Source organism: Pseudoduganella sp. jia 12 (assembly GCF_055502675.1).
In genome coordinates this window covers 1-56,871 of record NZ_JBUXKP010000007.1, presented here as the reverse complement: position 1 = coordinate 56,871, position 56,871 = coordinate 1, and the positions used below count along the sequence as shown (strand labels likewise).

At 65.2% G+C, this 56,871-nt stretch carries 50 protein-coding genes, 1 tRNA gene and 1 rRNA gene (1 of these 52 only partly in view); 30 read left to right on the top strand and 22 right to left on the bottom strand.

Annotation, left to right across the window (positions count from 1 at the left end; all coding sequences use genetic code 11):
* The 3 genes in view from ACY65G_RS16620 to ACY65G_RS16610 are tightly spaced (at most 48 nt apart) and all read left to right on the top strand, a layout consistent with a single transcriptional unit that may run on beyond the window.
* A protein-coding gene (locus ACY65G_RS16620) for a SagB/ThcOx family dehydrogenase (protein WP_464998434.1) crosses the window boundary here: on the top strand, positions 1 to 1,654 show its 3' portion. The gene continues 158 nt to the left of window position 1, outside the view; 1,654 of the gene's 1,812 nt are visible here — the last part of the coding sequence; the start codon falls outside the window, past its left edge; the stop codon is at positions 1,652 to 1,654.
* 48 nt (positions 1,655 to 1,702) lie between these two features.
* The gene (locus tag ACY65G_RS16615) at positions 1,703 to 2,485 is read left to right on the top strand and encodes a helix-turn-helix transcriptional regulator (protein ID WP_464998433.1); all 783 of its coding nucleotides are present in this window, start codon (positions 1,703 to 1,705) and stop codon (positions 2,483 to 2,485) included.
* 40 nt (positions 2,486 to 2,525) lie between these two features.
* The gene (locus ACY65G_RS16610) at positions 2,526 to 3,482 is read left to right on the top strand and encodes a DMT family transporter (RefSeq protein ID WP_464998432.1); all 957 of its coding nucleotides are present in this window, start codon (positions 2,526 to 2,528) and stop codon (positions 3,480 to 3,482) included.
* Here ACY65G_RS16610 and ACY65G_RS16605 read toward each other — a convergent pair.
* On the bottom strand, positions 3,479 to 5,122 hold the full coding sequence (locus ACY65G_RS16605; RefSeq protein WP_464998431.1) for a M28 family metallopeptidase: 1,644 nt from the start codon (positions 5,120 to 5,122) through the stop codon (positions 3,479 to 3,481). The two genes, ACY65G_RS16610 and ACY65G_RS16605, sit on opposite strands and share 4 nt — an antisense overlap.
* A gap of 94 nt (positions 5,123 to 5,216) precedes the next feature.
* Complete coding sequence (gene kefC / locus ACY65G_RS16600; protein ID WP_464998430.1) at positions 5,217 to 7,022, bottom strand: glutathione-regulated potassium-efflux system protein KefC; 1,806 nt, start codon at positions 7,020 to 7,022, stop codon at positions 5,217 to 5,219.
* 102 nt (positions 7,023 to 7,124) lie between these two features.
* Here kefC and ACY65G_RS16595 point away from each other — a divergent pair, with 102 nt between their 5' ends.
* Positions 7,125 to 7,664 (top strand): DUF2058 domain-containing protein, encoded by a 540-nt coding sequence (locus tag ACY65G_RS16595; RefSeq protein ID WP_464998429.1) that lies wholly within the window; start codon positions 7,125 to 7,127, stop codon positions 7,662 to 7,664.
* Between the two features lie 158 nt (positions 7,665 to 7,822).
* Positions 7,823 to 10,153 carry a sensor domain-containing diguanylate cyclase gene (locus ACY65G_RS16590; RefSeq protein ID WP_464998428.1) on the top strand — a complete coding sequence of 777 codons (2,331 nt, stop codon included), beginning with the start codon at positions 7,823 to 7,825 and terminating at the stop codon, positions 10,151 to 10,153.
* Positions 10,154 to 10,274: 121 nt separating this feature from the next.
* Here the strand turns inward: ACY65G_RS16590 and ACY65G_RS16585 are convergent, their stop codons facing one another.
* Positions 10,275 to 10,730 carry a fasciclin domain-containing protein gene (locus tag ACY65G_RS16585; RefSeq protein WP_464998427.1) on the bottom strand — a complete coding sequence of 152 codons (456 nt, stop codon included), beginning with the start codon at positions 10,728 to 10,730 and terminating at the stop codon, positions 10,275 to 10,277.
* A gap of 138 nt (positions 10,731 to 10,868) precedes the next feature.
* On the opposite strand from ACY65G_RS16585, the gene ACY65G_RS16580 reads away from it, so the two are divergent.
* From ACY65G_RS16580 to urtE, 7 genes are all read left to right on the top strand, one after another.
* Positions 10,869 to 11,819 carry a MerR family transcriptional regulator gene (locus ACY65G_RS16580; RefSeq protein WP_464998426.1) on the top strand — a complete coding sequence of 317 codons (951 nt, stop codon included), beginning with the start codon at positions 10,869 to 10,871 and terminating at the stop codon, positions 11,817 to 11,819.
* Positions 11,820 to 11,950: 131 nt separating this feature from the next.
* On the top strand, positions 11,951 to 13,057 hold the full coding sequence (locus ACY65G_RS16575; RefSeq protein ID WP_464998425.1) for a porin: 1,107 nt from the start codon (positions 11,951 to 11,953) through the stop codon (positions 13,055 to 13,057).
* Between the two features lie 67 nt (positions 13,058 to 13,124).
* Positions 13,125 to 14,372: an urea ABC transporter substrate-binding protein gene (urtA, locus tag ACY65G_RS16570; RefSeq protein WP_464998424.1), complete on the top strand. Its 1,248-nt coding sequence runs from the start codon at positions 13,125 to 13,127 to the stop codon at positions 14,370 to 14,372.
* Between the two features lie 131 nt (positions 14,373 to 14,503).
* Positions 14,504 to 16,114 carry an urea ABC transporter permease subunit UrtB gene (gene urtB, locus ACY65G_RS16565; protein ID WP_464998423.1) on the top strand — a complete coding sequence of 537 codons (1,611 nt, stop codon included), beginning with the start codon at positions 14,504 to 14,506 and terminating at the stop codon, positions 16,112 to 16,114.
* On the top strand, positions 16,111 to 17,241 hold the full coding sequence (gene urtC, locus ACY65G_RS16560) for an urea ABC transporter permease subunit UrtC (RefSeq protein ID WP_464998422.1): 1,131 nt from the start codon (positions 16,111 to 16,113) through the stop codon (positions 17,239 to 17,241). The genes urtB and urtC overlap by 4 nt, the downstream gene beginning before the upstream one ends.
* Entirely contained in the window at positions 17,238 to 18,029 is a 792-nt protein-coding gene (gene urtD, locus ACY65G_RS16555; RefSeq protein WP_464998421.1) for an urea ABC transporter ATP-binding protein UrtD, read from the top strand. The genes urtC and urtD overlap by 4 nt, the downstream gene beginning before the upstream one ends.
* Before the next feature lie 16 nt (positions 18,030 to 18,045).
* Positions 18,046 to 18,744: an urea ABC transporter ATP-binding subunit UrtE gene (gene urtE / locus ACY65G_RS16550; protein WP_464998420.1), complete on the top strand. Its 699-nt coding sequence runs from the start codon at positions 18,046 to 18,048 to the stop codon at positions 18,742 to 18,744.
* A 435-nt stretch (positions 18,745 to 19,179) separates the two neighbouring features.
* Here urtE and ACY65G_RS16545 read toward each other — a convergent pair whose 3' ends face one another.
* From ACY65G_RS16545 to ACY65G_RS16520, 6 genes are all read right to left on the bottom strand, one after another.
* Positions 19,180 to 19,542, bottom strand: a complete 363-nt coding sequence (locus ACY65G_RS16545) for a DUF2806 domain-containing protein (RefSeq protein ID WP_464998419.1) — start codon at positions 19,540 to 19,542, stop codon at positions 19,180 to 19,182.
* Positions 19,514 to 19,807, bottom strand: coding sequence for a hypothetical protein (locus ACY65G_RS16540; RefSeq protein WP_464998717.1), 294 nt, complete (start codon positions 19,805 to 19,807; stop codon positions 19,514 to 19,516). The genes ACY65G_RS16545 and ACY65G_RS16540 overlap by 29 nt, the downstream gene beginning before the upstream one ends.
* Before the next feature lie 41 nt (positions 19,808 to 19,848).
* The gene (locus ACY65G_RS16535; protein ID WP_464998418.1) at positions 19,849 to 20,250 is read right to left on the bottom strand and encodes a type II TA system antitoxin MqsA family protein; all 402 of its coding nucleotides are present in this window, start codon (positions 20,248 to 20,250) and stop codon (positions 19,849 to 19,851) included.
* A 2-nt stretch (positions 20,251 to 20,252) separates the two neighbouring features.
* A complete protein-coding gene (locus tag ACY65G_RS16530; protein ID WP_464998417.1) occupies positions 20,253 to 20,555 on the bottom strand; it encodes a type II toxin-antitoxin system MqsR family toxin in 303 nt (100 codons plus the stop codon).
* Positions 20,556 to 21,130: 575 nt separating this feature from the next.
* Positions 21,131 to 22,060: a response regulator gene (locus ACY65G_RS16525; RefSeq protein ID WP_464998416.1), complete on the bottom strand. Its 930-nt coding sequence runs from the start codon at positions 22,058 to 22,060 to the stop codon at positions 21,131 to 21,133.
* A complete protein-coding gene (locus ACY65G_RS16520; protein WP_464998415.1) occupies positions 22,050 to 25,472 on the bottom strand; it encodes a hybrid sensor histidine kinase/response regulator in 3,423 nt (1,140 codons plus the stop codon). Before ACY65G_RS16520 ends, ACY65G_RS16525 begins: the two co-directional genes overlap by 11 nt.
* Positions 25,473 to 25,677: 205 nt before the next feature.
* Here ACY65G_RS16520 and ACY65G_RS16515 point away from each other — a divergent pair, with 205 nt between their 5' ends.
* Entirely contained in the window at positions 25,678 to 27,675 is a 1,998-nt protein-coding gene (locus ACY65G_RS16515; RefSeq protein ID WP_464998414.1) for an LTA synthase family protein, read from the top strand.
* 56 nt (positions 27,676 to 27,731) lie between these two features.
* Positions 27,732 to 28,370: a hypothetical protein gene (locus ACY65G_RS16510; protein ID WP_464998413.1), complete on the top strand. Its 639-nt coding sequence runs from the start codon at positions 27,732 to 27,734 to the stop codon at positions 28,368 to 28,370.
* An 86-nt stretch (positions 28,371 to 28,456) separates the two neighbouring features.
* Here the strand turns inward: ACY65G_RS16510 and ACY65G_RS16505 are convergent, their stop codons facing one another.
* On the bottom strand, positions 28,457 to 28,966 hold the full coding sequence (locus tag ACY65G_RS16505; RefSeq protein WP_464998412.1) for a host attachment protein: 510 nt from the start codon (positions 28,964 to 28,966) through the stop codon (positions 28,457 to 28,459).
* Between the two features lie 324 nt (positions 28,967 to 29,290).
* Between ACY65G_RS16505 and ACY65G_RS16500 the strand changes: the two genes are divergently transcribed.
* Positions 29,291 to 29,719, top strand: a complete 429-nt coding sequence (locus tag ACY65G_RS16500) for a hypothetical protein (protein ID WP_464998411.1) — start codon at positions 29,291 to 29,293, stop codon at positions 29,717 to 29,719.
* Between the two features lie 314 nt (positions 29,720 to 30,033).
* Here the strand turns inward: ACY65G_RS16500 and gdhA are convergent, their stop codons facing one another.
* Positions 30,034 to 31,377, bottom strand: coding sequence for an NADP-specific glutamate dehydrogenase (gdhA, locus tag ACY65G_RS16495; RefSeq protein WP_464998410.1), 1,344 nt, complete (start codon positions 31,375 to 31,377; stop codon positions 30,034 to 30,036).
* 413 nt (positions 31,378 to 31,790) lie between these two features.
* On the opposite strand from gdhA, the gene ACY65G_RS16490 reads away from it, so the two are divergent.
* From ACY65G_RS16490 to ACY65G_RS16480, 3 genes are read left to right on the top strand one after another with little or no spacing between them, the layout of a single operon-like run.
* A complete protein-coding gene (locus ACY65G_RS16490; RefSeq protein WP_464998409.1) occupies positions 31,791 to 33,002 on the top strand; it encodes an efflux RND transporter periplasmic adaptor subunit in 1,212 nt (403 codons plus the stop codon).
* 4 nt (positions 33,003 to 33,006) lie between these two features.
* Positions 33,007 to 34,209, top strand: coding sequence for an ABC transporter permease (locus ACY65G_RS16485; RefSeq protein ID WP_464998408.1), 1,203 nt, complete (start codon positions 33,007 to 33,009; stop codon positions 34,207 to 34,209).
* 4 nt (positions 34,210 to 34,213) lie between these two features.
* A complete protein-coding gene (locus tag ACY65G_RS16480) occupies positions 34,214 to 34,939 on the top strand; it encodes an ABC transporter ATP-binding protein (protein WP_464998407.1) in 726 nt (241 codons plus the stop codon).
* A gap of 153 nt (positions 34,940 to 35,092) precedes the next feature.
* Here the strand turns inward: ACY65G_RS16480 and ACY65G_RS16475 are convergent, their stop codons facing one another.
* Entirely contained in the window at positions 35,093 to 35,365 is a 273-nt protein-coding gene (locus tag ACY65G_RS16475; protein ID WP_464998406.1) for a DUF4242 domain-containing protein, read from the bottom strand.
* A gap of 182 nt (positions 35,366 to 35,547) precedes the next feature.
* A tRNA-Phe gene (locus tag ACY65G_RS16470) sits at positions 35,548 to 35,623 on the bottom strand.
* A 171-nt stretch (positions 35,624 to 35,794) separates the two neighbouring features.
* Between ACY65G_RS16470 and dkgB the strand changes: the two genes are divergently transcribed.
* The 8 genes from dkgB (at position 35,795) to ACY65G_RS16430 (ending at position 45,144) form a co-directional block, all read left to right on the top strand.
* Positions 35,795 to 36,604: a 2,5-didehydrogluconate reductase DkgB gene (gene dkgB / locus ACY65G_RS16465; RefSeq protein ID WP_464998405.1), complete on the top strand. Its 810-nt coding sequence runs from the start codon at positions 35,795 to 35,797 to the stop codon at positions 36,602 to 36,604.
* Positions 36,605 to 36,674: 70 nt separating this feature from the next.
* Positions 36,675 to 37,889 (top strand): FAD-dependent monooxygenase, encoded by a 1,215-nt coding sequence (locus ACY65G_RS16460; protein ID WP_464998404.1) that lies wholly within the window; start codon positions 36,675 to 36,677, stop codon positions 37,887 to 37,889.
* Between the two features lie 53 nt (positions 37,890 to 37,942).
* Positions 37,943 to 38,665: a DsbC family protein gene (locus ACY65G_RS16455; protein ID WP_464998403.1), complete on the top strand. Its 723-nt coding sequence runs from the start codon at positions 37,943 to 37,945 to the stop codon at positions 38,663 to 38,665.
* Between the two features lie 98 nt (positions 38,666 to 38,763).
* A complete protein-coding gene (locus ACY65G_RS16450) occupies positions 38,764 to 39,222 on the top strand; it encodes a (2Fe-2S)-binding protein (RefSeq protein ID WP_464998402.1) in 459 nt (152 codons plus the stop codon).
* A gap of 10 nt (positions 39,223 to 39,232) precedes the next feature.
* Positions 39,233 to 41,485 carry a xanthine dehydrogenase family protein molybdopterin-binding subunit gene (locus tag ACY65G_RS16445; RefSeq protein ID WP_464998401.1) on the top strand — a complete coding sequence of 751 codons (2,253 nt, stop codon included), beginning with the start codon at positions 39,233 to 39,235 and terminating at the stop codon, positions 41,483 to 41,485.
* Positions 41,486 to 41,511: 26 nt separating this feature from the next.
* The gene (locus tag ACY65G_RS16440; protein WP_464998400.1) at positions 41,512 to 42,138 is read left to right on the top strand and encodes a nucleotidyltransferase family protein; all 627 of its coding nucleotides are present in this window, start codon (positions 41,512 to 41,514) and stop codon (positions 42,136 to 42,138) included.
* Complete coding sequence (locus ACY65G_RS16435) at positions 42,135 to 43,973, top strand: M61 family metallopeptidase (protein ID WP_464998399.1); 1,839 nt, start codon at positions 42,135 to 42,137, stop codon at positions 43,971 to 43,973. Before ACY65G_RS16440 ends, ACY65G_RS16435 begins: the two co-directional genes overlap by 4 nt.
* 7 nt (positions 43,974 to 43,980) lie before the next feature.
* The gene (locus ACY65G_RS16430) at positions 43,981 to 45,144 is read left to right on the top strand and encodes a GGDEF domain-containing protein (protein WP_464998398.1); all 1,164 of its coding nucleotides are present in this window, start codon (positions 43,981 to 43,983) and stop codon (positions 45,142 to 45,144) included.
* A 106-nt stretch (positions 45,145 to 45,250) separates the two neighbouring features.
* Here ACY65G_RS16430 and trpC read toward each other — a convergent pair whose 3' ends face one another.
* The 7 genes from trpC to rpe form a co-directional block, all read right to left on the bottom strand.
* Complete coding sequence (trpC, locus tag ACY65G_RS16425; protein ID WP_464998397.1) at positions 45,251 to 46,051, bottom strand: indole-3-glycerol phosphate synthase TrpC; 801 nt, start codon at positions 46,049 to 46,051, stop codon at positions 45,251 to 45,253.
* 19 nt (positions 46,052 to 46,070) lie between these two features.
* A complete protein-coding gene (locus tag ACY65G_RS16420) occupies positions 46,071 to 46,712 on the bottom strand; it encodes a LysE family translocator (RefSeq protein WP_464998396.1) in 642 nt (213 codons plus the stop codon).
* 12 nt (positions 46,713 to 46,724) lie between these two features.
* Positions 46,725 to 47,762 carry an anthranilate phosphoribosyltransferase gene (gene trpD / locus ACY65G_RS16415; RefSeq protein ID WP_464998395.1) on the bottom strand — a complete coding sequence of 346 codons (1,038 nt, stop codon included), beginning with the start codon at positions 47,760 to 47,762 and terminating at the stop codon, positions 46,725 to 46,727.
* A gap of 2 nt (positions 47,763 to 47,764) precedes the next feature.
* Entirely contained in the window at positions 47,765 to 48,349 is a 585-nt protein-coding gene (locus ACY65G_RS16410; protein ID WP_464998394.1) for an anthranilate synthase component II, read from the bottom strand.
* A 1-nt stretch (position 48,350) separates the two neighbouring features.
* Positions 48,351 to 49,847 carry an anthranilate synthase component I gene (gene trpE, locus ACY65G_RS16405; protein WP_464998393.1) on the bottom strand — a complete coding sequence of 499 codons (1,497 nt, stop codon included), beginning with the start codon at positions 49,845 to 49,847 and terminating at the stop codon, positions 48,351 to 48,353.
* A 236-nt stretch (positions 49,848 to 50,083) separates the two neighbouring features.
* Positions 50,084 to 50,800: a phosphoglycolate phosphatase gene (locus ACY65G_RS16400; RefSeq protein WP_464998392.1), complete on the bottom strand. Its 717-nt coding sequence runs from the start codon at positions 50,798 to 50,800 to the stop codon at positions 50,084 to 50,086.
* A gap of 2 nt (positions 50,801 to 50,802) precedes the next feature.
* On the bottom strand, positions 50,803 to 51,468 hold the full coding sequence (gene rpe / locus ACY65G_RS16395; RefSeq protein ID WP_464998391.1) for a ribulose-phosphate 3-epimerase: 666 nt from the start codon (positions 51,466 to 51,468) through the stop codon (positions 50,803 to 50,805).
* Positions 51,469 to 51,652: 184 nt separating this feature from the next.
* On the opposite strand from rpe, the gene apaG reads away from it, so the two are divergent.
* Together apaG and mltA are read left to right on the top strand one after the other, a co-directional pair.
* The gene (apaG, locus tag ACY65G_RS16390) at positions 51,653 to 52,027 is read left to right on the top strand and encodes a Co2+/Mg2+ efflux protein ApaG (protein WP_130186275.1); all 375 of its coding nucleotides are present in this window, start codon (positions 51,653 to 51,655) and stop codon (positions 52,025 to 52,027) included.
* Between the two features lie 142 nt (positions 52,028 to 52,169).
* Entirely contained in the window at positions 52,170 to 53,417 is a 1,248-nt protein-coding gene (gene mltA / locus ACY65G_RS16385; protein ID WP_464998390.1) for a murein transglycosylase A, read from the top strand.
* Between the two features lie 6 nt (positions 53,418 to 53,423).
* Here the strand turns inward: mltA and ACY65G_RS16380 are convergent, their stop codons facing one another.
* Together ACY65G_RS16380 and ACY65G_RS16375 are read right to left on the bottom strand one after the other, a co-directional pair.
* Complete coding sequence (locus ACY65G_RS16380; RefSeq protein ID WP_464998389.1) at positions 53,424 to 53,861, bottom strand: universal stress protein; 438 nt, start codon at positions 53,859 to 53,861, stop codon at positions 53,424 to 53,426.
* A 51-nt stretch (positions 53,862 to 53,912) separates the two neighbouring features.
* Complete coding sequence (locus ACY65G_RS16375) at positions 53,913 to 55,184, bottom strand: MFS transporter (RefSeq protein ID WP_464998388.1); 1,272 nt, start codon at positions 55,182 to 55,184, stop codon at positions 53,913 to 53,915.
* An 89-nt stretch (positions 55,185 to 55,273) separates the two neighbouring features.
* On the opposite strand from ACY65G_RS16375, the gene ACY65G_RS16370 reads away from it, so the two are divergent.
* Both ACY65G_RS16370 and ACY65G_RS16365 read left to right on the top strand, forming a co-directional pair.
* Positions 55,274 to 56,050, top strand: a complete 777-nt coding sequence (locus ACY65G_RS16370; protein WP_464998387.1) for an enoyl-CoA hydratase — start codon at positions 55,274 to 55,276, stop codon at positions 56,048 to 56,050.
* 369 nt (positions 56,051 to 56,419) lie between these two features.
* Positions 56,420 to 56,871: ribosomal RNA gene (locus tag ACY65G_RS16365) — 16S ribosomal RNA — on the top strand; the annotation flags it as partial.

The window sequence follows — 56,871 nt, the reverse complement described above, 5'->3', positions numbered from 1 at the left end:
TTTCTGGGTGGCGAACCAGCAGCTGCCCGTGTTCGACTGGCATTACCTGTTCGGCTACGGCACGCTGGCCCTGGTGGCGCTGCATCTGTGGTTCAACCTGCCGGCCGTGTGGAGAACGTTGCGCGGCGGTGGCGGCCGCGCGGCGGCCCGGCCGGCATCCGCGCGGCGGCCCCTGCCGGCGCTGGCCATCGTGGCCATGCTGGCGCTCGCGGCCGGCTACCTGGCAGGCAAGGCACTCGCCCCCGCACCCGCCGCGGTGCCGGCTGCGACGGACGAGGGTCTGGCCGCCGTAGCGGCGTTTCACCGGCATTCGTCGCTGTCGCGTACCGGCGTGTTCGGCAGCGCGCCCGGCATCGACTGGGGCGATGCGCCGCCGCAATTCAAGCACTACGCAGACGCACCGCCGGTTCCGCTCGGCCATGCCACGGGCGCCGATGCCGCCCTGTCCGCGGCGCTGCGGGCGCCGGCACCCCGCAACGGGCCATTGCAACTGGCGGAACTGGGCACGCTGCTGCATCTGGCGGCCGGGATCACGCAGCGGCGCGGCGGCCAGGCGCTGCGCGCTGCGCCGTCGTCCGGCGGGCTGTTTCCCAGCGAACTGTACGTGGTGGCACGCCGGATCGGCGGGCTGGCACCCGGCCTGTATCACTACGATGCGGAGCATTCCAGGCTGGCACTGCTGGGCACGTTGCCCGGCAACGCGGGCGTTCCCTCGGCGCACGATGCCGATGCCGCCATCGTGCTGACGTCCATCTTCCACCGCACCGGCTACAAGTACCGCGAGCGGGCCTGGCGCTACGCGGTGGCCGATGCCGGCCACCTGCTGGAAAACCTGCGCGTGGCGGCGCATGCGGCCGGGTTGCGCGCCGTGCTGGCGCCGCGGTTCGACGAAGGCAGGCTGGCCGGTGCGCTGGCCATCGACGGCGTGCGCGAAGCACCGCTGGCCGTGATGGAACTGCGCAGCACGGCAGGTACCAGGGCGGAATCGACCCCGGCCGTGTTCGCTCCGGCGGCGGCTACGGCGGCCGGTCTGGGCGCCACGAGCCGGATACAGCAGGCCACGTCGCTGCAAGTGCCGGCAATGCACGGGGGCGGGCACATCGCCTTGCCCGCGCCGCAGCCATCGGCCATGCCGGCCGCCCGCGCGATCGCCGAGCGCCGCAGCAAGCGCCGCTTTACGGGAGACGCGGTGCCGCTGCCGGTGCTGGCGTCGATGCTGGCCGATCTGCGCCAGCCTGCGCAGCTGTCCGCCGCCATCGGCATCCACCTTGTCGTCAACCGCGTGCAGGGACTGGCGCCGGGCGTCTATCGCTACGTGCCCGGCCATGCGCTCGAACACCTGCGCCGCGGCGAATTCGCCGCGGCCGCCCGCTCGGCCGCGCTGGCGCAGGACGTGATCGGCGATGCCGCTGTCGTGCTGGTCCTCTCCGCCAACCGTCGCACGATGCTGGCCGAAGGCGCGCGCGGCTACCGGCATGGGTTCATCGAAGCGGGTCTCGTCGGCGAACGCTGGCTGCTGGGCGCCACCGCCCGGGGCCTCGGGGCCTGCCCGGTCGGCGCGTTCTACGACGATGAAGCGGCTACGCTGGTCGGCGTGGACGGGAAGCGCGATTGGGTGCTGCACTTTGCGGCGCTGGGCGTCGTCGCGCAATGACTGCTAGACTTGTCGCTTCCTTGCCGCTTCATTGCCGCCCCTTTCGCCATGTTCGACCTTCCGCCAACCGACGTCCACCTGCGCAGCTATGGCGCGCAGCGCGAGTCCGACCGCCATGCGTTCGCGCAGCTGGTGTTGCCGGTGGCTGGCGTCGTGCTGCTCGACATCGAGGGCAGGGAAGGGCGGCTCGATCCGCTGCATGGCGCGCTGGTGGCGCCGGGCGCGTGGCATGCGCAGTGCGGCGATGGCGCCAACCAGTCGATCGTGGTCGATATCGATGCGGGCAGCGAAGCGCTGGCACGGGGCGACTGGCAGCGGCTGCTGGAACGGCCGTTCACGCCGCTCGCCCCCGCCACGCGCAAGCTCATCGAATACATGGCGCTGATGACCGCCGGACGGCCCGCGCGCGCGGAACTCGTGCATGGCTGGATACCGCTGCTGCTGGACGCGCTGGCCGATGCGGCCCCGCAGCCCGCCTCGCGCCTTGCGGCATTGTGCGCGCGCATCGAGGCGGAGCCGGGCCGGCCGTGGACCACCGACACGATGGCGCGTGCAGCCGGCGTCAGCGTCAGCCGGCTGCATGCGCTGTTTCGCGAAGAGCTCGATGCCAGCCCGCATGCATGGCTGATGGCGCGGCGGCTCGACCGCGCTTGCGAATGGCTGGTCGCGGGCCGGCGCACCATCGCCGACGTGGCGCTGGCAGCCGGCTTTACCGACCAGAGCGCCCTGACGCGGGCCATGCGCACGGCGCTCGACACCACACCCGCCGCCTATCGCCGCGCCAGCCAGGAGAACGGCACAAAGAACCGCGAGGAAACGCCAAGAAAATAGCGTGGCCACCATCGACAATCCTGGTTTTCGGGAGAGTCGCATGGTCGAACAACACCGCCGCGGGGTCGCCGCGGGCATCGCGGCAGGTGCCGTCTGGGGGCTGATCTTCATTGCGCCGGAGCTGGCGCCCGGTTTCACCCCCATGCAGCTGTCCGCCGGCCGCTACCTCGCCTATGGCGTCATCGCCGCGTTGCTGCTCGCGCCTTCGTGGCGGGCCGTGACGGCGCGCCTTGGCGCGGCCGAGTGGCGCGCGCTGGCCGGCCTGGGCCTGGCCGGGAACATCGTCTATTACGTGCTGCTGGCCGCCGCCGTGCAATCGGGCGGCGTGGCGATGGCATCGCTCGTGATCGGGCTGGCGCCGATCGCCATCACGCTGGCCGGCAGCCGCGACCGGCATGCGGTGCCGCTGCGGCGGCTGGTGCCATCGCTGCTGCTGAGCGCTGCCGGCCTGGCCTGCATCGGCCGCGACGCGCTGGCCGGCCCCGGTTCGCTGGCCGGCCTGCTGTGCGCCCTCGGTGCACTGGTGTCCTGGACGCTGTACACGGTATGGAACAGCCGCGTGCTGGCGCGGGTCACCTCGGTGTCGGGCGGCCAGTGGAGCCTGCTGGTCGGCGTGGTGACGGGACTCGAGGCGCTGGTGCTGGCGGTGCCGGCGTTCGTGTGGGCCGAAGGGACGCACGAGGCGGCTGCATGGTGGCGCTTCATCGGCGTGGTCGGCGCCGTCGGCCTGCTGTGCTCCGTGTTCGCCAATACCCTGTGGAATTTTGCCAGCCGCGCGTTGCCGCTGGCGCTGACGGGCCAGATGATCGTGTTCGAGACGCTGTTCGGCCTGCTGTACGGCTTCCTGTGGGAAGGGCGCTGGCCAACGATGTACGAGAGCGCGGCGGTGGCGCTGCTGGTGGGCGGGGTGGTGTCATGCGCGGCCGCCCACCGGGAGGAGCGGCCTGGCCGGCGCGGGCAAGCCGCGCCGGACCCAGGCCTCGGCAGGATTTCTTAGCGGCTCTTCGCGCTGGCTTCGCGCAGCACGCGGAACTCGGAATCCTTGCCCCAGTTCGGCCAGGTGCGCGAATCGGCCAGATCGCGGCCCAGGCCGTACAGCAGTTCCAGGTCGCTGGCCATGCCGGTGAACGGCCACTTCGGATTCCACTCGTCGGCCGGCTGGTGGTAGCGGTCCTTCGTGTAGTTCTCTTCCTCGGCCTTGCCGGCCGCGGTGCCCCCGGCGATCCAGTCCTCGCCGGAGCCGAACGACAGTGCCGGCACGCCGCGCTTGGCGAACGGGAAGTGGTCGGAGCGGAAGAAGTAGCCCGCCTCCGGCTTCGGATCGGGGGCGTAGGCCTGGTTGCGCTGGCGTGCCTTGTCGACCAGCAGGTCGAGCAGGTCCAGCTTTGCGCTGCCCGAAATCGTGAAATTGCGCGCCGGGCCATGGGGGCTCAGCGCATCGACGTTGATCACGCCGACGGTCTTTTCCAGCGGGTACAGCGGATTGGCCGCATAGTACTCGGAACCCAGCAAACCCTTTTCTTCCGCCGTCACGGCCAGGAACACCACGCTGCGTTTCGGTGCGGGTGCCTTCGCGTAGGCGCGCGCCAGCTCGATCAGCGCGGCCATGCCGGTGCCATTGTCGACGGCGCCGTTGTAGATCTTGTCGCCCTTCGCATCGGGAGCGCCCACGCCCAGGTGGTCCCAGTGGCCGCTGTAGATGATGGTTTCGTCGGCGCGTTCGGCGCCCGGAATGAGCGCCACCACGTTGCGCGACTTGATCACCTGCGCATCGACCGCGTAGCGGGCCGACAGCGTCACGCCTTGCAACGGCACCGGCTTGAAATCGCGGCCTTGCGCGCTTTTCTTGACGGTGTCGAAATCGAGACCCGCGCGTTTGAACAGGTCGGCGGCCGCATCTCGCTGGATCCAGGCTTCCATCGGCGCATGCGATTTCGCCGGGTCCTTGCGCACGATGTCGTACATCACGTTCGTGTTCGAGTTCTTCACGGTGGCCCAGCCGTAGGAAGCCGGTGCCGTTTCATGCACGATGATCGTGCCCAGCGCCCCGCGACGCGCCATTTCCTCGAACTTGTAGGTCCAGCGGCCATAGTAGGTCATGGCCTTGCCGCCGAAATCGCCCGCGCCCGTTTCGAAGTCCGGATCGTTGATCAGCACGATGGCCAGCTTGCCCTTGAGGTCCTGGCCCTTGAAGTCGTCCCAGTTGCGCTCCGGCGCGGTCACGCCATAGCCGGCAAACACGAGTGGCGCGTTCTTGAAGTCGACCAGCGGCTTGCCGTTCATCGCCGCGCGCACGGCCATCTGCTCGCCCTGCGACCATGCCAGGGTATCCTTGCCCGCATGGACGGTGAGCGCCACAGGGCCCTGGATCTGGAAGCGGCCCAGCGGCACTTCCTGCGTCCAGGTGCGCTTGCCGCCGACGAGGTCGCCGCCCGGCTTCGCTCCGGCCGCCTTGAACTGTTCGACGAGGTAGTCGACGGTCTTGTTTTCGCCCGCGGTATGCGGTTCACGGCCTTCGAATGCGTCGGAAGACAGCACTTTCACGTGCTGGGACAGGCGTTGCGGGTCGAATGTCGGGGTGGCCGCATGCGCCGCGAACGCGGCCAGCAGCAGCGTGGCCAGCAGGGTTTTTTTCACTCGGGATCTCCTTGGGAAAAACAATGAAGCGTCAAGTATCGTCCGAATGGCGGCGGCGGTAAAGTGCCGCGAAAATACGCTGCGGCGCAGGCGCCTATGGCAGTTCGGGTTCCTTCGCGCCGGGTTCGCGCAGCACCGCCTTGTTGCGCAGGCCGATCCGGTCGTGCTCGAACGACTGCGCCAGTTCCTGCCGCGCCTCTTCCTCGATCGAGATCCTCTGCGATTCGTCGCGAAAGTGCGGGAACATGGTATCCAGCGTGGCCAGGTTGTGTTCGCGGAACCTGGTGCGCGCCAGACGGGCGCTGGCTTCGTCGATGCCCAGCTGGCGCATCGCGTGCTCGCCGATGCGCAGCGCCGCTTCGAAGGTTTCCCGCTCCACCAGGTCCACGCCCCGTTCGCGCAATTCGAACAGGTGCGTCACGTTGCGCGCCCGGCCGATCATCTTCAGGTGCGGGAAATGTTCGCGCACCAGATCGGCCAGCCGCAGGCTGGACTCCATGTCGTCGATCGCGTTGATCAGCAATACCGCCTTGTCCGCCTCGGCGGCGCGCAGCAGGTCCAGGCGCGTGGCGTCGCCGTAGAACACGCGCAGTCCGAAGCGGCGCAGCATGTCGATCAGGTCCGGGTCGTTGTCCAGCACCGTCATGCGGATGCCGGAGGCGGCCAGCATGCGGCCGGCGATCTGGCCCACGCGGCCGAAGCCGGCGATGATCACGCGCGCGCCATCGGGCTCGATGGTGTCGGCCGGCTTTGGCGGCACCGCGTACATTTTCCGGCTCGCCCATTCGGCCACCGTCATCGCCAGCGGCGTCAGCGCCATCGACACCGCCACCACCAGCACGAGCGTTTCGCGCCACGGCGCCGCGATCACGTTGGCGTCCTGCGCCACCGCGAGCACCACGAACGCGAATTCGCTGCCCTGGGCAAGCAGGCCGGCGAACGGCCAGCGCTGCACGGGCGCCACCGGCAGCGCTCTTGCCACCAATCCGAGCAGCAGCATCTTCAGCAGCACGTAGCCGACCGTCAGCACGGCGATGCGCACCGGGGCATCGGCCAGCAGGCCGAAATTGACGGACATGCCGACCGACGTGAAGAACAGCCCCAGCAGAAGGCCCTTGAACGGTTCCAGGTCTGTTTCCAGCGCCTTGCGGTATTCCGAGCCGGCCAGCAGCACGCCGGCCAGGAAGGCGCCCAGGCCCATCGACAGGTCGGCCAGTTCCATCAGGTGGGCGATGCCGAGCACCAACAGCAGCGCGAACGCGGTGAAGATCTCGCGCAGGTTCGTGCGGGCGATCAGCCGCAGTGCCGGGCGCATCACGTAGCGACCCGCCAGCAGCACGCAGGTCACGGCGCCGATCGCATACAGCCAGTTGAAACTCGAGCCGCCGCCGCCGCCCAGCAGCGGAATGATCACCAGCAGCGGGATCGCCGCCATGTCCTGGAACAGCAGGATCGCGAATGCCGCCTTGCCGGCCGGCGTGTTTTCCAGGTGGCGCTCGTTCATGTTCTGCACCGCGATCGCCGTCGACGACAGAGCCAGTGCGGCGCCCGCCACCAGTGCCCCGATCCACGGCATGCCGAGCAGCCATGCCGCCGCGCCGAGCGCGATGCCGCAGCCGGCCATCTGCAGCGCGCCGCCGCCCAGGACCAGCGTGCGCATCGACATCAGCTTGGCGGGCTGCAGCTCCAGCCCGATCAGGAACAGCATCAGCACCACGCCGATTTCCGCCACGTGGCCGATCGCTTCCACGTCGTGGATCAGGGCCAGGCCCCATGGCCCGATGATTGCGCCGCCGATCAGGTAGCCGAGCACGGAGCCGAGGCCGAGGCGCTGCGCCAGCGGCACGAGCAGCACGGCGGTAACGAGGAAGACGATGGGCGTGAGCAGCAGGTCGTGCATGGCGGGCAAGTCGCAGTTGAAGATAGTGCAATGGTACGTCTTCCACCACCATGGATGGCGCTTTTGCTATGCTGCGGTGTTCAATGAATTTCGGAGTGGAAGATGGTCTCGTTGCAGGAACAACTGATGAAGGCCGGCCTGGTCGACAAGAAAAAGGCCGCCAAGGTCCAGCAGGACAAGAGCAAGCAAAAGAAGGACGAGCGCCGCACCGGCACGGTGACGGAGAACGAAGCGCGCGCGGCCGCGCTGGAAGCGCAGCGCCGCAACGCGGAACGGGCGCGCGAACTGAATGCGCAGCGCGACGCGGCGGCGCAGCAGAAGGCGGTCGCCGCGCAGATCACGCAGCTGGTGAAGCAGAACCGCCAGCCCCGGGGGAACGGCGACATCGCCTACAACTTCACCTATGGCACGAAGGTCGAGCGCATCCACGTGTCGGCCGCCGTGCGCGACCACCTGGTGGCCGGTCGCCTCGTGATCGTGGGGCAGGGCGAAACGTTCGAGCTCGTGCCGCGCGTGGTGGCGGACAAGATCGCCGAGCGCGACGCGGCACTCGTGGTACGCGTCAGCAAGCCCGTGACGCCTGCCGTGGAAGAGGACGATCCCTACGCCGACTACAAGATTCCCGACGATTTCACCTGGTAATCACCGTCCGGCCACTGGCTGGCCGCCGCAATTGTGTCATTAAGGAAATTCAGTGTTGCATTTCTGCCGACAAGCCACGTACTCGCAATAAATATTAACATACGGAAACTAGTGGACTGCTACCATGTCATCTCAGGCTTCTCGGCCGCAAGGACAACATGGGTTCCCTCTTTCACCGTATCAGGAAGGCACTGGATGCGCGCGCGCTTCCGGCGGGCGTATTCGTCGCCGGCCTGATCGCATCCGCGTATGCCGGCGTGGCTTCGTTCGGCCATGCGGAGCGGGTGCAGGCGGCCGGACAGCAGGACGCCATCGAGGATTACCTGTACCTGCTGCGCCATCGGCTCGACCTGTACGCCGGCGCAAGCCGCGACCTGGCGGCGCTGTTCAGCGCATCCGATGCGATCGGCGCGGAGGAATTTGCCGCTTTCGTGGACGCCAGCGGGGCATTCGCGCGGCTGGGCGGTCTGCGCGCTTTCGGCTACGTGCCGCGCGTGCCGGCCGGGGAGGCGGCAAGTTTCGAAGCGCAGGTGGGGCGCCGGTTCCCCGGTTACCGCATCACCGAGCGCCGCCCCGGCGCGCAAGACTATTACCCGTTGCTGTATGGCCGGCATGCATTCGACACGAAGCGGATGGATGCGTTGCGCGGGCTCGATTTTTCATCGCTCCCGGTGCGCTGGACAACGATGCAGCAAGCCGCGCGGCTCGGCGAACCCGTGGCGACGGGCCGCATGCCGGCCATGTTCGATCCGCGCCCCGAACCCGTGATCCAGCTGCTCACGCCGGTGCGCAGGCCGGGCGCCGTCCCGGCGTTTGGCGAGGAGGGCAAGCCTGCACCGAAAGGCTTTGTCTTCACGACCATCTATCTCCAGTCGCTGTTCCTCGGCTTCGACAAAGGCCGCATGGCGCGGCAGTTCGACCTGGAAGCTTACGACGGGACCGTCTCGCCCGGACACCTGGTGTTCGATGCCGACGACGTTTCCCATGCCACCGCTGCCGCCGGTATCCCCGGCCGGGGCCGGCTCGCGCAGCGGGCCGAGGTGCGTTTTGCCAACCGGACCTGGCTGATTCATTTCTACGCCAAGCCCGGACCGGCCGATTCGGCGCCGGCCCGCGCGGCGGCCCAGGCCGTTGCGGCCGGCATCCTGCTGTCGCTGTTCGCCGCCTGGGCGGTGGCGACATGGCCCCGCTATCGGGCGCGCCGGCGTGCCATGCACGATTTCAGCGAGCGCTTCGCGAGCTTCTTCGACCATCACCCGTTCGCCGTGTATGCGATCGACACGCAGCGGCGCTTCCTGCATGCCAACCGCCAGTTGCTGAAGGAACTGGGCGTCGAGCGGCACGCACTGATCGGCACGCAGGCCGATGCCTACGTCGGCATCGAAGACCGTGCCGACGTGGCGCGGCACCTGGACGAAGCGCTGGCCGGGCAGGCCGTGGCCTACACGACCCGCATCGCCGATGCGGCCGGCCGCATGGTGGACATGTCGATCGTGCTGATACCGATGAGTACCGGCGACGACGTCACCCACGTGCTGGGCTTTGCCGAGAACATCACCGGGCGCAAGGAGGCCGAACGGGCACTGTATGCGTCGCGGCAGATGCTGCAGCTCATCCTCGACAACATTCCGCAAAGCGTGTTCTGGAAAAACACCGGCAGCGTGTACGAGGGCGGCAACCGCGCACTGCTGGCGGATGCGGGGCTGGCCAGCGAGGCGGAGCTGGTAGGCAAGACGGATTTCGACCTGCACTGGCGCGACCAGGCGCCGCACTACCACCAGGTGGATGGCGAGGTGATGCGATCCGGCCTTGCGCGCATGCGCATGCAGGCACTGGACCGCAGCATCGACGGTACCGGGCGGTGGTTCGAGACCAGCAAGATTCCGTTGAAGGACGGCGCAGGCAACGTGACCGGCATACTGGCGGTGACCGAGGACATCACGGCGCGCAAGTACATGGAACAGGAACTGTTCCGCCGCGCCCACCACGATACGCTGACGGGCTTGCCGAACCGCGGCTTCTTCAACGGCCACCTGGAGCAGGCCGTCGCCCGTGCCCAGCGCCACGGCGCACTGGCGCTCATGTACTTCGACATCGACCGCTTCAAGGGCATCAACGACACGCATGGCCATGACGTGGGCGACGACGTGATCCGCATGTTCGCCGGCCGCGTGCGCGCCGTGGTGCGGGAAGCCGACTTCGTGGCGCGCCTGGGCGGCGACGAATTCGTGCTCGTCGCCGAGGGCCTGCAAGGCGCGCAGGCCGCCACCCTGATCGCGCAGAAGATCATCGCGGCGATGGCACCCCCGTTCCAGCTCGGCACCGCCACGCTGCCTGTGACCACCAGCATCGGCATCGCTTCGTTCGAGCCCGGCATGACGTCGCGCACGCTGATCCGCGCGGCCGACCAGGCGATGTACGACGCCAAGCGGTCGGGGCGGAACTGCTTCCGGCTCGCGCCGTCGGGGCAGGACCGGAGCGCGGCGTAGGCGAAAAAATGCCCGCGGTCTGCGGGCAGGTGGCAAAAAAAAGCCCGCGATACGCGGGCGGAAGCCTGCGGCACGCCATGGGCGCATGCCGCCAGGGGAAAGATGGTTGGCAGTCAGCCGATCACTTGGGCATCACGACCGTGTCGATCACGTGGATCACGCCATTGTCGGCCGCGATATCGGTCTTCGTCACGTTGGCCTTGTCGACCATGACCTTGCCGCCCTTGGCGGTCACGGTCAGGCTGGCACCTTCCACGGTCTTCACCGCGCCGGGCTTCACGTCCGCCGCCATCACCTTGCCCGGCACCACGTGGTAGGTCAGCACTTTGGTGAGCGCGGCCTTGTCCTTCAGCAGCGCATCCAGCTTGGCTTTCGGCACCTTGGCGAACGCTGCGTCGGTCGGCGCGAACACGGTGAACGGGCCCGGGCCCTTCAGCGTATCCACCAAGCCCGCAGCTTCCACCGCGGTGACCAGCGTATTGAACGTGCCGGCAGATTTGGCGGTATCGACGATATCGGCTGCATGTGCTGCGCTGAAAGCCATGCCGAAAGCTGCTGCGAAGAGGATCTTTTTCATTTTTACGCTCCTTGGGTCGAACTATGATTGAACCGCATTAGTGGCGGCGGGTGACGTAAATTTACGGTTCGCACGATTGAATGTACAGGGATTGTCGCGTTATTATGGGGACATTACTGGTTCAAGTGCGGTTCAATTATGGAAAATACTTCTCAACAAGCTTTGTATCGCAGCGGCGTGGCGGCGCGCCTCGCCGGCTTGAGCGTCGAGACGCTGCGCGTGTGGGAGCGCCGCTACGGCGTGTCGGACACGCTGCGCTCCGAGCGCGGCCAGCGCCTGTACACGGCCGGGCAGGTGCGCCGGCTCGGGCTGCTGAAACAACTGGTGGACAATGGCCATCCGATCGGCACGCTGGCCACGTTGCCGCTGGAACGACTGGAAGAGCTGGCGGGCGTGCGTGGCGATAACGGCGCCGTGCCACTGGCACTGGTGCGAGTGGCGCTCGTCGGGGAAACCCTGGCGCGGCGGATTGCCGCCACGGGCAATGGCCTGGAAGTGCAGCGGGTCGTCGCGCGCCTCGATGGCGATCTCGCCCCGTTGCAGGGCGCATCGGTGGACGTGCTGCTGGTGGAGCTGCCAGAACCCGACGAGACGATGGTGCCGCTGGTGGCCGCGGCGCGCGAGGCGGCAGGTGCCGCGGCGGTGGTGGTGCTGTACCGTTTCTGCGCCAGCGCCACGATCCGCGCGTTGCGCGCACAGGATTGCATGGTCGTGCGCATGCCGTCCGAGCTGGGTGAACTGGCGCAGCTGTGCCGTGCGGCGCTGGCGGGGCGGCAGTTGCCGTCCGTCGACCGCCCCGCCGGCATAGTCCCGGCGGTGCGTTTCGACGAAGCCGCGCTGGCCACGATCACCGCGGCGGGCAACCGTATCGCATGCGAATGCCCGCGCCACCTGTCCGACCTGTTGCTGATGGTGGGCAGCTTCGAGCGCTACAGCGCGCAATGCGTATCGCGCAGCGCGGCCGATGCGCAGCTGCACCGCGAACTGGGCCACGCCGCCGGCCTGGCGCGCAGCGTGCTCGAGACGGCGATGGAGCGGCTCGTGGTGGCGGAAGGCTTGCCGATGCCGGCACTGATTCCGCGGCGCTGATCTCTCTCCCGATTCCCGGGTGACTTTCCGGCGCGTGTCGGCTGCGCGCCACTACGTCACCTTACGTATGTCCTTCCGCTTCCCGGTTGGTGATGATGCAACCACAACATCACAAACTGAAAGGGAAGCGCATGAAAGGGACCTCCGCGATCTGCACGGGTGTGCTGCTGGCCACCACGTCGCTGCTGGCCCACGCCGGCGCCACGATTCCATTCGGCGAAGATAAATCCGTCAGCGTGGGATTCGGCATGCGCGGCAGCTACTCGAACGTCGAGAACGGCGCGCCGGACGGCTCGCACGGCAACGACTTCAACCTGGACAGCGCCCGTATCTTCCTGGGCGCCTCGCTGAACAAGAACATCAAGGGCATGTTCAACACCGAGTGGGACGGCGACCGCATCCGCGTGCTGGATGCGGCCGCGCAGTTCGCCATTTCCCCGGAGCTGAACGTGTGGGCCGGCCGGCTGCTGTCGCCGAGCGACCGCGCCAACATGGCCGGGCCGTACTACTCGCTGGGCGGCGGCTACTGGGCCGGCGTGGCGTCGCGCTACGGCTACAACGGCGGCATCTTCCGCGGCCGGGATGACGGCGTCGTCGTCTGGGGCAATGTTGCCGGCGGCAAGCTGGGCTACTCGTTCGGGGCGTTCGAAGGCCACACGTTCGGTATCGGTTCGCTGACGGACGACCAGGCCAGGGCAGCCGGGATCAAGGCATCCGACAAGCCGATGTACGCGGGCCGCCTGCAATACGATTTCTGGGACGCCGAACCGGGCTACTACGGCACGGGCACCTACCTGGGCAGCAAGGACATCCTCGCCATCGGCGTGGCCGGCCGCCAGCAGAAAGACGGCGTGCTGACCACGGGCGGCATCGGCGACTACCAATCCTGGAACGTCGACTTCCTGCTCGAGAAGCGCCTCGGTACCGGCGGCGCCGTCTCCGTCGAAGCGGCTTATTACGACTACGACACCGGTGACGTCATCTTGTCCGAGCAGGGCAAGGCCTGGTCGGCCGGCGCCGGCTACATCTTCCCGATCGCCCGCGGCAGCCTGCAACCCTATGTGCGCTACCAGAAATTCGACGCCGACACCGGCATCGACACGCGCCAGGAAGACGTGGGCGTGAACTGGATCCTCGACGGCTACAACGCCCAGATCGGCGCGGTGTACTCGCGCACCAAGGTCACCCGGGCCGCGGACCAGTCGCGCTTCGTCGTCGCCCTCCAGCTCCAGTATTGAGCTCCAGTATTGAGCTCCAGTACTGAGCTCCAGCATTGATCACCACCATCCAAAGATGAGGACTACCATGCAAACCCGCCGCCATTTCGTTACCTCCATCGCCGCCGCAGCAGCCCTGTGCGCCGCCGGCCTGCCAGCCCACGCCGCCGACACGATCAAGGTCGGCATCCTGCACTCGCTGTCCGGCACGATGGCGATCTCGGAAACGTCGCTGAAGGACGTCGCCCTGATGACCATCGACGAGATCAACGCCAAGGGCGGCGTGATGGGCAAGAAGCTCGAAGCGGTCGTCGTCGACCCGGCCTCGAACTGGCCGCTGTTCGCGGAAAAGGCGCGCCAGCTCGTTTCCCGCGACAAGGTGGCCGCGGTGTTCGGCTGCTGGACGTCGGTATCGCGCAAGTCCGTGCTGCCGGTCTTCAAGGAAACCAACAGCCTGCTGTTCTACCCGGTGCAGTATGAAGGCGAGGAACTGGAGAAGAACGTGTTCTACACCGGCGCGGCGCCGAACCAGCAGGCGATTCCCGCCGTCGAATACCTGATGAGCAAGGATGGCGGCGGCGCCAAGCGCTTCGTGCTGCTCGGCACCGATTACGTGTATCCGCGCACGACGAACAAGATCCTGCGCGCCTTCCTGAAATCGAAGGGCGTGAAGGACAGCGATATCCAGGAAATCTACACGCCTTTCGGCCACTCGGATTACCAGACCATCGTCGCCAACATCAAGAAATTCGCCGCCGGCGGCAAGACGGCCGTGGTCTCCACGATCAACGGCGACTCGAACGTGCCGTTCTACAAGGAGCTGGGCAACGCCGGCCTGAAGGCGACCGACGTGCCGGTGGTGGCGTTCTCCGTGGGCGAGGAAGAATTGCGCGGCGTGGACACGAAGCCGCTGCTGGGCCACCTGGCGGCCTGGAACTACTTCGAATCCGTGAAGAATCCTTCCAACGCCGCGTTCGTGAAAAAGTGGAAAGCGTATGCCACGGCGAAGAAGCTGCCGAACGCCGCCACGGCCGTCACCAACGACCCGATGGAAGCGACCTATGTGGGCATCCACATGTGGGCGCAGGCCGTGGAAAAGGCCAAGTCCACCGATACCGACAAGGTGATCGCGGCGATGGCCGGCCAGACCTTCAAGGCGCCTTCCGGCTACACGCTGACGATGGACATGACGAATCACCACCTGCACAAGCCGGTGATGATCGGCGAGATCAAGAGCGACGGGCAGTTCTCGGTGGTGTGGAAGACCAAGGAGCCGGTGCGCGCGCAGCCCTGGAGCCCGTTCATCCAGGGGAATGAAGGGAAGCAGAAGCTGTAAGGCTTGACTCCCCGGCAGCCTTGACAAGACCCACCGGCAAAGGCCGGGGTCGGACCCGGCGGGTCTGGCCCCGGGGTTTGCATCCAGGGTGGCTCCTGGCTTTCCCAGCCCTTTCCGACCGAGACTCCAACATGGCGCATTTCTTCCGAACTATCGCTGCGCTGCTGGTGCTGGGCTTTTCAGCCTTGTCAGCCCACGCAGCCATCGACCCCACGCTCCTGAACCCCCTGGCGGGCGACGACCCCGATGCCCGCATCGAAGCCGTCGCCCGCATCGCCGCACTGGCGAACGACGATGCCCGCAAGGTGCTGCAGGCGCTGAAGGATGACAGCCTGTACGCGACGCCGGCAGGCGACGTGCTGGTCGTCACCGACGACAGCGCATGGAACCCGGCGACAGGCGCCACCGGCCCCATGCCGGAAGGGATCGACGGCGTGGTCGTCAACAACCGTCTGCGCGGTGCGGTCGATGGCGCGCTGTCCGGCATGGCGCTGCTGTCGCCGGACCTGGACAAACGCCGTGCCGCCGCAAGGGGCTTGCTGGAGCGCGGCGTGGAGCCGGAGCAACTGCCGCTCGTTGAAAAAGCGCTGGCCGTGGAAAAGGATGCGGAGATCAAGGCCACGCTGCAGTCGGCCAAGGCGGTGGCCGACCTGCAGTCGCCCGACACGGCCGTGCGCAAGGCCGCCGTGATCGCGCTGGCCGATACCGGCACCGCATCGCTGCGACCGCCGCTGCAGGCGATGCTGGGAAAGAACGCCGATGGCAGCTACGCGGAACCGGATGGTGACCTGCGCCTTGCCGCGGCCAACACGCTCAATGCGATCGACGGCCGCGTGTCGCGCGCCGAATTCGTCGGCAACCTGTTCTACGGCCTGTCGCTGGGCAGCGTGCTGCTGCTGGCGGCGCTGGGCCTGGCGATCACGTTCGGCCTGATGGGCATCATCAACATGGCGCACGGCGAGCTGCTGATGATCGGTGCCTACACCACGTACCTCGTGCAGGCGGCATTCCGCCAGTACTTCCCGGATGCGCTGGACTGGTACCTGGCCGCCGCGCTGCCGTGCGCATTCTTCGTGGCGTTCGCCGTCGGCGTGCTGCTGGAGCGCACCGTGATCCGCTGGCTGTATGGCCGCCCGCTGGAAACGCTGCTGGCCACGTGGGGCATCAGCCTGATCCTGATGCAGGCGGTGCGCACCGTATTCGGCGCGCAGAACGTGGAAGTGGCGAATCCGTCGTGGATGGCCGGCGGCGTCACCGTGCTCGGTTCGCTGGTGCTGCCTTACAGCCGCATCGCGATCATCGTCTTCGCCGCCCTTGTCGTTGCCGCCGTATGGCTGATCCTCAACAAGACGCGCCTCGGCCTGTTCGTGCGCGCCGTGATGCAGAACCGCCGCATGGCCGATTGCGTGGGCGTGCCCACCAGCCGCATCGACATGATGACGTTCGGCCTGGGCTCCGGCATCGCCGGCCTGGGCGGCGTGGCGCTCTCGCAGATCGGCAACGTGGGGCCGGACCTGGGGCAGGCCTACATCATCGATTCGTTCATGGTGGTGGTGCTGGGCGGCGTGGGCCAGCTGGCCGGCACCGTGATCGGCGCGCTGGGCCTTGGCGAAATCAACAAGTTCCTGGAACCCGTGGCCGGTGCCGTGCTCGGCAAGATCGCGATCCTCGTCTTCATCATCATCTTCATCCAGCGCCGGCCGCAAGGCATGTTCGCGCTGAAGGGAAGGAGCGTCGAATGAAACGCACCAGTTTATTCTCCAGGCGCGCGTGGACCGCGCTGGCCGCCGTCACCGTGGTGGCCGCCATGCTGCCGCTGCTGAACCTCGTGTTCCCGGCCGGGCATGCGCTGCACGTGTCGGGCTATGCGATGGGCCTCGTGGCCAAGTTCATGTGCTTCGCGCTGGCCGCGCTGGCGCTGGACCTCGTGTGGGGCTATACCGGCATCCTGTCGCTGGGCCATGGCCTGTTCTTCGCGCTGGGCGGCTATGCGCACGGCATGTACCTGATGCGCGCGATCGGCCGCGACGGCGTCTACCAGCGCAGCCTGCCGGATTTCATGGTGTTCCTCGACTGGAAGGAGTACCCGTGGTACTGGGCCATGACGGACAACTTCTGGTACTGCATGCTGCTGGTGGTGCTGGTGCCGGGCGTGCTGGCCTTCGTGTTCGGCTATTTCGCCTTCCGCTCGCGGATCAAGGGCGTGTACTTCTCGATCATCACCCAGGCGCTCACGTATGCGGCGATGCTGCTGTTCTTCCGCAACGACACGGGCTTCGGCGGGAATAACGGGTTCACGGACTTCAAGCGTATCCTCGGCTTCGACATCACGGCGCCCGGCACCCGCGCAGTGCTCTACATCGTCACGCTCGCATTCCTCGTGGGCTCCCTGCTGCTGTGCCGGTGGATCGTCACTTCGCGCCTGGGCCGCGTGCTGCAGGGCGTGCGGGACTCGGAATCGCGGCTGATGTTCATCGGCTACGACCCGCTGTGGTTCAAGCTGTTCGTGTGGACCCTGTCCGCCGTGCTGTGCGGGATCGCCGGCGCGCTGTACGTGCCGCAGGTGGGCATCATCAATCCGTCGGAAATGTCGGCCGCCAACTCGATCGAGATGGTGGTGTGGGTGGCGATCGGCGGGCGCGGCACGCTCGTCGGCCCGATCATCGGCGCATTCACCGTCAACGGCCTGAAAAGCTGGTTCACGGCCACGTTCCCCGACCTGTGGCTGTTCGCCCTGGGCCTGCTGTTCATCCTCGTCACGCTGTTCATGCGCAAGGGCGTCCTCGGCCTGTTTGAAAAGCTGCAAGGCATCGGGCGCAAGGCACCCGTCGACGCGCCGGTCACGGAAAAAACAAAGGAGGCGGCATGACATTGGAAACAAGTACGCTGAAACGGGAAGGGCTCGATACCACGCACGGCGCGATCCTGTACCTGAACGACATCACCGTATCGTTCGACGGGTTCAGGGCCATCAACAAGCTCAATCTCGACATCTCGGTGGGCGAGCTGCGCTGCATCATCGGCCCGAACGGCGCCGGCAAGACGACGATGATGGACGTCATCACGGGCAAGACGCGGCCGACTTCCGGCAGCGCCTTCTTCGGCCAGAACTACGACCTGGCAACGATGACGGAATACGAGATCGCCCACGCCGGCATCGGCCGCAAGTTCCAGCGCCCCACGGTGTTCGAACAGCATACGGTATTCGAGAACCTGGAACTGGCGATGAAGATGGACAAGCGCGTGCGCCCCACGCTGTTTGCCCGGCTCACGTCCGAGCAGGAGGACAGGATCGCGGCGACCCTGCGGCTGATCCGCCTGAACGGCCAGGAAGACCGGCTGGCCGGGCTGCTGTCGCACGGCCAGAAGCAGTGGCTGGAAATCGGCATGCTGCTGATGCAGGAACCGCAGCTGATCCTGCTCGACGAACCGGTCGCTGGCATGAGCGACGCGGAAACGGCGCGCACCGCCGAGCTGCTGAATGAACTGCGCGGCAAGCACTCGATCATGGTCGTCGAACACGACATGGGGTTCGTCACCGAGATCGCCCAGCAGGGCAAGGTCACCGTGCTGCATGAAGGTTCGGTGCTGGCCGAAGGCCGCATGGACCAGGTGCAGGCCGACGAACGCGTGATCGACGTATATCTTGGACGATAAGCGGGAAGGTAAAAATATGCTGCAGGTCGAACATGTGAACCAGTACTATGGATCGTCGCACACCCTGCGCGGCGTGTCGCTGGCGGTGGAGAAGGGCCAGTGCATGGCGCTGCTGGGCCGCAACGGCGTCGGCAAGACCACGCTGCTGAAATGCCTGATGGGCGTGCTGCCCGTCGCGCATGGCAAGGTGAGCTGGAATGGGCGCGACATCACGAAGCTGAAACCCCACCAGCGGGCGAAGGCGGGCATCGCCTACGTGCCGCAGGGCCGCGAGATCTTCGCGAGGCTTACCGTGGAAGAAAACCTGACCATGGGAATGGCGACGCTGTCGTCGCGCGAGGCTTCCGTCATCAGCGGCGAAGTGTACGAACTGTTTCCCGTGCTGAAGGAAATGAAGCACCGGCGCGGCGGCGACCTGTCCGGCGGGCAGCAGCAGCAACTGGCGATCGCCCGGGCGATGCTGCAAAAGCCGGGGCTGATCATCCTGGACGAGCCGACCGAGGGGATCCAGCCATCGATCATCAAGGATATCGGGCGTGTGATCCGGCTGCTGCGCGAGCGGGGCGATATCGGCATCCTGCTGTGCGAGCAGTATTTCGACTTCGCGCACGAGCTGGCGGACAAGTTCGTCGTCATGTCGCGCGGGGAGGTCGTGGCCAGCGGCGATGCGGCGGAGATGGGCTCCGAGCATGTGCGGCGACACCTGGCGGTTTGAAATTCGATGCTGCTGATGACGCCTGCGACGCTGACGCATAGCTGGTTAATGCTGCCGTCGCGCCTGCTGTTAGCTTCGTAAGCACACAAGTCTATCAACGTCTCGGTATCAGCTGCCTGACCAGATCACCTCAACGGTGCTGCCTGCGGTCAGAGTTATAAAAGCCACACCGCTTTTAGAAAGGCGAAGTGCTGCCGCCCGCATATTCCCGGCGTAATCAGGTTGGGCGAGCAAGCTCCCAATCTCTCTTCCAACCCTGGTAAACGCAATATGGTTCCATACGGTCTTGGAGCCGTGCAAAAAATGCACGTTGAGGAAAGTCCTCCCAGCACTCATGGGTGTCCATATTGCGGACTCCTGCACGACAGGAATAAACGGAGGAAGAAATTGGGCGGTAGCGGACGGTGCAATCAAGCCGGCTTCGCTCAGCCGCTTCTATCTGGCAAATCCTTCACCGCGATGCCACTCTTCGCTGTGATCAACGGCTTCCCCTACGCTTCTTGACCAAGCGATTTGGAAATCCGTTGCAATTGCTTGGTCTAGTTCACTTAAAGTGCGGAGTGTAGTCAAGCAAAAGGCCCCTGGGCGGAAGATTTGGCCAGCCAAGATGCGGCCAAAAAGATCACGCAGACGATCGGAAGAAGCGTCTTCAGCAAAACGCATGAAGCTGTTCATCCAGTCGTCGTCCGGTGGCGTAGCCGCAGTACCATTAGACGTCGAGGCTTCCTGTGCTAGATGTGCAGCGGCACTTTGCGCAACAGATATTCGGTTATTTACCTTCCGTACGATGCTGGGCACATAAAACTTCCACTGCGGCCTGCATCAAGAGAGGATCCTTGCGTACCTCTTCAGCTGTAGCCATCGCCAAGCTTGCAGCGACTGTGGATCTTCCTACTGTAGTATCTTCGATCCCTTGCGCTTTCTGTCGGAGCCACGCAGCTGGGACTGCGGTGAGCCCCCCAAGCAGATCGCTTGCAGCCTTAAGGAAAGAGGTCTTAACGGGCATGGGTAGATTGTCGAGCGCCGCGTCTACTATGGCCAGACCTGTATCCTGTTCGTTCATTTCTGATCACCTCTTTGTTTCATGTCCGAGAAATTGGCGCTTCACGCGCGCACCTCGTCCAACAGTTCCGGATGACGCTCCAGCAGCTTGAGCAGCTTGACCGTAGAAACGGGAGGCTGCACCTTGCCCGTTTCATAGCGGGAGAATGCATTGACGCCGCCACCAAAAATCTCGCCAGCCTCGCGCTGGCCCAAACCCAGTTTTTTACGCATCGCCAGGATATACAGCGGGTCGACCTGCACGCCGTCCACCTTACGGCGAAAATCTGCGATCGCCTTGCCGTACAGATCTCCTGCTTCACGGGTGAAGACGATCTCTCCACATGCACCGCAGTAGTTTCCTTCCAGCGCTGGAACGATAGTGGTCTGGTCCTTGTAGGTATAGGACACGTCGCGGGTGTCATGCACCGGGGACGACGCTCCGCATTCGGGGCAATTTTTCATCTTCACAGCTCCTTGAACGAAACAATCAACACATCATCGATAACGGTCAGTTTGACATAGAGCGGGATGCCTTCAGGTGTTCTGCCGTGCCATACATCCTGCCACGTTCTGTGATCCGCATGGGTCGTCATGCTCTTGTAAAAATCCTGGCGGGTTAGTGCTTTCACTACCTTGCACATGCCTGCCAGATCGTCGATCCCTACTTCAACTGCGCCACGAAAGGCGCTATTGGTGGCGCGGACTTTGTTGGCTTCGATAAGCAAGTTGACCTTCGCCAAGGGACAGTGTGGAGTGCGTTTTTCCATGTCGAGAAGCATAACCTATATGGTCGAAAATAACCATATAGGTTATTTTGCATTTTAGACTATTTTGTAGTGACTAGCTCGTCGATCTCGTCCAATTGGACAAACCACAAGAGAAGACGCGATAGCAATTTGGGTTCGCTTCGTTCTGGCAGCGGAAAACCCACCAGAGGAACCGACAGACAGCCTAGCGGAGAATCAGTGCATGAGCTGACGACGGTCAGGAAAGTGCGGCAGGTGACCCCAGGTGGCGTAGCCCAGTTAGGAACGATTTTGGTCGGAGAGGTGATATGAAAGCAATAAGGACAGCGCGGCACGTGCGAGGCTGCGTCGCAGTGGCGGCCGACTTGGTTAAATTGGCCTTTTACGCGATACGAGGAGGGCGAGATTGGGTGGAAAAGGCAGACTGGTGAGACGGTGACTGGAGTGCCGATCGGAAGCAGCTGCAGTGCCTGTTGCTGCCTGTGTCATCGCGCATTTTGGGTTCGCTACTGCCTGTATAGCCGGAGCCTTGCACCAGCCACCCGGGGGCGCATATTTGCGTCTTCCAGCAGGTGACGTGGACAGCATGACCATGCTTACACCGAAACCGTCTCCACTGCCGGCGCGCTGGCCCGCATGCGGTTCAGCGCCAGCGCGGCGGCGGCCGTGCGCGTCTCGACGCCCAGCTTGTGGAACACGTGCTCGAGGTGCTTGTTGACGGTGCGCGGGCTGGTGCCGAGGATGTCGCCGATATCCTTGTTGGTCTTGCCCATCATGACCCAGTGCAGCACCTCGGATTCGCGCTGCGTGAGCTTCAGCAGGGCCATCAGGGCCTGCACGCGCGCGGTATCGGATTCCTCGCGCAGCGCAATCATCCATTGTTCGCTGCCCAGGTCCGCGACCGTGAACACGAGCCGTGTGGCGCCGCGAATGACCGTCAGCGGCATGTGCTTGTCGCCCGCGAGCCAGGCGCCGAGTACCGCCGGCGTGGCATCGGCGGGTTCGAAATACTGCGCCATCCACTGCCTTGCCAGGGGCGTCTGCCAAACGATGCGGCCGTTGTGCGGCGTGACGGCCAGCATCGCGTTACCGAACGCGTCGAGCGCACTGCGCGCCTGGTTCATCAGCCGCGCCGTTTGCAGGTGGGCACCGATGCGCGCCAGCACCTCGCTCTGGCGCACCGGCTTCGTTACGTAGTCGGTGCCGCCGGCATCGAAAGCGGCCACCACGTGCTCGGGTTCCGTGAGCCCCGTCATGAAGACGATCGGGATCGCCCGCGTGACCATGTCGGCGCGCAGGCGGCGGCACACTTCGAAGCCGTCCATGCCGGGCATCATTGCATCGAGCAGGATGATGTCCGGCACGAGGTGCCGGGCACGTTCCAGCGCGGCCTGGCCGTTGTTGGCGACGAGGACGGTAAAACCCGCTTCGTCGAGCGCGTCGTGCAGCACGGCCAGGTTCTCCGGCACGTCGTCGACGATCAATACGACGTGGCTGGCATGGCGGGTGGTGGGTTTATCTGACATGGTGTTCTCCCTGTTCCAGGAATCGTGACATCGCCTCCAGGTCGAAGCGGGCGGCGTGGCCGCGCATCGCCGCGACGAAGGCGTCGTAATCGGGGCCGAGCGCGGCGATGTCGTCCAGCATGGTGCGGATGCCGCGCACGTAGCCGGACGCGATCTGTTCGCGCAGTGCGTCCAGCTCGGCGGCGGGCGGCAGCCGCATCGGCGGCGGTGCGGCCGCCGGGGACGGGGCCGGTGCTGGCGCATGCGCGATCCATTCGAGCCCGAGGCGCCGGCCGATGCGGTCCAGCAGTTCGGCCACGTTGACCGGCTTGACGATGAAATCCTCGGCGGCGATGCCGGCCGGGTTGTCCAGCGCCTTGTCGTACGCATTGGCCGACACGATCAGGATCGGCACGGGCGAACGGTGCTCGTGGCGGATGACGCGGCTCGCTTCCCACCCGTCGATGCCGGGCATCGCCAGGTCCATCAGGATCAGGTCCGGCGCGAATGCCCGGTAGCGTTCCAGGCACTCGTGGCCGGACTGCGCCTGCGCCGTTTCAAAGCCCAGCGGCGCCAGGATGTTGACCAGCAGTTCGCGGTCGACCTGTTCGTTGTCGACGACGAGGATCCTGCGCCGTGCGCCCGTATAGCCGACCGGGGCGGGGCCGCGCGCGGTGGCCGGCGTGGCGCCATGCACGCGGGGCAGGCGCAGCAGGATGCGGAACGTGCTGCCGGTACCGGGCGTGCTGTCGAGCGTCAATTCGCCGCCCATCATCTGCGTGAGCATCTTACTGATCGGCAGGCCCAGGCCGGTACCGGGTGCTGCGCCGGGACCGTTGGCCGCGCTGCCGCGCGAGAACGGTTCGAAGATGCGCTCGGCTTCGTCGGGCAGGATGCCGGGGCCCGTGTCTTCGATGTGGAACGTGGCAAGGTCGCGCGTGTGGCGCACGCGGAACGTGACGGTGCCGTGCCCCGTGAACTTCACGGCGTTGCCGAGGATGTTGATGAGGATCTGGCCCAGCCGCTTGCGGTCGGCCCGTACGACCAGGGGTAGTTCGCCAGCCGGCTCGTAGCGGAAGGCCAGCCCCTTGGCGGCGGCCTGCTGTTCGAACATGCGCACCAGCTGGCCGATGAAGTCGTGGAAATCGAGTTCGCGGATGTCGAAGCTGAACTTGCCGCCTTCGATGCGGGCGATGTCCAGCGTGCCTTCGATCAGGGACAGCAGGTGTTCGCCGCTGCCGCGGATGACGCGGATCGCGCCCTGCCGGTGCGCGGGCATCGCGGGATCGTTGTCCAGCAATTGCGCGTAGCCGAGGATGCTGTTGAGCGGCGTGCGGATCTCGTGGCTGATGCCGGCGATGTAGCGGCTCTTGGCCTGGTTCGCCGCGTCGGCCTGCTTTTTCGCCAGCTGCAGCGCGGCGTCCGTGCGGCCATGCAGCTCGATCTCGCGCTGCAGCAGGCTCGTTTGCCGGTTCGATTCCTCCTGGGCCACGCGCCGGCTGGCACCCGTCAGCACGAGCCACCACGCGACGATGCCGCTGACCAGCAGCAGCGCGGCGAAGATCTTCAGGTAGGCCAGCCGCAACGCGGGCAGCAGCGCGGCGCCGGCTGCGCCCAGCGCATTCTGTTCGTGCACGTACAACAGGCCGAGCAGGGCGCCCGTGAACAGCACCGTCACCATCATCAGCACCAGGTAGTGGCCGAGCCCGCTCGTCATGTAGGGCCACATCGATGCCGGCAGCAGCTTCTTCATCGCGCCCTCCCACTGGTGCGCGAAGCGCGCATGCGGCTTGCAGGCATCGTCGCAGCGGGCATCGAGGCAGCAGCACAGCGAGCAGATCGGCCCCTGGTAGGCGGGGCAGTGCGCCATGTCTTCCGTTTCGTACTCCTTTTCGCAGATGCAGCACACCTTCGTCACCGAATCGCCCCAACCGTGCGCGGGGCGCGACAGGTAATAGCGGCCGCGCGTGGCCCAGGCGATCAGCGGCGACGCGACGAGCGCCGTACCGAGAGCAATGAAGGCGGAAAACGCTTGCGCCTGCGCCCCGAACAGGCCGGTGAACGCGGCGATGGACAGCATCGAAGCAAGCAGCATGGCGCCCACGCCGACCGGGTTGATGTCGTACAGGTAGGCGCGGCGAAATTCGATGCCCGGCGGAGAAAGGCCCAGCGGCTTGTTGATGACGAGGTCCGCCACGACCGCCGTGATCCATGCGATGGCGATGTTCGAGTACAGGCCGAGCACCCGGTCCAGCGCCTGGAACACATCGAGTTCCATCAGCAGCACGGCGATCAGCGCATTGAACACGGCCCACACCACGCGGCCCGGGTGGCTGTGCGTGAGGCGCGCGAAGAAGTTCGACCACGCCAGCGAACCGGCATAGGCATTGGTCATGTTGATCTTCACCTGCGAGATGATGACGAACAGCGCGGTGGCCAGCACGGCCAGCGTGGGGTTGGCGAACACTTCGGAAAAGCCCGCGAGGTACATGCGGTTCGGGTTCACCGCCTCGGCCAGCGAAGCGCCGCCCTTGATCGCCAGCAGCGCGAGCAGGGCGCCGCCCAGCATTTTCAGCATGCCGAGCACGATCCAGCCCGGCCCGGCGGCCAGCACGCCCAGGTGCCAGCGCCAGCGGTTTTCCCTGGTCTGCTCCGGCATGAAGCGCAGGAAGTCGACCTGTTCGCCGATCTGCGTGATCAATGCCACGCCCACGGCCGTGGCGGCACCGAACATCAGCATGTTGAAGCCGCCATTGGCCGGCGATTGCCCGGTGAAGCGTGCCAGTTCGCCCACGAGCTCAGGCTGCTTGTGCAGGATGGCGATGAACGGCAGCGCCAGCAGCACCAGCCAGACGGGCTGGCTGATCATCTGGATGCGGCTGATCAGCGTGACCCCATGCGTGACGAGCGGGATCACGACCAGCGCGCTGGCCAGGTAGCCGAGATACAGCGGCAGGTGGAAATACAGCTCCAGCGCATAGGCCATGATCGCCGCTTCCAGCGCGAACAGGATGAACGTGAACGACGCATACACGAACGATGAGATGGTCGAGCCGATGTAGCCGAAACCGGCGCCGCGCGTGAGCAGGTCCATGTCCACGCCGTGGCGGGCCGCGTAATAGCTGATCGGCAGGCCGGTAAGAAAAATGATCAGGCCCACGGTGAGGATCGCCCAGAACGCGTTGACAAAGCCGTAGTTGACGGCGATGGTGCCGCCGATTGCTTCGAGCACGAGGAACGAGATCGCACCGAATGCCGTGTTCGACACCCGGAACACCGACCATTTGCGGAACGACCGTGGCGTGTAGCGCAGCGCGTAATCCTCGATCGTTTCGTCCGCTACCCACGTGTTGTAGTCGCGGCGGATCTTGATGATGCGCTGTGGCGGCTCGCTCTCGGCGTGCGTGCTGTGTTTTGGTGCGGCGGTCGTCATCGGGCGGCTTGGGTGCCCCATTTTAGGGCGGCAGGAGGCCTGCGTGCCGGAATGGCACGCGTCGGGGACTCATAACTATCTGATATGCAAGAACTTTGCCCGCTCAGCCATTGCACGATTCGAGTGAGTATTCGATTGAAATTAGCTCATCCACAAGCGTAGAATGGCCGACCGCCGTTCAATTCAGTTCTTGTGGGAAAAAGCAATGTATAGAAAGAATCCCATCCTGCATGAGCTGGCAAACCGGCCAGTGCAGCGCGCTTCCTGGGCCGGCCCGTACGCGGTCCTGCTGCGCATGCTGGTCATCGGACTGGCTGTGCTGTCGGTGTCGCGCATCGGGCTGATGGCATGGCAGTGGCCGCGCGTAGCGGCCGAGGGCATTCCCGTGCAGATGCTGCTGCAGGGTGTACGCGCCGACCTGATCCTGCTCGGTTACCTGCTGGCGATCCCCTTGCTGCTGGCACCGCTGCTGGCCTACCGCCCGCTGGCCGCACTGTGGAGGGGTTTGACATTGACATGGGCAACGGTAGCGCTGGTGTTCGTGGTGTTCATGGAACTGTCCACGCCGCAGTTCGTGATGCAGTACGACGTGCGCCCGAACCGCCTGTTCGTCGAATACCTGTCCGATCCCGTCGAGGTGTGCGCCACACTGTGGAACGGCTTCCGCACCGCCGTGCTGCTCGGCATGGCAGGCACGGTGGTGCTGGGCGTGGCGATTTACCGCTTGCTGCGCGCGGCTGCAGGAGGGGTGGCGATGTGGCCAGTGAAAAAGCTGCTGCTGACCTGGCCGCTGATCGTGCTTGCCGTCGCCATGCAGATCCGCTCCACCACTGCCCACCGCCCGGCCAACGCGGCGCTGTTCGCGCTGACGAGCGATGCGATGGTCAATTCCCTGATCATCAATTCGCCGTGGTCGGTGCTGGAAGGCGTGGCATCGATGATGGAAGAAAAAACGTCGTCGGAAATCTATGGCGACATGGACCGCGTACGCGTGCTGGCCGAAGTAAAGGCAGCGCCATGGCTGCGCGGCTACCGGTTCACGAATCCGGCGCTGCCCACGCTGCACTACCAGGAACCGGCGATCCGCCGCGAACGGCCGTTGAACCTGGTGATCGTGCTGGAAGAAAGCCTGGGCGCCACGTTCGTGAAATCGCTGGGTGGCCTGCCGCTGACACCCGAGCTGGAAAAGTTGAAAGGCGAGGGCTGGTGGTTCGAGCAACTCTACGCGACCGGCACCCGCTCGGTGCGCGGCATCGAGGCGGTAGTGGCGGGTTATGCGCCCACGCCGGCGCGCAGCGTGGTCAAGCTGTCACTGTCGCAAACGAATTTCTACACGCTGGCGGCCGGGCTGGGGCAGCAGGGCTACCACACGGAATTCGTGTACGGCGGCGAGGCGCATTTCGACAATATGCGCAGCTTCTTCACCGGCAACGGCTTCCAGAAGATCGTCGACCGCAAGCAGATGAAGCCGAAGTTCACCGGCAGCTGGGGCGCATCCGACGAAGACCTGTTCGACAAGTCGCTCGAGCGCCTGAACGTGCTGCATGCGCAGGGCAAGCCATTCTTCAGCCTGATCTTCACGTCGTCGAACCACGAACCGTTCGAGTACCCGGACGGGAAAATCGCCCGGCACGACACCGACAAGCAGACGGTCAACAATGCCGTCAAATACGCCGACTTCGCGCTTGGCAAATTCATCGCGGCGGCGAAGCGCGAGGCCTACTGGAAGGATACGGTGTTCCTGATCGTGGCCGACCATGACAACCGCGTGTACGGCAACGCGCTCGTGCCGGTCAAGAAATTCCACATCCCCGGCCTGATCCTGGGCGCGGACATCACGCCGAAGCGCATCGCCACGATGGCCAGCCAGGTCGACCTGGGTCCCACGCTGCTGTCGCTGATGGGCGTGGCCAGCGAGCACCCGATGATCGGCCGCGACCTGGTGCGAGACAGCACCTCGCCGGGGCGCGCGCTCCTGCAGTTCAACAATTACTTTGCCTACCTGGAAGGCAGCAGCGCCACGATCCTGCGCCCCTCCGGCAGCCCGCTGCTGGGCCGTTACGACACCGCGACCGGGGCGTTCGACAGCGATGCCGGCACGCCGACGCAGGCGCAGGTGGACCGGGCGATGGCGCACGTGATGCTGCCTTCGCTGATGTACCGGGAAGGCGTGTACCGGTTGCCAGCCGTGTTGGCCAAATAAACGCAGCTCGGTACACTCGCCCTCATCACAGCGATGGCGAGGTGCAGGTGCGCTATATGGATTTCAGTTCCTGGCAGGCGGTGCTGACGACGTTTCTCGGGCTGGCGGTATTTACACTGGTGGGCGTGGGCATCCGCGTGCTGATGATGCAAACGGTGCAGCAGCGCCGCGAACGGATGAATCGCCAGATCAACGAGCGGCTGAAGACACTGATCGCTGCCTATCGCACGCTGGGCGGTTCGTTCACGGGCGAGCTGACCGTGGACCCGACACACCTGCGCGACCTGGCGGCGGACGATCCCCGCAGCGCTTCCGACCGCGCGCGGCGCATTCGCGATGCCGTGGAGGCGGCGCTGGCGGATATCCTGCTGCTCGGCACCGAGGAGCATTGCCGGCTGGCGGGGCAGGCCGCGGCCGACATGGCGGCGGGCCGGCCGATCCACACGGCGGAGCTGGTGGTCGCGCTGCGCGACTTCATCCGCGAGGCGCTCGACCTGGGGCCGGTGCCGGCGGGCGTGCCGATTCCGCTGCAGGGGCCGACGCGCTCGCAGGGCAGTGGGGCGCGCGGCAACAGGGGCGAGGCCGGCAAGGGCGGCGGCAAGGGTAACGAGGGGAGCGGTGGCGCCGATGGCGGCACTGGTGGTGCAGGTCCTGGCATCGGCTTCGGCCACAAGGCCGATCCCGACGCCGGCTAGCCGGACAATTCAAGAGGATGCGCGTGCAAGAGGATGCGCGCGCTGCCGATGCGGGCGCGCCAGGCGCCCGCGGGAGACCCACCAGATTATTCCTGCTTGTCCTTCAGCGCCTGCAACTGCTCGCGCAGCTGGGGGCCGTTGAAGTGCGTGTAGTCCTTGTTGAATTCGGACTTGATCAGGTCCTTCAGGTTCGAATCGATGTTCGAGCGAAGCGTGCCCAGGAACTGCGGCGACGCGGAGATGACCAGTTGCCCGAAGCGGCCTTCCTCCTTCGCCTTGAGCAGGTAAGCGGAGATATCCTTGGCGAAGCGGTCGGCTTCCTGCTCGGCAGGCGTGACGGCCGGCTGGTACTGCTTGTTGGGCGCGCCGGAATTGGCATTGTGCGCGATGCCGGGAGCCTGGTTGCCGCTGCCGATATTGTGGCTGCTCTTGGCGGCGGCCGTGGGGCCTGCCTGGTCGGTAACGACGTCGGAGATGCTCTGCTTGGCGCCGGGGCTGACCATGTCTTCGATTTCCTGCAGCGGCTCGGTCAAGGTGGCTTGTTCGAAGATTCGTGCGCGGCCAGCATTGGCCGTGATAATCCAGGTTGGTTTCATCTTGTCCCTATCTGAGTGATCGTGAATAGAGCGTTCCCGTGGCGATATCGCTCGCGATATGGCTCGCGGAAACGGACGTGTGTGCCATGAGATCCGAATGCCCGCCGCGCGGGCCGGGAATGCCGGAAGCTGCTGGCTGTCCGGTCATGGCAAGGCCAGTATAGCCCCGGTGCCGGAACCCCGGCGCACCAACGCGGGGCTGGGAGCCGGCGCACCGCCCAACGGTCGCCCAACGGCCGGGCTACGGCCGCGGTGAACCTGCCGTGCGCGCACCGCCGCCCAACTTGCGCAGAATGACCCGTTCTCGAACCAACAGGAGGGCATATGGCAAACGAGCAAAAAGGCGGGCAGAACGAGGGCGGCCAGGTTTCCGGCAACTCGTCGCAAAGGGCGACCAACCAGGATACGCTGGCCGAGCAGGGCGCCCGGCCGGTAACGGGACAGTCGGCGCCGGCACCGGCAGGCGCGCAAGTGGTGGGCGCCGCCGGCGGCACGGATGCGTCGGCCGCGGCGCAGCAGTCGGGTAATTCCGGCCCGGGCGGCGAGGGCCTGCGCGGCGAGGGTGTCGACGCGGCCGGCATGCCGGGCACGCCCGGCGGCACCGAGTCCGCCGACCGGATGCGGCCGGCCGTGGACGCCGCGGCGGCAGGGGGAACCGGGCTGGGCGAGGCGGCCAGCGGCGAGGATACGCGCACCGGCACGGGGACGTCGTCGGGGCATGGCACGCCGCCGGGTGGTGGGCAGCAGCCCTGAATGGACCGGCCAATAAAACGCCACCCGAAGGTGTAATGCCGTTCAGTTAAGCCGACGTGGCCATTCGAGGTGGTGCTAGCGTGCCTGGTGTCGGACATTTTTTCCGGGGGCTTCATCCGGAAAATGTGTCGGACACCGGTTCTCGGCTCAGGAAATCAGCAACCTCATGCGAAAACCGGTCGGTCCGCCGCAGCGGTCGGACACCAAGAAGCCGGTGTCCGACACCAGTGCGCTAACGTCGCGGACTGCATCGAATTCCGTTAACTGAACGGCATTACACCCAAAGGTGGCGTTTTGCTTTCAATGCCCGGCGGTTAGATCACGCCCTGCGCCAGCATCGCATCGGCGACCTTGACGAAGCCGGCGATGTTGGCGCCGTCCACGTAGCTCACGGTGCCGTCCGGGCGAGCGCCGTACTTCAGGCAGGCGGCGTGGATGCCCTGCATGATCTGCAGCAGGCGGCCGTCGACTTCCTCGCGCGGCCAGCTGATGCGCTCGGCGTTCTGGCTCATCTCCAGGCCCGACGTGGCGACGCCGCCCGCGTTACTGGCCTTGCCCGGCGCGTACAGCACGCCGGCGGCCTCGAACGCCTTGGCCGCCTCGATCGTCGACGGCATGTTCGCGCCTTCGGCCACGCACAGCACGCCGTTCCTGATCAGGGTGGCGGCATCGTCCGCATCCAGCTCGTTCTGCGTGGCGCATGGCAGTGCCACGTCCACCGGGACGTGCCATGGACGCACGCCCGCTTCGAAGCGGCTGCCGGTGCGCTCGGCGTAATCGCTGACGCGGCCATACAGGTGGTTCTTCACTTCCATCAGCGTCGCCAGCTTTTCCGGCGTGAACCCTTCCTCGTCGATCACGGTGCCGGTCGAGTCGGACACGGTGATGACCCGGGCGCCCAGTTCCATCGCCTTTTCGATGGCGTATTGCGCCACGTTGCCCGAACCGGACACGCTGACACGCAAGCCTTCGAACGTGCGGCCGCGCGTCTTGAGCATCTCATCGGCGAAGTACACGGTGCCGTAGCCGGTGGCTTCGGGGCGGATCAGCGAACCGCCGAAGCTCAGGCCCTTGCCGGTGAACACGCAGTCGGCCCGGTTGCTCAGCTTTTTCATCATGCCGGCCATGTAGCCCACCTCGCGGCCGCCGACACCGATATCGCCGGCCGGCACGTCCGTGTCCGATCCGACATGGCGGAACAGCTCGCTAACGAACGCCTGGCAGAAGCGCATCACTTCGCCCGGGCTCTTGCCCTTCGGGTCGAAATCGGAACCGCCCTTGCCGCCGCCCATCGGCAGCGTCGTCAGCGCATTCTTGAACGTCTGCTCGAACGCCAGGAATTTCAGCACGGACAGGGTAACGGAAGGATGGAAGCGCAGGCCGCCCTTGTAGGGGCCGATCGCCATGCTGTGCTGGATACGGTAGCCGCGGTTGACCTGCACCTGGCCCTGGTCATCCACCCACGAAACGCGGAACATGACGACCCGCTCGGGCTCGACCAGGCGGTCCAGCAAGCCCTGTTCGGCATATTTCGGATGTTGTTCGATGAAGGGCCACAGGCTTTCCATCACTTCGGTAACGGCCTGCAAGAATTCGGGCTGGCCAGGATTGCGGTCGGCAACGTGTTGCAGGAACTGGTGTACGGAGGCGTATTTCATATGAATTCCAAGAACGAAAGGCGTCGATGCGGAGAAACGGCGGAGAGGCGGCCCGAAGTTGGTGCAGTTGCGCACCATATTCGTGCATTGCAATCCGATAATAACAAATAAAGATGATTCGGCAAAAGGCGTGACGGCGAAATTTTCGTGGGCAAAGCCGACCGAATCATCGATATGATTGCCAGGAAGCCATTGCTGTATGCGCTGGTGTCACCGGTATAAGTGCCAGAATGACATCGCTGCATGCGCTGTTGCCATGACACGCTTCCGTCCGGCGAAGGATTGTCAGGTAGTGGCAGGTTGCTGTGCCATGGGGGGCGAAACGCGGCCGTTTCTGCTTTCATCCGGGTTTCCATCGGACGAGACTGAGCAATGGGTTAACATACCGGCTTCCCTCACTGCTCACATGCACAATGAAACGCAACCGCATTCTTGTCGCAACTGTGGGCCTCGCCATCGGTGCGCTGGCATGGGGCGTAGTACAGCATCTGCGAGGGCCGGCCCTGGCCGGCTACGAAGTGACGGCGCAGCCGCTGGTGCAGACCGTGGTGGCGACTGGCCGCGTGGCAGCGTTGTCCAGCGCGCAGGTCGGCAGCGAGGTGACCGGCGTGGTTGTCGAACGGCGCGTGCGTGAAGGCGACATGGTGCAGCCTGGCGATGTGCTGGCCGTGTTGCGCGCCGACGAGCTCGAGGCAGCGGTACGCGAGGCACAAGCCGCGCTGGCCCAGTTGCAGCAATCGACCCGGCCCCAGGCGCAGGCCGGCCTGCGCGAGGCACAGGCAAGGCTGGCGCAGGCCAGCCGCGAGGCCACGCGCCGCCGCGATCTTTTCCAGCAGCAGATGATCACCCGCGAAACGATGGAGCAGGCGGTACAGGCGGAAACGGTTGCCCGGACGGCGGTCGAGCAGGCGCAACTGACCGTGCGCTCGCTGGTGGCCGGCAATCCTGGCGAAACGGCGGCACGCGCCCGGGTGGCCAGCGCGACAGCCCAGCTGGCGAAAACCACCATCCGCGCCCAGGTCGCCGGAACCGTGCTGACCCGCAACGCCGAGCCGGGCGACCTGGTGCAGCCCGGACGGGTCCTGTTCGACATCGCCCGCAGCGGCGACACCGAGATCGTGGTGCCGCTGGATGAAAAAAACCTGGAAGTGCTTGCCATCGGCCAGAAGGCCATGTGCATTGCCGACGCCTATCCCGGGCGGCCGTTTCCTGCCAAGGTCGGTTTCATCGCCCCTGGCGTCGATCCGCAGCGCGGAACAGTCGACGTGCGTTTCGCGGTCGCTCCGGTCCCCGGGTTTCTTCGACAAGGCATGACTGTTTCCGTTAATGTGGAAACGGGCCGGCGCGACCGCGCCATCGTCCTGCCCAACGACGCCTTGGCCATGGCGGATGGCAACCACGCGACGGTATGGCTGGTTGCCGATGGCCGTGCCGTGCGCCGCCCTGTACAGCTCGGCCTGCGTGGCCTTGACCGGACGGAAGTGACGGCCGGGTTGCGGCAGGGGGACCGCGTGGTGGCTGATGCGCAGGCCGCGTTGAAGCAGGGGGACCGCGTACGCATCGTGCCCGCCGCCTTGACGGCGGACTCGGCCTCACGCAAGGAACTTCCGGTCAAGCTGGACTGACGCCATGTGGATCCATTGGACCATCGCCACCAGGTTCCTGCGCGAGGGCAGGGCGCAGAGTACCCTGATCCTGGTCGGCATCGCCGTGGGCGTCGCGGTGATCGTTTTCCTCACGGCGCTGATTACGGGACTGCAGGGCAACATCATCAACCGTACCCTGGGTACCCAGGCCCATATCAAGGTACAGCCTCCCGAGGAGCGCAACCGCATCCTGCCCCCTGCGCCGGGAAGCATGCAGCTGCTGCTCGAGAGCAAACGCACCCAGCGCCTGCGATCGATCAACAACTGGCAGCAGGTGCGCGATGTGCTCGACACGATGCCGGGCGTCACGGCCGTGTCGCCGCTGATCTCGGGACCGGCATTCGCGCGCCGCGGCGAGTCGCTCGCATCGGTGGCGCTGGTCGGCATCGATGCACAGCGCTACCTGCGCATCATTCCGGTCCAGGAAGACATCGTGGCCGGCGTGTTCCGCATCGGTGCCGGCGACACGGTGATCGGCAAGCAGCTGGCGACCGACCTCGGCATGCGTGTCGGCGACAAGCTGCGCCTGGACGGAGGGCAGGGACGGGAGAGCGTGGTGAACGTGGCCGGTATCTTCGAGCTGGGTGTCCGCGAGCTCGATGCCCGCTATGTGTACCTGGACATGAAGCAGGCGCAGTCCCTGCTCGACCTGCCCGGTGCGGCGACCGTCATCGACGTGACCGTAAGGGACATTTTCGATGCGCAGTCCATCGCCCAGCGTATCGCCCGCCTCACGGGGCTGAAGGCGGAAAGCTGGATGGAAACCAACAGCCAGCTGATGAACGCCTTGCGCTCGCAGAGCCTCTCCACGCGGATGATCAGCGCTTTCGTGGCATTGAGCGTGGCGCTGGGGATTGCCAGCGTGCTGTCGGTGAGCGTGGTCCAGCGCACCCGTGAGATCGGCATCCTGCGCGCGATGGGGACGACGCGCGAACAGATGCTGGGTGTCTTCCTGGTGCAGGGTGCCCTCCTGGGTCTGGCCGGTTCGCTGCTCGGCGCCATGGCGGGATATGGCCTGGTGGGCGCTTTCAACACCTTCGGGCCAAAGCTGTTCTACATTCCGGTCGATCCATGGCTGCCGGTGGCCGCGGCCGGCCTGGCGACGGTCACCGGCATCCTGTCGGCAGCCGTGCCGGCGCGCCGCGCCGCGTCGCTCGATCCGGTGGAGGCGATACGCCATGTCTGAGCACATGACCGAGCTTACAAGCACGCAAGATCGCCGCGAGGAGGTGCTGCGGCTGCAAGGCCTGCGTAAAAGCTTCAACCTCGGCAAACCCACCGAAGTGGAAGTGCTGCACGGCCTGGACCTGCGCCTGCAGCGCAGCGACTTCGCCGCGCTGGTAGGGTCCTCGGGGTCGGGCAAGAGTACGCTGCTCAATCTCATCGGCCTGCTGGACCGACCCACCTCGGGCGACCTGCTCCTGCTTGGCGAATCGACCGGGAAGATGGACGATGCCCGGCGTACCGCCCTGCGCGGCAGCGCGATCGGCTTTGTCTTCCAGTTCCACCATCTGATCCAGGCGTTCACGGCGCTCGAGAACGTGCTCATGCCGCTGATGGTGGCCACGGGAAAACCGACGCCGGAACAGGTTGAGCGGGGCCGTACCCTGCTTGCCCAGGTCGGCCTGGAAGGGTTCGAGCAGCGCAAGCCCGACCAGCTTTCCGGCGGCCAGCAGCAGCGCGTGGCCGTGGCCCGCGCGCTGGTGACCCGCCCGGCGCTGTTGCTGGCCGACGAACCCACCGGCAATCTCGACACGAAATCCGCCGCAGAAGTCTTCCAGCTGTTCCGCAAGTTCAACCGGGAGTTCGGCTGCGCGGTGCTGCTGGTCACCCACGACCCGCGCATGCCCGAGCTGTGCGACCGCACGATCAGGCTGGTGGATGGGCAGATCGAGAGCGATGAGACGGTGCGATAGCGGATGGCGGCTTCCGGCTCGAGTCGGGCACCGGAACACTGCGCTGTCCGGAAACGAAAAACGCCACCCGAAGGTGGCGTTTTTTGAATTCTTGGTGGCCCGGGGCGGAATCAAACCACCGACACAAGGATTTTCAAATCCTCTGCCTGGCCTTCAAAAATAGAAATACGGGGCCAGCACCGCGACCTCAGTAATATTGTCGACCGGCAATCCGTTGCGCTCGGCGACCTGCCGGATTGCCTCGGGCGTTGGCGCATCGTAGATGCAGAACGTGTGGGTCTTATCGGTACTCACGTAGGAATGGACCCAGGTAACGCCTTGCTCGCTGTTGGTCTGGACAACTTTGCTCAGGGCGTCTGCGCCAGCGGCATTGACGGGTATGTTGAGACCATCGGGGAAACTGCGTTCAACCATATAGCGCGGCATATCTGTCTCCATGCTGTTATGAAGGACTGGCGATGACACCTTATGAGACTGCCCGGATAAAGTAGCGTAAAACCAAACGCAGGGCAATCGCTTTGCGGTGCAACGCCGTACAAGATGGTCGAATGTCCCGTAAACCAAAAAACGCCACCCGAAGGTGGCGTTCTGCTTTACTGCTGAATTCTTGGTGGCCCGGGGCGGAATCGAACCACCGACACAAGGATTTTCAATCCTCTGCTCTACCAACTGAGCTACCAGGCCAAGAGGCCGCATTATAGCAGGTCAATGCAGAGATGCAATAGACTTTTCTGGACTTCCGCAAGCCTGCCCATCAATACTTGCGGTCGGATCAACGATGAATTGCCCAGGCACTGCTTTTTCTCAACAAACAATGCCGGCATCATGGTGTCCATCGAACTCAAGGAGAACACCATGCAAAAAGCAATTCCCGCACTCGGCCTCGGCACGTTCCGCCTGCAAGGGCAGGTGGCCGTCGATTCCGTCCGCACCGGGCTGGCGCTCGGGTACCGCCATATCGACACCGCGCAAATCTACGGCAACGAAGCCGACGTGGGCACCGGGATCGCGGCAAGCGGCGTTGCCCGCGACGAGCTGTTCGTGACGACCAAGATCTGGACGGCGAACCTGGCCGGCGACAAGCTGAGTCCCAGCCTGCGCGAAAGCCTGGACAAGCTGCGCCTGGAGCAGGTGGACCTGACGCTGATCCATTGGCCGTCGCCGCAGGACGCGGTGCCGGTGGCGGAAACCATGGCGGCGCTGCTGGAGGCGAAGCGTGCCGGCCTGACTCGCCACATCGGCATCTCGAACTTCACGATCCGCCACATGCAACAGGCGATCGACGCCGTCGGCGCAGCGGAGATCGCTACGAACCAAGTGGAGATCCACCCGTTCCTGCAGAACCGGGCCGTGGTGCAATTCGCGCGCGAGCACGGCATCCACCTGACGGCCTACATGCCGCTGGCATATGGCAAGGTGATGGCCGACCCGGTGATCGCCCGCATCGCCGAACGGCACGGAGCGACGCCGGCCCAGGTGGCGCTGGCCTGGTCGCTGCGGCAGGGATTCGCCGTGATCCCGTCGTCGACGAAGCGGGCGAACCTGGAAGCCAACCTGGGTGCGGCGCGGATCGCGCTTTCCGGGGAAGACATGGCGGCCATCGCGGCGCTGGAAGCAGGCGAGCGCATCGCCAATCCGGAGGGCATCGCCCCGGCGTGGGACTGAGTCCATGGCCCGGCCACGGGAAGGATGCACCCCGCGCGCCCCGCTTGCCGGTGAAAGTTATAATGGCTGAATGAACATGCCATCCTCCTCCAAGCACCACGTGCAGACGGCGGTCTGCATCGTCGGCAACGGCGCGATCGCCAAGGCGGCCGCGCTGGCCTTCGCCCAGGCCGGGCAGAGCGTTACCCTGCTCGGCCCGCCCGCAGCGCCGAAGCCGGACGGCCTCGAGCCCAGTTGGGACGTGCGGGTGTATGCGCTGAACCATACGGCGCACGAACTGCTGTCGAACCTGAAGGTGTGGGGCGCGATGGACCAGCTGCGCATCGCCCCGGTCGACGGCATGGTCATCAAGGGGGACGGCGAGCAGCCCGGCCACCTGAACTTCGATGCCTATGGCGCCCATGCCGATACGCTGGCCTGGATCGTCGAAGACCGCAACCTGAACGATGCGCTCGATGCGGCACTGCGCTTCGCCCAGAACGTGCATGTGGTGACCGGCCGCGCGGTGGCGCTCGAATGCGACGACGCCGGGGCCGCCGTGCAGCTGGCGGACGGCACGGCCGTCAAGGCATCGCTCGTCGTGGGCGCCGACGGTGCGCAGTCCTGGGTGCGCGGCCAGTGCGACATCGGCCTCGATTACAAACCCTATGGCCAGAAAGGCGTGGTCGCCAATTTCGACACGGCGCTGCCGCACCACGGCAATGCATTCCAGTGGTTCACGTGCGACCGCGGCATCGTGGCGCTGCTGCCGCTGCCGGGCAACCGCGTGTCGCTCGTCTGGTCCGCGCCGGACATGCTGGCCGACCAGCTGGCCAGCGAAGGGGCGCAGGCGCTTGCCGACCGGCTGGCCGAGTTCGCCGCCGACAAGCTCGGCAAGCTCACGCCCGTGCTGCCGGAGTCGGTGCGGGCGTTTCCGCTGTCGCTGGTGCGCCCCCATTCGCTGGTGGCGCAGCGCGTGGCTTTGATCGGCGATGCCGCCCACGTGGTGCATCCGCTGGCGGGCCATGGCATGAACCTGGGCTTTGCCGACGTGCGCGACCTGGTGCGCGCCATTGCCGAGCGCGAGGAACACCGTTCGATCGGCGACGACCGGGTGCTGGCCCGCTACGCCCGCTCGCGCAAGGAAGAAGTGCTGCTGATGCAGGCCACCACCGACGGTTTGCAGCGCCTGTTCGGCGCCAATCTCGAGCCGGTTCGCGCCGTGCGCAATTTCGGGCTAAACTTGCTGGATAAATTGCCATTCGTCAAGCGTTCGCTGATGTCGCACGCGCTGGGCCGGCACTGATATCCACGCGGCGCGGCGATCCCGCGTCGCCCATGTTTTCTCCCGGAGAGTCTATGAAGTTCATGAAGACCGGCCTCGTGCTGGCATCGGCACTGCTGATGTCGTGCGCGGGCGCCGACGACGGCACCGAAGCCACCATCCGCAAGAACGTCGAACCCAAGCTCGGCCCCAACATCAAGATCGATGCGATCCGCGCCACGCCTTATTCGGGGCTGTACGAAATCCGCATCGGCAACGAGATCCGCTACACGGACAAGACCGGTACCTACCTGTTCGCCGGCCACATCTTCAACCTGAAGACAAAGGAAGACGTGACGCAGGCGCGCATCGACGAAGTCAACCGCATCAAGTTCTCCGAGCTGCCGCTGGAGCTGGCGCTGAAGACGGTCAAGGGCAACGGCAAGCGCGTGGTGGCGATCTTCGAAGACCCGAACTGCGGCTACTGCAAGAAATTCCGCCGCGAGACGCTGGCGAAGGTGGACAACATCACTGTCTACACGTTCATGTACAACATCCTGTCGCCGGACTCCACGGTGAAATCGCGCAATATCTGGTGTGCGGCCGACCGCAACCGCGCCTGGGACGAGTGGATGCTGAACAACAAGCAGGCGCCGGCAGCGCCGGCCGGCTGTGCCGCGCCGAACGACAAGGTGCTGGCGCTGGGGAGCAAGCTCGGGCTGGAAGGCACGCCGGCGATCTTCTTTGCCGACGGCAGCCGCGTTCCGGGCGCTATCGACGTCGACACGATGGAAGCGAAGTTCGCCGCGATCAAGTAATTTCGACGTACTCGCACGAATCAATTGCACCAACGCGGCGCGCCCACGAAGCGCGCCGTTTTTACATCACAAGAATCCAGAACCGGGAGTTTTACATCATGGTCACCCTGAACATCAACGGGCGCGACACGCGAGTCGACGCCGACCCGTCGACCCCCATCCTGTGGGCGCTGCGCGACAACCTGAACATGACCGGCACGAAGTTCGGCTGCGGGGCCGCGCTGTGCGGCGCCTGCACCGTGCACCTGGGCGGCCAGCCGATCCGCTCTTGCGTCACGCCGATCTCGGCCGCCGTTGGCCAGAAGATCACCACGATCGAAGCGATGGAGCACGACAAGGTGGGCAAGGCGGTGCAGGACGCCTGGGTAAAGCACGATGTGCCGCAATGCGGCTACTGCCAGAGCGGCCAGGTGATGAGCGCCACGGCACTGCTGAAGGCGAACCGCAAGCCGACCGATAGCGACATCGACGGCGCCATGGCCGGCAACATCTGCCGCTGCGGCACCTACCAACGCATCCGCCTCGCCATCAAGGACGCGGCGAAGTCGCTCGCCTGAAGGAAATACCATGCGCAAAGAATGGCTCAATGGCGATGACATGACCGTGCCCGCCGACGACAAGGCTGGCGGCATTTCTCCCACCTCCCGCCGCGGCTTCATGAAGGCGGCCGGCGCCGGCCTGGTGCTTGGCTTCACGTTCACGGGTGGCGGCCGCATGGCCCGCGCCGCGGAGCAGAAGCCGCTGCAGTTGCCAACCCGGCAACCGAACGCTTTCCTGCGCATCGCGCCGGACAACACCGTTACCGTGCAGGTGAACCGCCTGGAGTTCGGCCAGGGCGTGCACACGGCGCTGCCGATGCTGATCGCCGAGGAACTCGATGCCGACTGGTCGCAGGTTCGCGGCGCACTGGCGCCGGCGGGCGAGGCCTACAAGGATCCGGCGATGGGCATCCAGATCACTGGCGGCTCCGGTTCGGTGGCCCACTCGTGGGTGCAGTACCGCGAGATCGGCGCCAAGGCACGCGCGATGCTGGTGGCCGCGGCGGCCGAGCAGTGGAAAGTCCCCGTCAGCCAGGTGAAGGCAGTCAAGGGCGTGCTCACCGCGCCGGGCGGCAAGAAGGCAACCTACGGCCAGATGGCCGAGGCGGCGATGAAGCAGCCGGTGCCCGAGCACGTGGTGCTGAAGAACGTCGGTAAATTCCGCTTCATCGGCAAGCCGATGCCGCGCCTGGATGCGCGCGCCAAGTCGAACGGCAGCCAGCAATTCGGCATGGACTTCAAGCCGGCCGGCACGAAGGTGGCCGTGGTGGCGCGCCCGCCGGTGTTCGGTGCGAAGGTGAGGAACTTCGATGCCGCCGAGGCGACGAAGATCAAGGGTGTGATCGCCGTGGTGCCGGTCGACGTGGACCGTGGCGGTACCGGCGTGGCCGTCATCGCGGAAGGGTACTGGCAGGCGAAGCAGGGCCGCGATGCGCTGAAGGTCGACTGGGATACGAGTGGCGTGGAAAAGGTGAGCTCCGATCAGCAGTTCACCGCCTTCCGCGCGCTGGCCGCGACACCGGGTGCCGTGGCGAAAAAGGCCGACGTGTCGAAGCTGGCCGCCGCGCCGAAGAAGATCTCGGCCGTCTACGAATTCCCCTACCTGGCGCATGCGCCGATGGAGCCGCTGAATTGCGTGGTGGACTTGAAACGCGACGGCTGCACGATCTGGGCCGGTAGCCAGTTCCAGACGATGGACCAGGCGGCGGCCGCGAAAACGGCCGGCCTGAAACCGGAACAGGTGACCTTGCACACGATGATGGCCGGTGGTGGTTTCGGCCGGCGCGCCGTGCCGTCTTCCGACTACATCGTGGAAGCCGTCAATGTCGCCAAGGCCTGGGCAAAGGCCGGCAAGAGCGGCCCCGTGAAAGTGATCTGGAGCCGCGAGGACGACATCAAGGGCGGCTACTACCGCCCGTCGCATGTGCACCGTGCCGAACTGGGGCTGGATGCAAAAGGCGATATCGTGGGCTGGGACCACGTGATCGTCGGCCAGTCGATCATCAGCGGCACGCCGTTCGAGCCGATGATGGTGAAGAACGGTGTCGATGCCACGATGGTCGAAGGCATGGGCGAACCGTACAGGGTGCCGATGAACCTGTCGGTCCACAACGCGCAGGCCAATGTGCCGGTGCTGTGGTGGCGCTCGGTCGGGTCGACGCACACGGCGTTCGTGATGGAGACGCTGGTCGACGAGGCGGCCACCGCTGCCGGTATCGACCCGGTGGCTTACCGCAAGAAGCTGATCCCGGCGGAGCACAAGCGCCATCACCTGGCACTCGACCTGGCCGTGGGCAAGTCCGGCTACGGCCGCGTGAAGCTGCCGGAAGGGCAGGCTTACGGCGTGGCGGTCCATGAATCGTTCGGCACCGTGGTGGCCTACGTGGTCACGGCGTCGGTGGAGAACGGCACGCCGAAGCTGCACAAGGTGACGGCGGCCGTGCACTGCAACCAGCCGGTCAACCCGCTGACCATCGAAGCGCAGGTGCAGGGCGCCGTGCTGATGGCTGTCGGCACCACGCTGCCGGGCGCCGCCATCACGTTGAAGGATGGTATCGTCGAACAGGGCCAGCTCAGCGACTACACGGTCGCACGCATGACCGACATGCCGCAGGTCGAGGTGCACATCGTGCCGTCGACCGAGCCGCCGACGGGCATGGGCGAACCGGGCCTGCCGCCGCTGGCGCCGGCATTCGCGAATGCCGTGTTCCGCGTCACGGGCAAGCGGCTGCGCAAGCTGCCGTTCGACCTGGCGTCGGCGGCCACGCCGCAGGTGGCGTAACGCATACCCGGCGCATGAGTCAAAGCATGACCCAAAGCATGACCCAAAGCATGACCCGGCGCGTGGTGTCCGGTGCCATCGTCGGCCTGCTGCTGGCCGCCGGGCGCGGCCGGCGCTTCGATCCACTGGGGCAGCGCAACAAGCTGCTGCAGCCGATCGATGGCGAACCGGTTGTCGTGCACAGTGCGCGGCACCTGCTGGCCGTGCTGCCGCGCGTGGTGGCCGTGGTGCGCGATGGCGGCGATGCCGTTGCCGCGCAACTGGCTGCGCTGGGGTGCGAAGTGGTGGAATGTACCGAAGCCGACAGCGGCATGGCCGCGTCGCTCGTCCACGGGCTCCGTCATGCGGAGGCGGCGGTGGGCTGGGTGGTGGCGCTGGGCGACATGCCCCGCGTACTGCCGGCCACCATTGCCGCGCTGGCAAGGGCGGTGGAAGAGGGCGCCGATATCGCGGTGCCGGTGCATGGGACCGCGTTGGGCAAGGAGCGGGGCAATCCGGTCGCATTCGGCCGCCGCCACTTGCCGCAACTGCTCGCGCTGTCCGGAGACCGGGGCGCGCGCGGTATCGTGAAGGATAATATCGTCAACGAAGTGGCGGTGGATGACCCGGGCATCCTGCTCGACATCGATACTCCGCCCGACCTCCTGCAATGAAAAACAAGACGCCGACCAAGAAGATGAAACCGCCGCGCGCAGCGGCGCCGGCCGTGGCCTATGCCATCGTGCCGAAGGACCTCGCCGCCCACCTGTTCCAGGTGACGCTGACCGTACAGCAGCCCGCTGCGGACGGCCAGTTGCTGGCATTGCCGGCCTGGATCCCGGGCAGCTACATGATCCGCGAGTTCGCCCGCAACATCGTGCAGATCCGCGCGGAGGCAAACGGCCAGCCCGTGCCGCTGGCGAAGCTGGACAAGCATTCGTGGCAGGCGCCGCCCGTCGAGGGGCCGCTCACGGTGCAGTATGACGTGTATGCATGGGATCTTTCCGTGCGTGCCGCGCACCTGGACCAGACGCACGGCTTCTTCAACGGCACCAGCGTATTCCTGCGCGTGGCGGGACAGGAGGATGTGCCGCACGTGGTCGATATCGTGCGCCCGGCCGACGAAGCGGCCCGCACGTGGCGCGTGGCGACCGCGCTGCCCGAGCTGAAGGCGAAGCGCTACGGCTTTGGCACCTACGTGGCGGCCGACTACGACGAGCTGATCGACAGCCCGGTGGAACTGGGCGACTTCGCGCTGGCCACGTTCACCGCGCACGGCGTGCCGCACGACGTGGTGATCACCGGCCGCGTGCCGAACCTGGACATGGCGCGGCTGTGCGCCGACCTGAAGACGATTTGCGAAACCCAGATCGCCTTCTTCGAGCCGAAAACGAAGCGGGCGCCGATGGACCGCTATGTGTTCATGACGCTGGCCGTGGGCGACGGCTACGGTGGCCTGGAACACCGCGCCTCGACGGCGCTGATCTGCGCCCGCGCCGACCTGCCGACCACCGCGTCTGTGGTGAAAGAGCGCAGCGAGGGATACATCAAGTTCCTGGGCCTGTGCAGCCACGAGTACTTCCACACATGGAACGTGAAGCGCATCAAGCCGGCCGTGTTCGCGCCCTACGACCTGCAGGTGGAGAACTACACGCCGCTGCTGTGGCTGTTCGAAGGGTTCACGAGTTACTACGACGACCTGTTCCTCGTCCGCTCGGGTCTGATCAGCGAAGCCGCGTATTTCAAGATGCTGGGCAAGACCGTGGGCAGCGTGCTGCGCAGCAGTGGCCGCACGAAGCAGAGCGTGGCCGAATCGAGCTTCGACGCGTGGAGCAAGTACTACCGGCAGGATGAAAACGCGCCCAACGCGATCGTCAGCTATTACGCCAAGGGTTCACTGGTGGGCCTGGGGCTGGATCTCACGATCCGCCAGAAGACGGGCGGCAAGCGTTCGCTCGACGACATCATGCTGGCGCTGTGGCAGCGCTACGGCCGCGACTTTTATCCGGATGGCCGCCGTGGCGTGACGCCGCGCGACGTGGAAGTGCTGTTCGACGAGATCAGCGGCATGAAGCTGAAGAGCTACTTCGAGAAGTACATCCGCGGCACCGAGGACGTGCCGCTGGCGAAGCTGCTGGCGCCGTTCGGGGTGAAGTACGCGGACGAGCGCAAGCTCGCGAAACCGAGCCTCGATGCCAACATCGGCCGCGATGGTGCCGATGCCAAGCTCTCGGCCGTGCATGAAGGCGGCGCCGCGCACCGTGCCGGTCTCTCCGCCGGCGACCTGCTCGTGGCCATCGACGGCCTGCGCGTGACCGGCAATCCGTCGAATCTGGAAGCGCTGCTGTCCCGCTATGCCGTGGGCGACACGGTGCAGGTGCACGCGTTCCGGCGCGATGAATTGATGGCGTTTACGGTGCAACTGCTGGGCGATCGCGTGCCAGGCATCACGCTGGCGATCGACGCGGCGCGCAAGCCGGCAGTGGCGCGGCCGACGATGCTGCGCTGACGTGCGGTTGCTGGATCCCTTCAGCGTCGTGGTGATGGCGGCGCTGATGTGCGCCGTGATGGGCGTGTTGCTGTTCGGGGCCCGCCGCGGCTTTCCCGCCGAGATACGCGGCATCAGCCATTGGGGCGCCGCGCTGGCGACGCAAGTGATTTCCGCCTGCTGCTTTGCCCTGCGCGGCACGCTGCCCGATGCGCTCGTGCTGCCGGTGGCGAATGTGCTATTCATATTCGGCAACGGGCTGTGCGTGATTGGCCTGCAGCGTTTCTATGGTGTCGCGGCGGGCTGGCGGATGCTGGGGGGCGCTTGCGGTTTCGCGCTTGCCGGCATGCTGTACTACCTGCTTGCCGTTCCGGACTATGCGGCGCGCGTGGCGTGGATGGCGCTGCCGATGACGCTGATCAATGCCACCTTGCTGCTCCTGCTGCTGAGGCATGGCCGCAGCAAGCCGGCGACGTGGTTCTTCGGTTCACTGATCGCCGTGAATCTGGTCCTGGTGGCCTTGCGTGGCGTGATGGCACTGACCCGGCATGGCGAAACGCTGGTGAACGTTTCCCTTCCCGGCCAGTTCCAGGGCTTCTACCTGGCAGTGACGGCGCTGCAGCCTGCGCTGCTGGCGGTCGGCTTCCTGATGGTGGCCTACGAACGGCTGCGGCTGATCCTCGAACGTCGCTCGGCCAGCGATCCGCTGACCGGCGTATTCAACCGGCGCGGTTTTGGCGATGCCTACGCGCGCGAAGTCGCCCGGCTGGCGCGAATGCGCCAGCGTTCCCGTTCGATGGCGCTGCTGGCGGTGGACCTCGATCATTTCAAGTCGATCAACGACCGCTTCGGCCACGCCGAGGGCGACCGCGTGCTGGTCAGCGTGGCACGCATGCTGGGCTCGGCGTTGCGCGAATCCGACGTGCTGGCCCGTTTCGGCGGCGAGGAATTCATCGTGCTGCTGCCGGACGCGGACGCGAAACGCGCCACCGCCGTTGCCCAGCGCATGCAGCGCCTGCTGCGCGACGCGTGCGCCGGCACCCTGCCGTCCTGCACGGCCAGTTTCGGCGTGACGGTGCAGACCGACCCGGGCGAACCGCTGGAAGATGTGCTCGGCAGGGCGGACGAAGCGCTGTACCGCGCCAAGGAAAACGGCCGCGACCGTATCGAAACCTGGCGCGCAGCTGCATGACCGCACAACAGTAGTTGCCGAAATTCGGGCAGTCCCCGATTTCACGTTTTCAGGAAATATTTCCAATATTCGGGGACAGTCCCCGATTTCAGGAAATTTTTTGGGATCAGGCGAACAGCCGGCCCAGCTCCGCGCCGGGGTTATCAGCCCGCATGAACGCCTCGCCGACGAGGAAGGCATTGACGTTCGCCTCGCGCATCCGTTGCACGTCGGTGCGGCCGAGGATGCCGGACTCCGTGACCACCATCCGCTCCGCCGGAATACGGGGCAGCAGGTCCAGCGTGGCATCGAGCGAGACCTCGAACGTGCGCAGGTTGCGGTTGTTGATGCCGATGAGGTTGGTCTTCAGTTTCAGCGCGGCGGTCAGCTCGTCGCCATCGTGCGATTCCACCAGCACGTCCATGCCCAGTTCGTGCGCGCATGCTTCCATCTCCGCCATCAGGCCGTGATCGAGGCCGGCCACGATCAGCAGGATGCAGTCGGCGCCCATGGCGCGCGCTTCATAGACCTGGTAAAGGTCGACCAGGAAATCCTTGCGGATCACCGGCAGCGCGCACGCGGCCCGGGCCTGCTTCAGGTACTCGACGGAGCCCTGGAAGAACTGTTCGTCCGTCAGCACCGACAGGCAGGCCGCGCCGCCTTCGGCATAGCTTTGCGCGATGTCCGCGGGGCGGAAATCCGCACGGATCACGCCTTTCGATGGCGACGCCTTCTTGATTTCGGCGATCACGCCGGCATGGCCGGCGGCGATCTTGCCGCGCAGGCTCGCTTCGAAACCGCGGATCGCGGCGCGCGACTCGCGGTCGCCTTCCACGTCGGCGCGCAGGCTGGCCAGGCTGCGGTATTTCTTGGCCGCGGCCACTTCGTCGGCCTTGACGGCCAGGATCTTGTTCAGGATGTCGGACATGGTTTACCGGTTCTGCTAATTAATGACGGTCGGCGAGGGCAAGGCGGGCACCCAGCGCGAGGAACAGGCCGCCGGTGACACGGTTCAGCCACAGCGCCACGCGCGGCTTGACCTTGAGTTTCGAACTCGCGAAAGCGGTGAACAGCGCCAGGCCGTTACACCACAACATGCCGTTGAAGTTGAAGATGCAGCCCAGGATGATGAAGGCCAGCGGCTTGTTCGACGCGTCGGCGTCGATGAACTGGGGCACGAAGGCAAGGAAGAACAGTGCCACTTTCGGGTTCAGCACATTGGTCAGGAAGCCTTGAGCGAAGATGCGGCCGAGCGGCAGCGGAGCGGGTGCCGGAGCGACTCCGTCCTTGGCCGAATCCTTCAGCTTCGCGCGCAGCATCTGGATGCCGCACCACACGATATAGGCGGCACCGACCCACTTGACCACGGTGAACGCGGTGGCGGACGTGGCCAGCAGGGCGGACAGGCCCAGCGCCGCGGCCAGCACGTGCACCATCGTGCCGGCGCCGATGCCGAGCGAGGCCGCCACGCCGGCGCGCCAGCCCTGCGTGGCACTGCGCGCCATGATCAGGAGCGAATCCGGCCCGGGCATGATGTTCAGCAGCAGCCCGGAAACGACGAACAGCGTCAGGTCGTGGATGCCGAACATGGCCGGCTCCGCTCAGTTGGCGGCGCCGAGCGCCTGCGTGACTTCGACGAACTGGTGCAGCTTGGCCAGCGCGGCGCCAGACTCGATCGCCTGGCGCGCCTTGATCAGGCCCACTTCGATCGATGGCGCAACGCCGGCCGCATACAGCGCGGTGCCCGCATTGAGCGCGACGATGTCGGTGGCGGCGCCGGTTTCGCCGGACAGCACGCCCAGCACCTTGGCCTTCGATTCGGCGGCATTGGCCACCTTCAGGTTGCGGCTGGCCACCATCGCGAGACCGAAGTCTTCCGGGTGGATTTCATATTCGCGGATTTCGCCGTCGACCAGTTCGCCAACGAGCGTGCCGGCGCCGAGGGACACTTCATCCATGTTGTCGCGGCCATACACCACGATCGCGTGTTCCGCGCCGAGGCGCTGCAGCACGCGCACCTGGATGCCCACGAGGTCGGGGTGGAACACGCCCATCAGGATGTTCGGCGCACCGGCCGGATTCGTGAGCGGCCCGAGGATGTTGAAGATCGAGCGCACGCCCAGTTCGCGGCGCACCGGTGCCACGTGCTTCATGGCGGCGTGGTGGTTCGGCGCGAACATGAAGCCGATGCCGGTCTGCGCGATCGATTGCGCGATCTGCTCCGGCTTCAGGTTGATGTTGGCGCCCAGCGATTCGATCAGGTCGGCGCTGCCGGACGACGACGACACGCTGCGCCCGCCATGCTTGGCGATGCGCGCACCGGCGGCGGCGGCCACGAACATGGCCGCGCTGCTGATGTTGAACGTGTGCGCGCCGTCGCCGCCGGTGCCCACGATATCCAGCAGGTTCGTGGTGTCCGCCATCGGCACCTTCGTGGAGAACTCGCGCATCACCTGTGCGGCGGCGGTGATCTCGCCGATCGTTTCCTTCTTCACGCGCAGGCCCATCGTGAGCGCGGCTACCATCACGGGCGACATTTCGCCGCTCATGATCTGGCGGAACAGGTGCAGCATTTCGTCGTGGAAGATCTCGCGGTGTTCGATGCAGCGGATCAGGGCTTCCTGGTGGGTGATCGGCATGGTCATTCCTTTGCGCTCGACGACGTGCGATCGAGGAAGTTCTTCAGCATGGCATGGCCATGTTCGGAGAGGATCGATTCGGGATGGAACTGCACGCCTTCGATGTCGAAGTCCTTGTGGCGCACGCCCATGATCTCGCCATCGTTCGTCCATGCCGTCACTTCCAGGCAGGCGGGCAGCGACGCGCGCTCGATCGCCAGCGAGTGGTAGCGGATCACGGTAAAGGGGCTCGGCAGGTCCTTGAACACGCCTTCGCCGGTATGGGCGATGGGCGAGGTCTTGCCGTGCATGACTTCCTTGGCGCGGATAACCTTGCCGCCGAACGCTTCGCCGATGGCCTGGTGGCCGAGGCACACGCCGAGGATCGGCTTCTTGCCGGCGAAATGCTTCAGTACCGCCACCGAGATACCGGCCTGCGCCGGATCCTTGGGGCCCGGCGAGATGCAGATGCGGTCCGGGTTCAGGGCTTCGATCTCCTCGATCGTGATCTCGTCGTTGCGGTGCACCCGCACGTCTTCACCCAGTTCGCCGAAGTACTGCACGATGTTGTAGGTGAAGGAGTCGTAATTGTCGATCATCAGCAGCATGTCAGAACTCCCCATCCAGGCCATCTTGCACTTGTTCGGCGGCGCGCAGCACGGCGCGCGCCTTGTTCTCTGTTTCCAGCCATTCCATCTCGGGTATCGAGTCGGCCACGATGCCGGCCGCAGCCTGCACGTACAGCATGCCGTCCTTGATCACGCCGGTGCGGATCGCGATCGCCACGTCCATCTCGCCGCCGAACGACAGGTAGCCGCAGGCGCCGCCATAGATGCCGCGCTTGGAGATTTCCAGCTCGTCGATCACTTCCATCGCGCGCACTTTCGGCGCGCCGGTCAGCGTGCCGGCAGGGAAGGTGGCGCGCAGCACGTCCAGGTTCGACATGCCGGACTTCAGCTTGCCTTCGACGTTCGACACGATGTGCTGCACGTGCGAATACTTTTCGATGACCATCTTGTCCGTGACCTTCACGCTGCCGATCTCTGCGATGCGGCCCAGGTCGTTGCGGGCCAGGTCGATCAGCATCACGTGCTCGGCGATCTCCTTCGGATCGGCCAGCAGTTCCTCGGCCAGCTGCGCGTCCTTTTCCGGCGTGGCGCCGCGCGGGCGCGTGCCGGCGATCGGGCGCAGCGTGACCTTTTTCTCGCCATCCGGGAGGGTCTCGTTACGCACGAGGATTTCGGGCGACGCGCCAACGATCTGCATGTCGCCGAAGTTATAGAAGTACATGTACGGCGACGGGTTCAGCGAACGCAGCGCGCGGTACAGCGTGAGCGGCGAATCGACATACGGCTTGCGGATGCGCTGGCCGATCTGCACCTGCATCAGGTCGCCGGCCATCACGTATTCCTTCGCCTTTGCCACGGCGGCCAGGTACGATTCCTTGTCGAAGTCGCGGATCGCCTCGGTGCGCACCGACGAGGACGTGACGGGCGCATCGACGCCGCGGCGCAGCAGCGCCTTCAGTTCCTTCAGCCGCACGCGCGCCTTCGAGAACGATTCCGGCTGCGTGGTGTCGGCATACACGATCAGGTACAGCTTGCCGGACAGGTTGTCGATGACGGCCAGTTCTTCCGTGACCATCAGCTGGATGTCGGGCAGGCCGAGATCATCTTTCTGCGCACTGTTGGCCAGCTTCTTCTCGATGAAGCGCACGGTGTCGTAGCCGAAGTAGCCGGCCAGGCCGCCCACGAAGCGGGGCATGCCGGGGCGCAGCGCGACCTTGAAGCGGGCCTGGTACTGCTCGATGAATTCGAGGGGATTGCCATCGTGCGTTTCGATGACTTCGCCGCCCTTGACGATCTCGGTGCGGCTGCCGACCGTGCGCAGCAGCGTTTTCGCCGGCAGGCCAATGAACGAGTAGCGGCCGAAGCGCTCGCCACCGACGACGGACTCCAGCAGGAACGTGTTCTTGCCGTTGTTCTGGCTCTGCGCCAGCTTCAGGTACAGCGACAGCGGCGTTTCCAGGTCGGCGAACGCTTCCGCGATCAGGGGGATACGGTTGTAGCCTTGCGTGGCCAGCGATTTGAATTCGAGTTCGGTCATGGTCTCTCCAACCCGCCACGCGAACCCATTTTGGGCATGATGGTGGCGGTGAGGTTCAAAAAACCTGCCGGGAGAGAGCGAAAAGGTGGATAGTCGCGCGAAATCTCCGACGGCAGCAATCAACGTGGCTTAGTTTGCCCAGGATTGCCAGCGTCGCCACAGCCAGGCCTCGATCGATCCCTGGTGAGTAACGTTGTGTCTTTTGTTGAGAAACATCGTTTGACGAGCGTTCGGTTTTAAGTTGCAGCCGGTTGATTCGGCTGATTGTGCGCGTTGATTAACTGTGCAGCATGCAGCAGCGTTTCCACTATACCATCGGAATCCGTCTCGTGTATAGACTCACCGTGGTTATAGCCATACGGCACCGTCAGCACCGGACAACCGGCCGAGCGGGCCGCCTGGGCGTCGTTCGACGAGTCGCCGATCGCCACCACCTGGTGCGGCGGCAGGCCGAAGTATTCGCATGCTTTCACCAGCGGCAGCGGGTCCGGTTTTTTCCTTTCGAACGAATCGCCGCCATAGATGACCTCGAAATAGCCATCGAGTTCCTTCAGCTTCAGCAGCGGCAAGGCAAACGCGAGCGGCTTGTTCGTGACGCAGGCGAGGCGGATGCCGGCATCCTTCAGCTCCGTCAGGCCGGCGGCCACGTCCGGATACAGCGTGCTGTGGTGGCCGTTGATCGCCAGGTAGTGCCGCTGGTAGGCATCCATCGCCGCGGCGAAGTGCTGTTCGACGGTGGCATCGTCATGGTCGAGCGACAGCACGCTGCGGATCAGGTTTTCCGAGCCCTTGCCGACCATGTTCTTGATCTGCTCGGCCGTGATGGCTTCCAGGCCCAGCTCTTCGCGCATGCGGTTGATGGCCACGTGGAAGTCCGGCACGGTGTCGAGCATCGTGCCGTCGAGGTCGATGATGGCGGCGCGCACGCCGGCCAGGGGGTGAGCTGCCGCCATGCTTACACCGCTGCCAGTTGGGTGCGCATCGCGTCGATGACGGCCTTGTAGTCGGGCTGGCCGAAGATCGCCGAGCCGGCCACGAACGTGTCCGCGCCGGCTTTCGCCGCGGCGGCGATGTTGTCGATCTTGATGCCGCCATCGACTTCCAGCAGGATGTCGCGGCCCGATTCGTCGATCAGGCGGCGCGCTTCGGCGATCTTCTTCAGTGCCTGCGGAATGAACGACTGGCCGCCGAAGCCCGGGTTGACCGACATGATGAGGATCATGTCGACCTTGTCCATCACGTGCTCCAGGTACGACAGCGGCGTTGCCGGGTTGAACACGAGGCCGGCCTTGCAGCCGTGGTCGCGGATCAGCTGCAGCGAACGGTCGATGTGGTCGGAGGCCTCCGGGTGGAAGGTGATGATGTTCGCGCCCGCCTTGGCGAAGTCGGGGATGATGCGGTCGACCGGCTTGACCATCAGGTGCACGTCGATCGGTACCTGTACATGCGGGCGGATCGCCTGGCAGACCAGCGGGCCGATCGTGAGGTTCGGCACATAGTGATTGTCCATTACGTCGAAGTGGATGATGTCGGCGCCGGCGGCGACGACGTTCTTCACTTCCTCGCCCAGGCGGGCGAAGTCGGCGGACAGGATGCTGGGAGCGATGCGGAAAGTAGTCATGACAGGGTGGATAGCAAAAAGATGCGTTATTTTACGCCGCTCTCCCGTTATGTGCGGAGCGCACCTTGCGCAATGGGGCGAATTGGGGTGCAATGTGAAACTAGGTTAATAAAACGCTACATTTGAAATTTCGGCACATTCCATGGCAAATCATGGCCAATGCGCCGGCAACAAAGGATTACCGATGGCCCAATATGCATTCGATGTGTCGGTCAGGACGCAGTTCCTGCCCGAACAGTCCGATCCGGAGCGCACCAACTTCGTGTTCACCTACTCGATCACGATCAGGAACACGGGGACCGTCGCCGCACAGCTGATCTCGCGGCATTGGGTGATTACCGACGCGAACAATCACAAGCAGGAAGTGCGCGGCCTGGGCGTGGTGGGACACCAGCCGCTGCTGCAGCCGGGCGAACAGTTCGAGTACACGAGCGGCACGGCCCTGCAGACGCCGCAGGGCTCGATGGTGGGGGAATATTTCTGCGTGGCCGAGGATGGCCACCAGTTCGAAGTGAAGATTCCGGAATTCGTGCTGACGCTACCGCACTCGCTCCACTGATCTACAATCCTCGTTATTCAGGCTGGTCCGGCCGTTTGGCCGGCGGCGTCTTTTTCTTTCCCGGCATCGTCCACCACACGATGAACACGAGCAGGAATAGCGCCACCAATGCCTCGACCATCAGAATCCACATACCGCCTCCATGTTTTTCGTTCGCCGTAGTCTACCCCGTATTTTCCAGCCGTTGAGCTGCATCGCCGTATCGGCAGTCCTGCTCGCCGGTTGCGTGACGCCGCCCGCGCCCCAGCCTTCGCCGGTGCCGCAGCCCGCACCCCAGCCCGTACCGCAACCCCAGGCGCCCGCCGCGCCGCCCGTGGAGCCAACCCGGCCGCCGGCACCGCCATCGGCGAAAACGGCCTTCGTGCCGGGCACGTTCGCCGACTTGCCGGGTTGGTCGCGCGACGACGTGCGCGCCGCATGGCCGGCGTTCCAGTCGTCGTGTTCCGTGATCGGCAAGCGTGCGGACTGGAAGGAGGCGTGCTCGATCGCCCGCACCGTCAACGCTGGTGACGAGCGTGCGGTGCGGCTGTTCTTTGAAACGTTCCTCGTGCCGCACCGGGTGATCGCGCCGGACGGTTCGGACAGCGGCCTGGTGACCGGCTATTACGAGCCGCTGCTGCGCGGCGCCCGCAAGCAGGGCGGCCCGTACCAGACCCCTTTATATAGAGTGCCGGACGACATGTTGACGATCGATCTTGCCGGCGTGTATCCGGAACTGAAGGGCAAGCGGCTGCGCGGCCGGCTGCAAGGCAGGAAGGTGGTGCCGTATTCCAGCCGTGCCGAGATCGCGCGTGCCGATTTCAGCGGCAAGGAACTGCTGTGGGTCGACGACCCGGTGGAGGCGTTCTTCCTCGAGGTGCAGGGCTCCGGCCGCGTGCAGCTCGACAGCGGCGAAACCGTGCGCGTGGCGTACGCCGACCAGAACGGCCATCCCTACAAATCGATCGGCAAATGGCTGATCGAGCAGGGCGAGCTGACGTCCGAGCAGGCTTCCGCCCAGGGCATCAAGGCATGGATCGCCGGCCACCCGACGCGAAGGCAGGAACTGCTGAACGTGAATCCGAGCTATGTGTTCTTCAGGGAGGAAAAGCTGCCGGATCCGAGCGTGGGGCCGAAAGGTTCGCTGGGCGTGCCGTTGACGCCGCAGCGTTCGGTGGCCGTGGACACGACACAGATACCGTCCGGCGTGCCGTTATACCTGTCCACCACACAGGCCGCCAGCGAGATCCCGCTGCAACGGCTCGTGATGGCGCAGGACACCGGCGGTGCCATCCGGGGTGCGATCCGGGTCGACTTCTTCTTCGGCTTCGGTACCGAGGCGGCGGAAAACGCGGGCCGGATGAAGCAGCGCGGTGAAGTCTGGGTGCTGCTGCCGCGCGCGACCCGCTAGGCCCGATTAACGGAGTACCAGCACCGGCAGCTCGGTGTGGGCCAGCACTTTCTGCGTTTCGCTGCCGAGGAACAGCTTGTTCAGGCCCGTGCGGCCGTGCGAGGCCATCAGGATGATGTCGCAATTGTGCTTTTGCGCCGCATCGATGATTTCCTTGTAGGGCGTGTGGGAATCGACGACGATGCCTTCGAACGGCACGCCGGCCGCGGCGCACGCCGTTGCCACCTTGTTGATGTGCGCCTTGGCGGTGGTGGCGATCTGCGTTGCAAACACTTCCGCGTCCGGCACGACCGCGCCTTCGGCCATCGGCACGAACGGGAACGGCTGGGCCACGCAGATCGAGACGATGCGCGCGCCGTGCACCTGGGCGAAACGGATCGCGAGATCCGTGGCTTTTACCGCCAGCTCGGATCCATCGGTGGGCAGCAGGATGTTCTTGAACATGATGGTCCCCTTGCAAAGTTGTCAATGCTCCAGTGTAGGGCCACCACCCCGTCAGGGGCGCACGCTTCGGATCGCGCGCGATGCGACCACCCCGACAGCCAGCAGCACGCCGCCCACGGCAATGCAGTACAGCGCGGGCCGCACGCCGAGATGGTCGCCCGCGTACCCCGCCACGAGCGCGCCCAATGGTGCTACCGCCACCGTCAGGAAGCGCATCGTCGAGATCATCCGGCCCAGCATTTCATCCGGGGTCACGCTCTGGCGCAGCGCCTGGTAGGGCACGAAGAACAGCATTGCTCCCAGGTCGAAGAAAAACATCAGTGCGGCATAGGCGGCCGCGCTGAACCGGGCGTCGCCGAACGGGTCGCGGGGAATCAGCGGCATCAGCACGAAACCGAGCGCCATGGATGCCATGCCGATCATGATGGTGATGCCCGCGCCATAACGCCGGTTCAATGGCCGCAGCAGCAGGGAGCTGACGAACACACCCATCCCTCCCAGCATTTGCGCCATGCCGAGCGTGCCCGCGCTCATGCCCAGCTCGCGTGTGGCGAACAGCACCAGCAGCGCCGAGTAGCCATAGAACAGGATGTGCCAGGCGCCGGCGACCCAGGCCAGCGCCCGCAGCAGCGGCTGTTGCCAGATGAAGGCGAAGCCGGCGCGAACGTCGTGCAGCGGATGGCGCTCGCTGCGCGGCGGCACCGCTTCGCGCATCTTCACGCGGCCGAGGTTCCAGACCGAGATGAAGAACGTGGCCGCGTTGGCGATGATCGCCACCGGTGCCGTCAGCCACTGGATCAGGATGCCGGCAAGACCGGGCGCCAGCAGGCGCGAAATGGAATCCGTGCTGGCGAAGCGGGACTGTGCCTCGACCATCCTCTGGCGGCCCACGAGCAAGGTGAGAAAAATTTGCTCCGCGCCGCCGCCGATGACATTGCATGCCCCCTGGACGGCCGCCACCGCATACAGCCAAGGCATGCCCAGCAGGTCGAACCACCACGCGACGGGAATCGAGGCAAGCGAAATGCCCTGGGCTGCCTTGCTGCCCAGCAGGATCGGCAGCTTGCGGCTGCGGTCCAGCAGTACGCCCGCGGGCAATGCAAGCACCGCGAACGGAATCGCCTGGCAGGCGGTCAGTACACCCATCTGCGCCGGCGTCGCGTGCAGCAGCAGCACGGCGCACAAGGGCAGCGCGAGCGTGCCGATCTGCGAGCCAAAGCTCGTCAGTACCATGCTGGCCCAGTAGCGCCGGAAGTCGGTACTGGACAGGAGCGCATCGCTGCGCCAGCGTTCGGCGATCGAAGAAAGGAGTGGTAGGACCATCGGTTGCCGGATCATAGCAGCCGTGGCGGTATGGGAATGCCCCGCCGATGGCGCTACAATCGTCCGATCCCATCGTCCCGGAGAAAAGCATGCAATACGAAGACCTGATCGTCGAAGTCCATGGCAAGGTGGCGCTGATTCGCCTGAACCGGCCCAAGGCGCTGAATGCGCTGAATGACCGCATGATGAACGAGCTGGGCGAGGCATTCGCCGGCTTCGACAAGGATCCGCAGATCGGCTGTATCGTCCTGACCGGCAGCGAAAAGGCCTTCGCGGCAGGCGCGGACATTCCGGCGATGATCGACTACACCTACCAGGACACTTATCGGGACAACTACATTACCCGCAACTGGGAGCACATCCTGAAAGTGCGCACGCCGGTCATCGGTGCGGTCGCAGGCTACGCGCTGGGTGGCGGCTGTGAACTGGCGATGATGTGCGATTTCGTGATCGCTGCGGACACGGCGAAATTCGGCCAGCCTGAAATCAAGATCGGTGTCACGCCGGGTGCCGGTGCCACGCAGCGACTGCCCCGGGCGATCGGCAAGGCCAAGGCGATGGACATGCTGCTGACGGCACGTACCATCGACGCGGCGGAAGCGGAGCGGACCGGCCTCGTCTCGCGCGTGGTCCCGGCGGACAAGCTGATCGAAGAAGCGCTGGCGGCAGCCACCACGATCGCATCGATGCCGCTATCGGTCGCCATGCAGATCAAGGAGGCGGTCAACGTCGCCTACGAAGTACCGCTGACGGAAGGCGTGCGCTACGAGCGCCGGCTGTTCCATGCCGCGTTCGGCACGCCGGCCCAGCGCGAGGGCATGCATGCGTTCCTCGAAAAGCGCTTGCCAAGCTTCGACGGCCTTTGATATAGTTCTGTCCCTCGCAGCAACGTAGCTGTCACGAAAGTGAAACAAGCAAGTTGAGGCGGGACAGAAAGAAGCTTGACGATTCGCACGAAACACTCGATAATCTTGCCTCTCTGCTGCTGACAAACACAACGATTTGTCTACGGGTTGATCCCGAGTTGCAGCACCGCTGAAAAAGCGAAGAATTCTTTAACAATCAACAGTCGATAAGTGTGGGCGTTTGATGCGATGTGCCTCCGGACTTCGGTCCGGAATGCTCAAAATATAGCAACAAACGCTCGCACAAGAAATAAACGTAATCATCTTCGGATGATTCGTCAGTATCTTGAGTGAGTGACCTCCGATAGCAGTATCGGAAAAACAGAGATTAAACTGAAGAGTTTGATCCTGGCTCAGATTGAACGCTGGCGGCATGCTTTACACATGCAAGTCGAACGGTAACAGGGAGCTTGCTCCGCTGACGAGTGGCGAACGGGTGAGTAATATATCGGAACGTGCCCAAGAGTGGGGGATAACGTAGCGAAAGTTACGCTAATACCGCATACGATCTATGGATGAAAGCAGGGGACCTTCGGGCCTTGTGCTCCTGGAGCGGCCGATATCTGATTAGCTAGTTGGTGAGGTAAAGGCTCACCAAGGCGACGATCAGTAGCTGGTCTGAGAGGACGACCAGCCACACTGGAACTGAGACACGGTCCAGACTCCTACGGGAGGCAGCAGTGGGGAATTTTGGACAATGGGGGCAACCCTGATCCAGCAATGCCGCGTGAGTGAAGAAGGCCTTCGGGTTGTAAAGCTCTTTTGTCAGGGAAGAAAAGGGT

Bases quoted from the DNA above. Each gene is read 5' to 3' on its own strand.
- ACY65G_RS16610 (WP_464998432.1), top strand. From the start codon at position 2,526: ATGGTCGAACAACACCGCCGCGGGGTCGCCGCGGGCATCGCGGCAGGT.
- ACY65G_RS16520 (WP_464998415.1), bottom strand. From the start codon at position 25,472: ATGACGACCGCCGCACCAAAACACAGCACGCACGCCGAGAGCGAGCCG.
- ACY65G_RS16370 (WP_464998387.1), top strand. From the start codon at position 55,274: ATGCAATACGAAGACCTGATCGTCGAAGTCCATGGCAAGGTGGCGCTG.
- ACY65G_RS16585 (WP_464998427.1), bottom strand. From the start codon at position 10,730: ATGAAAAAGATCCTCTTCGCAGCAGCTTTCGGCATGGCTTTCAGCGCA.
- ACY65G_RS16575 (WP_464998425.1), top strand. From the start codon at position 11,951: ATGAAAGGGACCTCCGCGATCTGCACGGGTGTGCTGCTGGCCACCACG.
- trpC (WP_464998397.1), bottom strand. From the start codon at position 46,051: ATGTCCGACATCCTGAACAAGATCCTGGCCGTCAAGGCCGACGAAGTG.
- ACY65G_RS16485 (WP_464998408.1), top strand. From the start codon at position 33,007: ATGTGGATCCATTGGACCATCGCCACCAGGTTCCTGCGCGAGGGCAGG.
- ACY65G_RS16525 (WP_464998416.1), bottom strand. From the start codon at position 22,060: ATGTCAGATAAACCCACCACCCGCCATGCCAGCCACGTCGTATTGATC.
- urtE (WP_464998420.1), top strand. From the start codon at position 18,046: ATGCTGCAGGTCGAACATGTGAACCAGTACTATGGATCGTCGCACACC.
- ACY65G_RS16535 (WP_464998418.1), bottom strand. From the start codon at position 20,250: ATGAAAAATTGCCCCGAATGCGGAGCGTCGTCCCCGGTGCATGACACC.
- ACY65G_RS16510 (WP_464998413.1), top strand. From the start codon at position 27,732: ATGGATTTCAGTTCCTGGCAGGCGGTGCTGACGACGTTTCTCGGGCTG.
- ACY65G_RS16450 (WP_464998402.1), top strand. From the start codon at position 38,764: ATGGTCACCCTGAACATCAACGGGCGCGACACGCGAGTCGACGCCGAC.
- ACY65G_RS16410 (WP_464998394.1), bottom strand. From the start codon at position 48,349: ATGCTGCTGATGATCGACAATTACGACTCCTTCACCTACAACATCGTG.
- trpD (WP_464998395.1), bottom strand. From the start codon at position 47,762: ATGCCGATCACCCACCAGGAAGCCCTGATCCGCTGCATCGAACACCGC.
- urtD (WP_464998421.1), top strand. From the start codon at position 17,238: ATGACATTGGAAACAAGTACGCTGAAACGGGAAGGGCTCGATACCACG.
- ACY65G_RS16445 (WP_464998401.1), top strand. From the start codon at position 39,233: ATGCGCAAAGAATGGCTCAATGGCGATGACATGACCGTGCCCGCCGAC.
- ACY65G_RS16615 (WP_464998433.1), top strand. From the start codon at position 1,703: ATGTTCGACCTTCCGCCAACCGACGTCCACCTGCGCAGCTATGGCGCG.
- ACY65G_RS16540 (WP_464998717.1), bottom strand. From the start codon at position 19,807: ATGAACGAACAGGATACAGGTCTGGCCATAGTAGACGCGGCGCTCGAC.
- ACY65G_RS16400 (WP_464998392.1), bottom strand. From the start codon at position 50,800: ATGGCGGCAGCTCACCCCCTGGCCGGCGTGCGCGCCGCCATCATCGAC.
- ACY65G_RS16480 (WP_464998407.1), top strand. From the start codon at position 34,214: ATGACCGAGCTTACAAGCACGCAAGATCGCCGCGAGGAGGTGCTGCGG.
- ACY65G_RS16515 (WP_464998414.1), top strand. From the start codon at position 25,678: ATGTATAGAAAGAATCCCATCCTGCATGAGCTGGCAAACCGGCCAGTG.
- ACY65G_RS16580 (WP_464998426.1), top strand. From the start codon at position 10,869: ATGGAAAATACTTCTCAACAAGCTTTGTATCGCAGCGGCGTGGCGGCG.
- ACY65G_RS16460 (WP_464998404.1), top strand. From the start codon at position 36,675: ATGAACATGCCATCCTCCTCCAAGCACCACGTGCAGACGGCGGTCTGC.
- dkgB (WP_464998405.1), top strand. From the start codon at position 35,795: ATGCAAAAAGCAATTCCCGCACTCGGCCTCGGCACGTTCCGCCTGCAA.
- ACY65G_RS16455 (WP_464998403.1), top strand. From the start codon at position 37,943: ATGAAGTTCATGAAGACCGGCCTCGTGCTGGCATCGGCACTGCTGATG.
- apaG (WP_130186275.1), top strand. From the start codon at position 51,653: ATGGCCCAATATGCATTCGATGTGTCGGTCAGGACGCAGTTCCTGCCC.
- kefC (WP_464998430.1), bottom strand. From the start codon at position 7,022: ATGCACGACCTGCTGCTCACGCCCATCGTCTTCCTCGTTACCGCCGTG.
- ACY65G_RS16435 (WP_464998399.1), top strand. From the start codon at position 42,135: ATGAAAAACAAGACGCCGACCAAGAAGATGAAACCGCCGCGCGCAGCG.
- urtC (WP_464998422.1), top strand. From the start codon at position 16,111: ATGAAACGCACCAGTTTATTCTCCAGGCGCGCGTGGACCGCGCTGGCC.
- ACY65G_RS16505 (WP_464998412.1), bottom strand. From the start codon at position 28,966: ATGAAACCAACCTGGATTATCACGGCCAATGCTGGCCGCGCACGAATC.
- ACY65G_RS16490 (WP_464998409.1), top strand. From the start codon at position 31,791: ATGAAACGCAACCGCATTCTTGTCGCAACTGTGGGCCTCGCCATCGGT.
- ACY65G_RS16500 (WP_464998411.1), top strand. From the start codon at position 29,291: ATGGCAAACGAGCAAAAAGGCGGGCAGAACGAGGGCGGCCAGGTTTCC.
- ACY65G_RS16440 (WP_464998400.1), top strand. From the start codon at position 41,512: ATGACCCAAAGCATGACCCAAAGCATGACCCGGCGCGTGGTGTCCGGT.
- ACY65G_RS16530 (WP_464998417.1), bottom strand. From the start codon at position 20,555: ATGGAAAAACGCACTCCACACTGTCCCTTGGCGAAGGTCAACTTGCTT.
- ACY65G_RS16475 (WP_464998406.1), bottom strand. From the start codon at position 35,365: ATGCCGCGCTATATGGTTGAACGCAGTTTCCCCGATGGTCTCAACATA.
- mltA (WP_464998390.1), top strand. From the start codon at position 52,170: ATGTTTTTCGTTCGCCGTAGTCTACCCCGTATTTTCCAGCCGTTGAGC.
- urtA (WP_464998424.1), top strand. From the start codon at position 13,125: ATGCAAACCCGCCGCCATTTCGTTACCTCCATCGCCGCCGCAGCAGCC.
- ACY65G_RS16375 (WP_464998388.1), bottom strand. From the start codon at position 55,184: ATGGTCCTACCACTCCTTTCTTCGATCGCCGAACGCTGGCGCAGCGAT.
- ACY65G_RS16380 (WP_464998389.1), bottom strand. From the start codon at position 53,861: ATGTTCAAGAACATCCTGCTGCCCACCGATGGATCCGAGCTGGCGGTA.
- trpE (WP_464998393.1), bottom strand. From the start codon at position 49,847: ATGACCGAACTCGAATTCAAATCGCTGGCCACGCAAGGCTACAACCGT.
- gdhA (WP_464998410.1), bottom strand. From the start codon at position 31,377: ATGAAATACGCCTCCGTACACCAGTTCCTGCAACACGTTGCCGACCGC.
- ACY65G_RS16590 (WP_464998428.1), top strand. From the start codon at position 7,823: ATGGGTTCCCTCTTTCACCGTATCAGGAAGGCACTGGATGCGCGCGCG.
- rpe (WP_464998391.1), bottom strand. From the start codon at position 51,468: ATGACTACTTTCCGCATCGCTCCCAGCATCCTGTCCGCCGACTTCGCC.
- urtB (WP_464998423.1), top strand. From the start codon at position 14,504: ATGGCGCATTTCTTCCGAACTATCGCTGCGCTGCTGGTGCTGGGCTTT.
- ACY65G_RS16595 (WP_464998429.1), top strand. From the start codon at position 7,125: ATGGTCTCGTTGCAGGAACAACTGATGAAGGCCGGCCTGGTCGACAAG.
- ACY65G_RS16420 (WP_464998396.1), bottom strand. From the start codon at position 46,712: ATGTTCGGCATCCACGACCTGACGCTGTTCGTCGTTTCCGGGCTGCTG.